The sequence below is a fragment of the Marinomonas piezotolerans genome (assembly GCF_003362755.1).
Lineage (GTDB): Bacteria > Pseudomonadota > Gammaproteobacteria > Pseudomonadales > Marinomonadaceae > Marinomonas > Marinomonas piezotolerans.
The window spans coordinates 807,400-859,638 of record NZ_QKRA01000001.1 but is presented as its reverse complement, the minus strand read 5'-3'; the positions used below and the strand labels follow the sequence as shown (position 1 = coordinate 859,638).

The window sequence follows — 52,239 nt, the reverse complement described above, 5'->3', positions numbered from 1 at the left end:
GCGTGGTGACAAAAATATAAAAATGTCACCATCTAGAATGGTAACCTATGGACAATTTGGAAGCCGCCTACAATGCAGAGAAATCATGGCCTACAGCCCTTGTCACCAGTGACGAATGTTACGGGTGAATGGGTACCGCAGGTTTCTTGGCGCGTACCATGGAATACCTCAATCGCAAGCACTCTAGCCCCGAAGCGATTTGGCAAGATGAAGAGGGCAACCAGCATTACCCTGGGGATTTGCTAGAGCCATACCGCGAACACGTGAACGACGATATGTTCTGGGGCTTGGACTTTGATACCACCATGCTACGTGTATCGAGCATGAACATGATGCTGCACGGGGTCAATGGTTCCAATATCGTCTACCAAGACACACTGAATAAATCCATCCGTGAGAACTTCCCCAAGCAGGAAGAAAACTTCTTTGATGTGATCCTAGCGAACCCGCCTTTCAAAGGTAGCCTAGACGAAAGTAACACCAACCCTGAACTGCTCAGCATGGTCAAAACCAAAAAGACTGAGCTGTTGTTTGTGGCGCATATTTTACGCTCCCTCAAACTCGGTGGCCGTGCTGCTGTGATTGTGCCAGATGGCGTATTATTCGGCTCTTCCAAAGCCCACCAACAGCTACGTAAAGAGCTGGTCGACAACAACCAACTGGAAGGCATTATCAGCTTGCCCAGCGGTGTGTTTAAACCTTACGCCGGTGTCAGCACCGCAATTCTGCTATTTACCAAAGGCGGCACAACGGATCGAGTCTGGTTCTATGACCTACAAGCCGACGGCCTATCTCTAGACGACAAACGCACGCCACTAAAAGGCGAAGGCACTAACGATTTGCCAGACGCCATCGCCAAATGGAAAGCCTACCGCCAGTTGGTACTCGACAACGCACCCGCAGAGCAAATCTTAGAGCAATTTGGTGATAAGACCCAAAAAGCTTTCGTCGTGGATTCCGCCGACATCGCCAGCAATAAATACGATCTCTCCATCAATCGCTATAAAGAAGTGGTCTATGAAGAAGAGCAATACGAAGACCCGAAAATCATCCTTGGCAAACTCATGGCCCTAGAAAATGAAATCATGGCAGACCTAAAGGAACTGGAGGGGATGCTATGAAATGGCCGATGGTAAAGTTGGGAGATATCTTTGATATTACTTCGAGTAAAAGAGTGCTCCAAAAAGATTGGACCAAAAGTGGTGTTCCATTTTATCGAGCAAGAGAGGTGGTAACATTATCAAAGCAAGGCTTTGTAGATAATGACCTGTTTATCTCTGAGGAAATGTATTCGGAATTTAGTGAAAAATACGGTGTACCTCAAGAGGGGGACATTCTTGTTACTGCTGTAGGTACTCTCGGGCAGACTTATGCAGTAAAAAAGAGTGATAAGTTTTACTTCAAAGACGCAAGCGTTATTCGCTTAAGTAAAAAACAAGAAGTGGATACTTCTTATGTTCAATATGCTTTAAAAAGTCCCGATGTGCAGAGATTCATCCAGAATTCAAGCGGCGCAACTGTAGGGACTTATACGATTAGTCGTGCTAATGAGACCGAAATCCCACTTCCTCCACTGGAAGAACAAAAACGCATCGCTGCCATCCTCGACAAAGCCGACACCATCCGCCGCAAACGCCAACAAGCCATCGACCTCGCCGACGAATTCCTACGCTCCGTTTTCTTGGATATGTTTGGCTCGAAAGTAAATAAAAGTGGATGGGAAGAGGTTAGATTTGATGAAGTTGCTTTTATAGATGCAAAAATGGTTGATCCAAGAGAATCTGAGTATCTAGATTTACTGCATATCGGTCCTGATAGAATTGAAAAAAATACCGGTAAGTTGCTCCCAGCGCTCACTGCAAGAGAGGAAAATTTAATAAGCAAGAAGTTCTTGTTTGATCAAACCTATGTTCTTTACTCAAAAATACGTCCATATCTTAGAAAAGTAGCATTACCAAATTTTGTTGGGCTTTGTTCTGCTGATATGTATCCAGTTAGACCAAAGGATGGTCTTTTAACACGCGAGTTCCTTTGGCAACTTTTATTATCTGACGATTTTACAAAATATACCGAAACACTTCCTGATCGTGCGAGCATTCCGAAGTTAAACCGGAATGAGTTGACTAGTTATCGTTTCAAGTTGCCACCCATCGATTTGCAAGAGAAGTTCTCGGCTATTTTAAGAAAACAATACCAAGGGTATTTATCCAACAAGGCATCAAGAAAAATAAGTGATTCAGCTTTTGGAGCGTTAAGTCAAAAAGCATTTTCTGGGGAGCTTTTATCAGGAAAATGGACATGAAATTTGGATTTTTGAAAGATAAAATTGAATTCGAATGTGAAGGCTTCTCAGTTAAAATATTGGAGGGGTTTGATGAAAAAATGGACATTTTTCGTAGCTCTTATCCGGTTAGTGGAGGTTTTATATATGCCCCGCAGAAACAACTTCATCATTTACCAAAAGAGAAGAAGCAATTTAGTTCGCCTGAACCAATGGTAAGTGGCCAGCTTCTATTTCTTCCTCCTACCCATGAGATTTGTTCAACATATGATGACGAACATAATGCATTTTTAATCTTAGGATATGGCTTTCTTCAAGGACTTTACTTGTGTCCAGAAGGTCAAGGTGCTTTTGGTAGAACCCCTTATGAGCCTAGTTCAATTAATGGACTGCTATTGTATCGGAGTGATCGAGAGAAAGGGATGGAAGTGATCAACCAATATTTTATCAACGCAAATGTCGAACAAAGGTCACAGATGCGAGCGTGTATTCATTGGTTTCTGATCGCTTACTCAATGGATCATGAATGGGAAAGGTTTGATGCATACTATAAGGTATTGGATGGACTATTTAGATTGAATTTTAAGTTAAACCCTAATAACTCCAAGTCCATCCTGCATCCTGAGCGCCCTGTCGAATTAGCAAGTCTATACGGTATTCAGATTCCTTCTTGGGCGGTTATCGAGGATAAAAAGAGTGTATTAAGTGTACAGCGAAATGAACTAGCTCATGAGGCGACTTTCGCTAAACAGCCAATCGGATTTGCTTTGCCTCAAGAAAACTACTCATTTGAACTTTGTGCTTTTTTAACGAAATTAATCGCTGCAACCCTTGGCTTGAAAACGGATTATCTCTATTCAGAACCAGATATGCGCGAAAAGTGGCGCTGGGAGATAGAGTAATGGCTTTGATATCTCGATACTCCCAATATCGAGTGCTGTATCGCTAACGGGGATAGATCTAAAAGGAGAGAGTTATGTCTACGACCGGCGAAAAACCAGGTAAAGGCACTTATACGTGCACCATTTGCGGTGAAACAGTGAGATTGGATGATACGAGTGATCGTTTACCACCGTGTCCGAGATGCCATAACACCGATTATAAACCGTAAAAGGTGCAGCCTCACGTTTCGTACGTGAGGTTTTTAATGAGAATGTTGAGAAGAGTGCATTGGCATGAAGGTGATAGCAGTGTCTGCCTAGCGTACAGCAATGAAAACGTGACTGTAGAAGCTTGTCTATTTGGAAGTTCAAGTCTTCCTGAAACTTTGATTGAGACCCACAAGGGAACGACTGCCCTGAAAACACCGGAACGGAGGAGAAAGCCTATGAAAGATAGTTTAGTAACCAAAATCTCGCGTTGGGCCAAGGCGGCTGTTATCACTGTTTCACTGGGGTTAAGTGGTGTGACCCACTTTCAGCCCAATGTGCTTTTCTAAAATCGCTACAGAAATCTATAAAGATTGGATTGTGTAGCAATATAAATTGATCTGGCTCAGATGGAGTAGACATGGATCGTTATAAATTTCTTATTCTCGGTGTTTTAGCAGTCTCTATTACGGGGTGCTCTACCGTTAAATACCTGCCGGAAAACTTTGATAGTACATCTGGCATTAGTGAGCCTACGGAAGGTAGGGCTGGAGTGTATGTCTATCAGGCCAAGACCGGAGTTATTGGTTCATTTTTGGATGTTGATTTCGAGATCAAGGGTTATCCTACTGTCCCAATCAATACAGGTGAATACGCTTATTTTGAAGTTCTTCCTGGGAAGAGCGAATATAAGCTGGCGGGTGGGATCTTGCCTAAGTTTGAGCCTGTTGAATTCGAAGCAGGCCATAACTATTTTTTTAGGGCTTATCTAGTAGGTTTTCACGATGCGTCTTACCTAGTGGGCAACCAGCCAGAAATAGATGCAGTGAAGCAGAGTATTGTATCTGGGCGGTACGAGCTGAATACCGTTGATTAAATATTAACAAGCAAGTTAAGAATGTTTAATTGTATTAATTAAGGAAAGTTGTAAATGAAGGAACGTATTCAAGAGTTAGCGGATAAATCTAATTTAGAAGTTAAAGAGGCAGAAAGAGGATTTTCGGTTCTAAGCAATGGTAGGCAAATTCGGTTCTTCTTTAAAGAAGATAAGCTAATAGAGTTTCTTTTGGATCCTGAACTCGCATCAGTTGAGCAAGGGAGCGCTGATGATAGTGAATTGAAGGAAATTCCTAGTGCGGACGAAATTAAAAAAACGATTGTTGAGAGAACTACTATTGAAGTGCGTGAAGTGGTGGTGACCGATGTAAGGATGCCATTTATGTCAATGGTCTTTTTTATGGTCAAATGGGCAATCGCATCGATACCTGCATTTTTAATCCTAGGGTTTATTTATACTTTAATAATTCTAATCTTAAGAGGCGTTTTCTAAACTCAGTCGCTTAATTTATAAAGTGTTAGGCTTGAAAAGGGCTTATTTATGGCTGTACAACATGGAATTTGGCGAATTGGTTCGAAACCAGAGCCGCTTAAACCTGTGAGATTAGAGACAGAATTACTACTTGAGCAACAAATTGTTCAAGACGTGTCGATTCTTAACGAAAACTGGCTGTTGATTGGTCGACAGGTGTATACCGAGTTTGGCAAGTACATCGATTTGCTAGCAATCGACGCTACAGGCTCAATCATTATCATTGAGCTAAAGAAGCATAAAACACCTAGAGATGTTGTCGCTCAAACGATTGACTATGCCTCTTGGGTGGAAACCTTGCCTTCAGAACAGGTTTCCGAAATTTACCAAGACTTCGCTAAAAAGCATGGTCATGCTTTAACCAGTATCGATACAGCATTCCAAGAAAAATTTGGCGTAAAGCTCCTCGAAGAAGACATCAATAGCTCACATCAGATGGTTATTGTCGCTGCCGAGTTAGATGCCAGTACAGAGCGGATCATTAACTATCTAAATGACAAAGCTGGGATTGCCGTCAATGCCGTATTTTTTACCGTTTTCCAAGATGGCGGTAATCAATACCTCAGCCGAGCTTGGATGATAGACCCTGTTGAAACTGAAGAGCATGCCATCAATACCAAGCAAAAAGGCGATTGGAACGGAGAGTTTTACTCAAGTTTTGGCGCCTACAGTAATGGCCGAAACTGGGAAGATGCGCTTCAACACGGCTTCATTTCAGCAGGTGGTGGGCATTGGTACAGCAAAACCTTATTCATGCTAAAACCTGGTGATAGAGTCTGGGTCAATATACCGAAAACCGGCTATGTAGGCGTTGCAGAAGTGACTCATCATGCCGTCGTAGCCGACGAATACATCAACGAGGGTATGAATCTAAAAGGCTCATACAACTTCGCTAAAGTCGTTGGTGAAGATGATGCCGAATACTTCGTAGCGGTTCGATGGATTAAGTCCGTCGCTGAAACCGACGCCGTGAATGAAGTCGGCTTGTTTGGTAACCAAAACTCCGTCGCAAGGCCAAGAGCTTCTAAATGGGATTACACCGTTAAGCGGTTGAAAGAGGTTTGGAAGCTTTAAATATAGAAATCTAACGAGCGGGGCTTAATTAGCCTATGAAGAGTGACAATGAGATTGTATTTAATTTATTGGATCAATACTTAAACGGCAAGCAACTAACTAGGGCAGAGCTAGTGTTGATGCGAAACTCTGGAATAACTAGCAATATTGAAGATCTTTTAGTTAAGGGACCGAAATTGGGTTCGGCTTCAAAGAAAAAGCTAAATAAACTACTTAACATGATTACCTCCCTTAACGGGAAAAAGTTACAAAAGAAGCAATTCTCACCTATGTACCAAGGGCTTAAGGACTACAATCAAGAGCTATGTAGCTCAGTATCAGGCGGCGGTACAAATGGAACAGGAAAAAAACGCTAATTGTGCAGTTAATTTACAATCAAATTTAAGCCAAAAATCGTCGAAAAGGCTCATATTTTAGTTAACAGGAGTAAACAATGATCGATCTGATTTGGTCAAACATCGAGCTTCTTTGGCCATTTTCTTGGCTTGGTCGTTCATTCATAATTGCAATGGGGATGATTTTCTTTTTCGCTATTTATCGAGTTTCGGCGCTTAACGGTCGTGCGAAGAATAATATCCTGCAAATTAAAGCAATCTTGGAAGGGCAAACCACAGATTCTTTGTATGAGAACATTGGCGATATCCGAGTTAAAGCCAAGAACTCTGAGAATCCTGTGATTCAAAGCCTTTGGCATGAGTTTGACGAAAGTTTGGTGCTTGATCATCGTGAGAAAGGGGTTTTCAATACTCTCGACGCCGAGCATTTCTTCAATCCGCGTACTCTTGCATCAGGTATCACCTCTAGTCGTCTACTAGCAGCAACACCATCTTTCTTAACTGCTATCGGTGTATTAGGTACGTTTCTTGGTCTCACGATGGGTCTTAAAGGTCTTCATATTGAAAGCAATGAAATTGATGCTTTAAAAGACGGTATTGCCAGCATGATCAATGGTGCGGCGTTGGCATTCGTGACATCTGTTTGGGGTGTGGCATTAAGTCTTATTCTCAATGTTATTGAAAAAAATACAGAGCGGCGAATTATCAAGAAAATCGTGTTAGTCCAGCAACGAATTGACTTCTTATTCCCGCGTTTACCTGCAGAAAAATCCCTAGTCGATATCTCGAAATACACTGGCGAAAGCAGTGAAGCACTTCAGGAACTGCATGAACGTATTGGTGATCGCCTGCAAGAAACCATTTCTGGCGTGAGCGATAGCATGCAAGAAGCTTTCACAAATGCTCTTAACAATGTGATGGCGCCTGCTATGCAGTCTCTCGTAAGCAATACTAGCCAGCAGACAAGTGGTGTTATAGAGCAGTTGATCGGTAATTTTACCGAAAGCATGCAAGCCGCAGGACGAGGTCAAGGCGAATTGATGCAGAAATCAACTGAAGAAATGCGTCAAGCTGTGACTACCCTTAGCGATCAGATGAAGACGGTAGTAGACCAAACCTCCAATAATCACCAAGCAATGGCAAAACAGCAAGAACAAGCGTCGCAGCAGTTTAATGATCAGATGCGTTCAATGCTTTCTCAAAGTGAAGAGCGTCAGCAGACTATGGAGTCTAAGTTTGTTGAGACGCTTAATGCTCAACAACACGCACTAGCAGAACGTGAGAGCGAGCACCGAGATAAACTTCAAACACAGCTTGATAGCTGGTTAGAAAAGCAAGCTTTGCTAATCGAGACAATGAAAGATGCTGTAGAGCGCACACAGAGTCATATGGATTCTGTGATTGAGCAACACAAAGAGGTGGTTGGTGAGTTAAAGAGTATATCTGAAGCTTCAGCGACGAGTAGTCAAAACTTGTCAAATAGTTCTAATCAGATTGCGATGCTATCCGGTAATCTTGTTAAGGCAACAGAGTTATTTGATACACGCTTAGTGGAAGTAACGGATGCTATGAAGGGAATATCTAGCCAAAATGATGCGCTGGCGGCCCATGTTATCGAGCAAGCAAAAGTACTGCGAGGTTTAGAAACATCTTTAGTGACGACTACTGAGCGATTTGGTGAAACGGCGCAATTGGCTCAATCAGGCTTTAACGAGATGAAAGCGCATCAAACAGAGTTTATTGCAAACATCGAGTCATCATTTGAATCGTTAGGAAATAATCTGAAAGAACAAGTTTCAGTTATCGAACAACAGACAAATGAATGGCTGCGGTCATACTCTAGTGAAGTGAATACGCAAGTCAAAGAGCGTATGGAAATCTGGAACGATAAAACGCGTGAATTCAGTGATCAGATGGTGAGAACAGTACAAGGAATTTCTGATTTGGTGGATGAGTTGGAGCGTAAGTAATGCGTGTGTTCAAATCTGGGCAAGTTAATGTCGATGAGGAGAACCCTTACTGGATGTCCTTTTCTGATATTCTGTCAGGCTTGCTGATCTTGTTTGTATTGGCCTCTGTCGTGCTTATGGTTGAGCTGATGGAAGCAAAGCAGGAACTTGAGAATAAGCAAGAAGCGTTTACAGAAGAATTGGAGATGCTGCATAAAGCCGAAGGTGTTCGTAAAACCATTCTGCATGAGGCGGCAGAACTACTTCGCCAGAGAGGCATTCAGGTCACAGTTAGCGAAAACGAAACAGTTCTGAGTATCCCGAACGATATCCTTGGCTTTGATAGTGCGGCGTTTAATATCGGCCCTCAATTTGAGAATACGGCGTTGGAGATTGGTGAAGTACTATCTCAAGTAATCAATCAGGATGACCGAGAGCAATACTTAGATACTATTTTCATTGAAGGACATACGGATAGTAAGAACTTTAATGGCATGATGGGTAAAGGTAACTGGGGATTATCAACTTTTAGAGCGATCTCGTTATGGGAGCTTTGGCGAGATTCACTTCCAGATGATCTTAAACTTGATAGTGTTAAGAACCGTGACGGTAATCCATTGTTTTCAGTGAGTGGCTATGCTGCAACTCGACGCGCTGTTGAATCAGAAGTTACAGAGCAAGATTATCGGACCAACCGACGAATCGACATTCGTTTTACCATTCGACGTCCAAGCATTGCAGAGTATGAGTCTGTTAGAAATAGGCTGGAGATGCCGTAATTATGTTGCAGTTACCTTCTATTCCTAAGTTACAAGATGCTCAGTGGGAAAAAGTCACTGAAGAGTGGGTAAAGTTAACAGCGAATACTAAGAAGATTGCAGACGGAGCTGGGCAAAGCCAAGAGTTTAAAGCGCTTGAAGAGGGAATTCGCCGTTTAATCTTAAACGGCGAATTCGACCAGGTTAAGAAAGTAATTAAGAAAAGACGAGGTGTACGGGTTCTGACACAGCTTTGGATTGATAATGAAGATGTTAGGCGACGTTCACTTAACGATTCATTTATTGATCATATAAAAGAGCTACACCCGAAATTAGGGATGTCTTCTTTGATGAACCTAATTGCATTACTTTACCGCTATTTCGATATGCTAAACATCGATTCGGTTTTTGAAAAGTTAACGACTTGGCTGCAAGGGCAAATAGACTTTCGCTTAAGTGATCGAAAGCAACCAAGCAATACAATCTTGTCTTCTCTACATCAACATAAAAATTGGCTCTTTGATCTGTCTGCACCTAAGGCTGTGGTGGACTTAGCCAAGAAAAATCATCTTGACCTGAGTGACCAGCTTAAAAAGCTACGCCTAAATGATCTACCCCAAGGGCGCTTCTTAAATATCTGTCATGCGCAATACTATTTGGAGACTTTGAAAGAGATACCGTTAGGGGAATCTCATGACATCCTTGCTGAATTATCTAAATCCGAAGTGGCAAAGATGCCATATGAAGATGGTAAGCGAATCGGGCATATTGCTCTTGAAATTATGATAGATCGTTCAGGTGGTGCCCCATCTAGTATCTGGCAAAACTTTGTGCTCGATATGGCGGGTGATCCGCGCATAGCTAACACTGCAAAAAATTATCGTGAATGGTGGCAACCAATAGGTGAGCATCGTATCAAGATGGTGACAAGCTGGCTTGCAAAAGAAGACTTGCGTTTGTTCCTAGGGGCAATCGAAGAGTATGGGAAGCAATCCGGTGATGATGCTCTCAATAGAATGTTCCCTGCACGTAAAAAGTTCTTAGAAGGGCTATACGAGCACGGCATTATTCGAAATACAAGGCTGATGCTGGGGCAGAGTGCAGCTACTACAGTGAAGAAAGTACTTGGCAAGAGCATGACAACAAGTTTTATCAAGCTTTCTGACTCACACATGAATGATAAAGCTGTTATCTATTTAGATTGTGGAGAGTTCCATATAATTGAGGGCTCTCATCAATTTAAACTATGGATTTACACCGGCCTACCAAGCTCAAGGCTATCAGATTATTCCCTTAAATCTCTTAGTCATTTAGATTTAACAGTTGGCTTTGTTCGTGATTTTAATAAATCATATGATGGGAACTATAAAGCTATCACTCATTCGCCGACGACTTGGCAAAAAAATGCCATTGAGTTTTTGGCTGAAAATGGCGTGGTATTGGATCTTGAAAAAGTTCTTTCAAGGGAAGATTACCAAGTGTACATCAGGCGTTTTGGTGTGCCTGTTGTCAAAAAGATAAAGTCTGATTTAAGTAAAACACTTGAAGCTCAGATTCTTAGCGTAATAGAAATCAATTCTTCAATTAAAGGCAAATCTATAGTCAATGCTTTGCTTACAGAGTTTGGTTTGGTTGTTGAACGATCCAAGATTAACTCGATTCTGTATTCATTGAGATCAGAAGGCAAAGTATTGCTTGATGATGGCTACTTTTGGAGCTTGCCAAATACCAATAGTGATCATGTAACCCATGAACCTACTGCTCAGCAGAGTTTTGACGACCTTAGCGCTGAAGGAAGAAAAATATTACATAAGATTGAGCAACTTGGATCATGCAACCTATTTAACTTAAGAACCTCTCTGGATGTTACTGCTAATCATTGTTTGAAGTACATTCGTGGCGAGTTAGCTCCTTTTGTAGAAAAGGACTTTAATCAAATGTATCGCCTAAAACAGAAGTAAACGGATTTTCTTATGTCATTGTTTGATTTCGTAAAAAAATTGCTACCAAAAGACTCTACGTCTATAGAGCATAATTTATCTTATAAGCCTGTATTTGATTCTTTTGGTGTCAATTTTGTCACAGATCCAGCTGCATACCATTGTTTAAATCAAGGTCAAGGTGGAGGGCTTCAGCTTGTTCAGCATGTATTGCTGAAAATGCTTCAGGAGCGAACTGTTGCTGAGCCGCTGCCAAATGGTTTTCGTATCGATAGCGAAGAGGCTGTACTTTTAGACCCCGAAGATGCTGATGCTCTGGGACTACCAGTGCCTTTTGATGGTTCATTTGACCTTGATGTACAAGGGCGTACGACAAAGAGCGGTTTTACACTCACTTTGTTCGCGAAGCTAGGTAACAACAAATACCCAGTTCGTCGAAAAGGGCCGATTTTAGTGTTTAGTGAAAGTACTCAGTTCTTACTTTCTCCTAGCCAGTTAGATGCTATTAAAGCTGTTGAAGGGCACTCTGCTTTATCTGCTGACGAGCGTACAGAGTTAGCGAATGTCTTGGCTGTCGCTAAATTGCAACAAGCGACAAAGAATGGTTTAAATCTCGATCTAAAACATTTTGAAAAGTTTGAGCTAGTCCAACCAGAGAATGTCACCATATCCGCTAATCTGCGTGCAGACGGTAGCTTAGAACTTTCTCCAAGTTTGGGAGATGGTTCTTCATCAGAAGAGTTGCAGAACCGCTGGGTACAGCTTGCTGGTGATGGACAGGTCATACGGGTCAAAGACCGTATTGTTCTTTTATCAGATGAAAAGAAACAAGCGGTTCAGGAGGTTCTTCAAAACAGAACCATTCCAGCTAATAAGGTGGCTGAGTTTATTCAAACCCCCTCTGCATTCTTAGACGCATCGATTGTAAATTTAGACTTGGGTTTTTCTGTTCGAGTGGCAGGTATTGGCAAGATGGTTTATTTGCCATTTGGACAAGATAGCGATGCGAGCAACAAGTGGTTTTCGACTAACGTAGTCAGTGAGCCGCCAGAGCGCTTGGTTAAGCTTTTAGAATGCGATGAAGACATACAAGCGTTCGAACAAAGCTATGAACAAGCGAAAGGGCAAAAGGCTGATAGCGTTGTTGTCAATGATGAGTCGATTGATATTCGTGATGAACAGCGTGTCCAAGGGGCTTTAGCTGAAGCAAAAGATAAAATCGTTCAGTCCGGTGACGATCAAAATGACCTTGAGATAGAAGAGAGTTTAGTTCGCAAAGAAAAAGTCTCGTTGCTGCTAAAAGAGACCGACGAACATAACCAAGATATTGTTACTAAAGTCGAGAATCTTGATAAGTCACCAGACTTTGACCGGTCTAATCTAGCTAGATCTCCATTTCCACATCAGGAGTCAGGTATCAAATGGATGCTAGCCTTGTTGAAATCGGCACTAGGTGACGATCATGATGACTTATATCGTATTCAGGGGGCTTTGCTTGCGGATGATATGGGGTTAGGTAAAACCTACATGACATTGGTAATGTTGGCGGAATATCTAGCTCTGCAAAAACAAAATAGCCAACCTGAAAAACCAATTTTAATCGTTGCTCCATTAAGTTTGTTGGAAAACTGGGAGCAAGAGGTTGCCGTTACGTTTAACTCGTCACCGTTTAGGGATATTAAAATTCTCCAGTCTGGACGGGATTTAAAAGATTTTCGTAAGCAAGGGGCTGAGCGTGAGTCAATTCAATTAAGCTCGGTGATGAACGATACAAAAGCAGACTATGAATCAATACGCTACGCTCTGCATGTTGGTCCGGAAGCAGCGACTAAACGCCTTGATATGGATCGACGCATTGTTCTTACTACCTATCAAACCCTAAGAGACTATCAGTTCTCGTTGTGTGTGATTGATTGGGGCATTGTGTTGTTTGATGAAGCGCAGAACATTAAAAATCCTAACACTCAAGCAACCCGAGCAGCCAAAGCTCTGAAAGCAGATTTTAAATTGCTGGCAACAGGTACTCCTGTTGAAAACAGTCTTAGCGAGTTCTGGTGCTTATTTGATAGCGCACAGCCTGGCTTGTTGGGTGATTGGACATACTTTAAAGAGCGTTGGATCAAACCAATAAGTAATGCGGAAGAGGAAGATAAACCTGCTAAGCGTCTAGAAGTTGGTGAAGACCTTAGAGCTGCGGTTGGTCAATTTATGTTGCGCCGTACAAAAGAAGATGAGTTAACAGGGATGCCGACAAAGACCATTCGTACCGGCTTGCGACTGGATTTGGCCGATAATATGGCTTTTGCTCCTGATCTTGCCCAACAGATGTCAGGCGCACAGAAAATAGTTTATGACCAAATCATCGAAGATTATCGAAAATCTAAAGCCAAAGAGGATGGTACAGGCCATGCGCTCGCTGTATTACAAGAACTGCGTAAAGTTAGCCTCCACCCGCGTTTAGATCAAATTTTTAAAACGCCAGCCGGCTCCAGCAAAGAAGCGATGCAACAGCTTAACGAGTCCGAAAAGTTAAGAATGTTGTTAAATACTTTGCATGATATTCGCAATAAAGACGAAAAAGTAATTATCTTTGCTACCACTAAAAAGCTGCAAGCTGTGTTGAAAATATGCCTTGATAAGATTTTTGGATTGGATATTCATATCATAAATGGCGATGCTAAAGCTGTAGCAACTAAAAAGGATCAGTTGTCTCGTAAAGGTATGATTACTGATTTTGAGGCAAAAGAAGGTTTTAATATTATTATCATGTCACCTGTTGCAGCGGGTGTAGGCTTAACAGTCGTCGGTGCTAATCATGTTGTGCATTTAGAGCGCCATTGGAACCCAGCAAAGGAAGCACAAGCTACCGATCGTGTGTATCGTATTGGGCAAAAGAAAGATGTGTTTATTCATTTACCTTGTCTGCTTCACCCAGAGTACGATTCGTTTGATGTGAACTTAGATCGATTATTAGCCAAAAAGACTATGCTTAGAGACGCAGTTGTAACACCAGAGGTAGTCAATGAACATGAGCTTATGAACTCGATGGGTTTTTAGCATAATATTTTATATGTTAGATAATTTTTCTTACCTTGAAAATTTTGGTTTAATAGTTAAATAATTGATTTATATGTAGTTATTTATCTGGCACACCTTCTGCAATTCACAGATCAGTTCTCTCAAAGTAGAGAGTTGTTTTCACTGAATAACGAAGGTGTTGTCTATGTATTTCATTAAGAGTTTAACTACTTGCGCTGTTGTGACTATTGCTATTCTTGGTAATAGTCTTTCTTGGGCGGAATCAACTGCTTTCCCAGAGCCATTTGGGCTCAAATGGGGAATGTCTAATCAAGAGCTGATCCAAGCTGGTTTTAACTCTCCTAGGCCCACCGGTCAGTTTGAATACTTGACTTCCGTCACCACCCCTAAGCCTTGGTCCAAAGGCGATCAATACCTTGCTTTAACTTATAAAAGCAATCTTGTAAAGCTTATAGTGAGTTCTAATACCTTTACTGCAGATCTGTACGGCAGTGAGGGCAAGGCGTTATATGAAAGTGTTAACTCGATCATGACAAAAAAATATGGGCAACCTTCAGATAAATTAGAATATGTTGGAATGAAGCTCTATGACGATGCTGACGAGTTTTACCAATGCCTTGATTATGATGGCTGTGGTGCGTATGTGACCCAGTATCAAATATCTGGCGGTTTTTTAGCTGTGGAGATAGAAGGTCAAGGAAGAGGAAAAGGGTTCGTTAAAATAACCTATGAAAGCCCTGAGTTTTATGTGGCTAAAGAGCAGATAGACAGTGCCAATCAAGCTGATGATTTGGAGGCCTTCTAATGTTAAAAGCCACATGTATAGTCATCCTTTTGGCGTCATTTGCAGGCCTGGGTTATGCGAAAAATTTCCAAGACTCGGTTGATCGAGTGATAGAAGAAGATCCTCGGAATCGCGGCATTAAAGTAACGTTGGAGTCAAAGCACAATGATCTTTGGTTCTGTTTAAAATCACTAGAAGACTCTGTCGGACCTATGGATGTCTTCAGAGTCTTTTTGCGCACAGCGGAGCGCCTTCAAGAAGAATCTTTTGAGTCAGTTAAACTATGTTACGGAAACACGGAGCGGTTTATTCTATCAGGTGATGAATATCACGTAATTGGCAGTCAGTTACCCACTCAAAATGTGATATACACCATCCGAACGTTTCCTGAAAAACTGGTCTTGCCAAACGGTAGTCCTGCCTTTGATCGGCATAGGGGAGGTGTTTTATATCAAATGAAATGGCAAATGCGTGATTTTCAGTCAATGAATGAGCAGTGGTATCTATCAGATATCATTGACGCGAGAGAAGCCAAAAAGGAAGCTAGGAGGCCTAAGACATTTGCACCCGATGAAGAAGTATTCTAATCATTGTTAGGACTGACAATGAGTCTTGGAGAAGCCGCCATTAGTATGTGCTTGAAGCGGCTTCCATCTTTCTATTCAGAACTTTCGTCTTCCGATACGTATTCTACAAGATCACTAATATCACATTTAAAATAGGCACAAAGCAAATCGAGGTTTGATGTCACTGTACTGAACCCTTTTTGGTTCGCCATTTTAGATAGGGATACCCGGTTTACTCCACTCTCATCTGCGACTCTTGTCATAGTGATACGCTGCCCTTCCTTGAATGACTTATCAGCGATCAGTTCTTTAATGCGAAACCTAAGCATGTAATCTCCATATTTGTATATAAATAAATACAAAACAATATTGACGTGAACAAAACAGTTCGCTACTATTTTTATCTTGTTAAGATATCTTAACAATCATTCTTTAATCGTAACGATCGAGGTTGCACATGAACACGTATCTTACCACAGAACAATTGGCGGATAGAATTCATTATAACCCTAGAACCATCCGAAACGAGCTTCTAGATATCTGCTTATTCGAAGGTCGCCATTACGTTCGTCCTTTTAATCGCCGCAAAATTTTATTTATCTGGGAAACGATTGAACAAGACATGCTTGCTCAATCTGAAGACACCATTGCTTTAGCAACTGCTGTAGAGGAGGAGTAGATATGGCTAGCGTGAGCGTAAGGAAAGAGAGCAACACACTTTATTTAGACTTTCGATATATGGGACGAAGATGTCGAGAGCAAACGAACTTCAAAAATACAGTGGCCAATAAACGTCGCCTTGAGAAGTTATTGGTCGTTATTGAAGCAGAAATTATGGCTGGAACTTTTCGTTATGCGAAGCACTTTCCTGATAGTAAAGGGGCACATAGATTTGCCGAGGAAGAGCTGAAGCTCCATGACCCAAAAGAATGGTCTTTAAAACAAGAACAACAGGTTGTGCCAATTTTTGAAGAGTATGTGTTGGGATGGTTAGAAAGGCACAAAGTTGCTTGGAGAAAATCACACATCGTTAACATTGAAAGTATGATAAACAAACATTATCTGCCGTACTTTGGTGGGATGGAAATCAGCAGCATCACTCGTAATGACCTCTTAAAATTTCGTACAGCTCTCGCCAAAGTGCCCGGACGAAATGGAAGAGAAAGCTTAAGTAACACTCGAATCAACAAGATCATGGATCCGTTGAGACGCATTTTCGAGGACGCCGCTGAAGAATTCCACTTTATCACGCCTTACATACGAATCAAGCAGCTTAAGTCTCATAAGACCGATGTCCAGCCTTTTACGTTTGAGGAAGTAAACCTGTTGCTGGATAAAGTGAGAACGGACTATCGAGACTACTACTTGATTCGCTTCTTCACGGGTATGCGTACGGGTGAGATAGACGGGTTGAAATGGAAATACGTAGATTTCACAAAACGAATCATAAAGATACGTGAAACGATTGTCGCTGGAGAAGAAGACATCACTAAAACTGAGTCATCAATTCGCGATATTCATATGAGTCAACCTGTATACGAAGCATTCAAACGAGTGAAAGCCAATACGTGGCGTTTCGGGAAGTTTGTGTTTTGCAACCGCGAGGGTGAAGCGCTAAATCATTGCAACGTAACCAAGCGCGTCTGGTACCCAATGCTGAAGCGGTTAGGCATAGAGAAAAGAAGGCCATATCAAACTCGACACACTGCAGCCACATTATGGTTGGCGGCAGGAGAATCCCCAGAATGGATTGCAATGCAAATGGGGCATTCGAATACCGAAATGTTGTTTCGAGTTTACTCGCGTTACGTTCCAAACCTGACAAGAATGGATGGTAGCGCGATGGATAAACTTCTAGCTGAGAAACTGGAGGGTAGACATGCAGTTTAACTCTAAGTCTGCACTGCAGCCATTACTTGGAAGTGTTGATGGGCTGGTACGCTTCAAGGGATGCTACTTACTGAAGTCCATTGAAGAACGTGTTCTGATTGGAACCTTTACAACTCGTGTAGCAGTACTTTCTGATGTCGAGAATATCGGTGAGCTTGAGGTGCGCTTGCTGGGGAATAATTTTGGTACGCTAGTAGCTCTCCAGAACGAGTATTTACAGGTGGAAGTGGCATTTAAAAGAGTCAAAACGAACAGCTTCTTTTATCTTGCATGGTATGAAACCTTAGGTTCATCGACTGTAGAAGGCATCGGGCAGCGAATAAAACAGCTTTCCGAAAAGAGTGTTCGAGAGGATGCAGTACTTTTGGACCAACGCATATCAGCTATTCGATCACCTTACCTAAGGGATTACTGTGTAAACTTATCGAATATGTTACCTGATAAAATGTCGTCGATCGCTTGGAATTCATTGATTTCTAACTTAGAGCACCAGTCTGAAGAAGCCGTGTGCATTCAGCTAACGATGTTAATGTGCAAAGGCGATATTTTTCGGTGTGGGTATTTTTTGAACTTGCTTCCAGATAAAAGACCATATCGGACTTGGGAGCTGAGTTTGCTGGGAGACTAGCCTTTCAGAATGCACGTAAATCGTCGTGAAACTCATTGCCACACCTATGAGTTAACGACGTTTTTACGTGTTTCATTTCGTTTGCACAGACGTAAGAATTTGTTAAGGGAGAAGAAAAATGGGGGTAGATTCAAGCCAGGGTTCAGAAAACATGGGACGTGTTGCGTTAAAGGTTCTTTTTGCTTTAGCTAACGAATGGAAGTCAACGAATGAAGAGCTATGTAAGCTGCTTAATGTAAACTCAGTAGAAGTGATTGATAGTTGGCGGGTTTTAGAGCAAAACAATCAAGGAGTATCTTTGGCAAAAGATGTCGAAGAGAATATATCTCATTTAATTGCAATTTACCGACTGACGCAAGTCGTGTTTCCTGGAAAGGAGAGCTCTTGGATTAGGTGTTCGAACCAGTACTTTAATGATCGGAGCCCGTATGCAATTATGCTCAATGGCAAGACTGGAGCTGAGACGGTCAGGTCGTATCTTGAGGCGCTAAGTCAAGATAACTATATGTAACGATATTATCGCAAACCTCAAACTCGGTTCTGAACTGCTGGAATGCTCATATCAAGACAGTACTTCTTGTAAAGGTTAATAGCTGTCTGTAAACATGGATTATATGTCTTCAAGTAAGGGATTAAATGAATCTTAAAGCTAGCACCAACCAGTATTATAGCGAGTTCGCCGAGAGCTTTACTGCCAATACGCTGCATGTTGATATGTCTGAGTTGTATCAATGATTTCTTCCTTATATACCCCCCAAAGCGCATATTCTTGATGCGGGCTGTGGTAGTGGGCGTGACGCAAAACGTTTTAAATCTTTAGGTTTTCAAGTGGCTGCATTCGACGCCAGTCCAGAGTTGGCAGCCATAGCCAGCGAGTTGCTTCAGCTCCCAGTCGTTGTTCAAACCTTTCGGCAATTTGATGAAATTGATTTATATGATGGAATCTGGTGCTGCGCAAGCTTACTGCATGTGCCTAATTCAGAGCTAAACGATGTGTTTAAACGGTTACATCGCGCATTGAAATACGATGGTGTGCTTTATGCGTCGTTTAAATATGGAATAGAGGAGCGCGTTAAAGATGGACGTTTCTTCAATGATCAAAATGAGCGGACAATTCAAACTTATTTATCCGGATTCAAGGTATTGGAAATTTGGGTGACTGGTGACCAGCGTCCAGATCGAGAGACTGAGCAATGGTTAAATCTGATTGTTCAGAAGCAAGAGCATTAGCATGAAATCTGCAATCGAGTTTATTGCATACGTTCAGCGTTTACTGGTAGAAGGCGATTTTACCGCGACTTACAAATACGCGTTGCTGCACGCGATTGCGGACGTCTGTGTCGAAAGCCCTAATGTAACAGTGAACAGTAAGCTTCCTATCTCATTTGATGTGTTGGCAGATAAAATGCTGCGTTTGTATTGGAATCAAGCGCGTCCGTTTGGTGTCCAGTCAAACCAGCAGCAATTGCATCAGAACAGTGATTCACAAAAGCAAATAGCAATCATCACGGCAGTGCAAAGCATCCAGAAAACTGGGCTTTATAACATCAACCAGCTGTATAAAAGTCCTCATTACAAAACGGTTCACAGTGTCGCTAAAACCGCGCTTAAAAATGGCCCACTTTGGCGCCTACAAATTTTAGCTAAAAAAGAAGAGTGCTTTTTATACCCGCACGATAAAAGCCAGAGGCATATTGAATTAAACGCAGGTGTGGCAGGATACTTTCGTGAGTTTTATCACCTAATAACCTACCTTGCTCGTGCCGCTTGGATCGACAAAATCATTTCGTTTAAGCACAACCAATATCTTGTTGGCGCTCAAGCTAATTTACCAGAATTCCTGTTTGGGCATGATCGTAAGGCCTTGGCCTACGCTAAACCACTGCTGCAAGAAATACAGAAAGACAGCTGCTTTTATTGCGGTAAGAAGCTCGATCAGCACTCAGAGGTTGACCACTTTATTCCTTTTGCAAAATATGCGTTCGATCTTGGGCATAACTTTGTGCTCGCGGATCGTGCTTGCAATAACAGCAAGCGCGATTACCTCGCAAGTTATGAGCATAAATATAAATGGGAAGAGAATAACCTCGTCAATCATGCGAAGTTGATCACTGCGGAATTGGCCAGTTATGTAGAGTGCGATACTGAAAAATCTATTGCGGTGTCAGATTGGGCTTACCAAATTGCTCGGAACAGTGCATCGAACTTATGGCAGAGTAAGAGTGAATTTAGACTAGCGTGACTGTATGTAAGGAGATGAAATGTTCTATATCGGTGTTATGCATTATTTTGCGACTGGGGAGGGCGTTCTACTTTATGTCGCCAGTGGAAGCGAGGCATCAATAAAGGAAGCTATCCCAGAGTACTTTCATCAAGGGCTAGCGATCTTAACACCCTCAGATTGGCTTAAAGCAGCTGACGGAGATTGTGTAGATGAGTACCAAAAATATAACGCTGAAGTCCTTAAAGCTCATTTGCCTTTGTTATGGAAGCAGATTGAAGAAATGGCTTCAGGTAGAGAGTTCAATTTAGAGTTCTCTATGAAGTATCATTTTAACTACGGCTGATATTGATTTAGGCAAGATAGGCAAACCAGAATACGCTCAATCTAAGTTGAGAGGGACATACAAATGACTTCAAAGTCATCGAATACACAGATCAAGCTAACAGCAAAGGGAATGGATCGTCTCGTGGCAGCACTTGAATCTCCGCCAAAGATAACTGGTCTTGATGTAGCGTATTCGCGTTGGAGAGCAGATTATGATGGAGAAACGAGATTTCTTAGAAGAGATAAGGCTTAAGCTAATGTAATCGCCAGTTGCTTTTGACCTCTTAAGACGAACACTATTCAAGCATTGTCATGCTGAACAATAGCTAGGACCGGGGATACAATGGAAATGACGAGGGCGCGAAGGCAATAATTCTTCAAGCTGACCGTGAGGCAATCGAAGATTCTAAACGATAAAGATAGTTATTGAGATCATTAGATCATAAAAAAGGCTTTCAACTGAAAGCCTTTTTTAGTTGATTTACGAACGTTTATTATAATCGAAAGTAAATTCATTAAAGACATTAACATAAGGGTTGGACTGATCAGGGGTAGATGTATTTCCTTGCTTTTCTGCTACATTACCAACATTCCTTTTGGACGAAACTGAAACATTTGGAGTTGCTTTGTAATGACTCCATTCCTCTGATCTCATCCTTGCCTTGTTTTTAGCGTAATTAGGGTGAAGCTTACCATAAGATTTTTCTTGGCTTGCTACCCTCATCCAATACAAGGCGATCGCAAAACTAAAAGGGCAGAAGATACCCAGAATAGGAGTTAAAAATAGAGCGATCACTCCCCACAGAGTCGCACCGGTTGCCGTGGATGAAGGCACAAAAGATACAAACAACTTTGATATCAATCCCAGAACCATTGCTACAAACAACGCCCCAACGATAGCAAGAGCGTTATTGATTTCCAAAGCTGCCAGAAGAAAACCAAGAACCAGAACTAAAAATGCGTTACCAATGAACCCTATCTTACCAACCAGTTTAGAAAGCCCACTAGTCGGGGTATAAACACGAAATAAGCCCAAACCTGCGTATAGGACTACAGCAACATTGAAGATATTAGCTCCTATAAACAAAGTAAGGTATCCCCCCCAAAGTAGCATTCCCGCATAAGCGCTAGTGGCTGTTGACGAATCATTTAATTTGTCGCCATATGCTTTCAAGCTTTTTAATATTCTCATTTTTAGCTCGTCTAAATTTATTAACTGATAGGGATATTTTGGATTCAACGGCTGCCACTATTAGTAGCAGCCGTTGATATTGTTTATAGATCGCGATGATACATATTATGGGAGTGTATTGAATAATACGGATCAAAACATTCATCATGAAAATTACCCTCTTTATCAGGATTTGATTTGTTACCACGACGGAATGTTAATACGGTTTTGGGCTTATTAGCGTAAAGACCAATCCTTTCTCCAATCCCAATCAAAACACCTGCATACGCTGTGAAGATGAATGTCACACCGAAGTAATCTTCTCCCCCGAACAGAGCAAGCACCGCCTGTATTGATGCTATAGCGATGAATCCCGACATATTTTTGCACTTCATAAGAGCAATTGAAAATTTCATACCCATTTTCAATACAACAGTGACAAGCACTAAAGCGAACACGATGCCAGACAAGTTCAACAATTCAAGTGTTTGACTAACGGAGTTAACACCCAATTCTTGAGCGCCTTTTTTGAGGCTTACGAATACAACAACCATCGCTAGAATAGCCCCAATATAACCACCGAACAATTTTTTGGCGCTTAGGTTGGTGTTTGGGTACGCACAGATAAAGATGTGAGACATAGCACAAATAACAAAAGCTACGATGCATTCCAGAGATATTTCAAGTCCTAAATACGCCGCCACGACTCCGACTATAGACATGGTTGTTACAAGCGTCAAAGCCACTAAAACTTTGCTTCTTTCAATAGCATATTGAAGTTGAGGGACATCAGAGTCACGATGTGCGACCTTCACCTTAGATGGGTTTGCAGTGCTGTCCTTCCACGGGTCAAAATTAACTGATTTCATCCCTGTAATTCCCTCTAAAACTAATTTCTGATTCGTCATATCTTAATTAAGTTAAGTTTCGCTCAAAAATAACACAATGCCAAGTGTATAAAAAATGAGCTGTACATTTACCTAAATGTTAAGGAACTCAACATATTTTCGACTTTGGCCCAGCGAACCTTCAAGCGGTTTAATTGCACTATTATTTAGAGATGCAACTCCACTAGTTAGCTCGACAACCTCGTTGAAGGAAAAGGTATTGAAGCGCTATTCGCTATGGTGTAACCGTAGTCAAAGATTACGGTGAATATTTTAATATTGTCAACATCGAGCCGGAAAGCAATATCTATGGCCCCGGCAAACGTTTTGTTATATGGGTGCAGGGATGCTCCTTGGCTTGTAAAGAATGCTGGAACCAGAAAATGTGGTCAGAAAGTCCGCAAACGATACTTCACAGAGAGGTATTGTTAGAGACCATTCTGAATACAGATGGAATTCGAGGCGTTACATTACTAGGAGGTGAGCCGCTTGAGCAACAGGTTAATTTATTTTGGCTACTTGGTAAAATTCGAGAGAAATCTGACTTAACTATATTTGTATTTAGCGGTTATGAATTAGATGAAATAGCGCTTTTGGGGGCTTCTGATGATCTACAGAAACTATGTGACATGATAGCGATTGGGTGTTACAGGCAGTCATATCGCAATGTCGATCAGCAATGGATTGGATCGAGTAATCAATCAGTAATGTATCCGAACGGGTCAAGGGAAACAGGTCTGCCCCAAAAACTGTATCAAGTGGAAATAATCATTGATGATAATGTAAGTTTATCTATCACTTGTTTCCCTGATGATGACTTAGTGAAAGCTATAATGGATTAACCAGACGGTGAAAGCTTAGTACATGTGCTTCTCAGGCAAGTAACGGAAGTTCGCGATGGTCGTGTATTCTGGAATCGCGCCTTCTAATGATAAGCCAGCAGACAGCCGCGTAGAGGTAATCTCGTAAAGGGCATCTTCCATCGCTGGATCACTTATGTTGTACCAGTTCTGCATAAAGTGAATGCGTAGCATGGTAGCGGGAGGGTATGGACGCCGACCACTACCTATCTTTGGATAGAACGGTTCAACTTGAACTTCAAGCTTTTGCCATGGAATCAGTTCATTCATCCGACTAAGGAAAAGCCTCTTACGGGTTTACGGTGTCTGCTGGTGAATTCGGTATCGGCGAAGGAAATCTGGTTCATGATCTATATAGGTCGTAGTCAAATTAAGTTGGCTAGAATGTCTCATGCTGCCGACTTAATCGCATGTTCTCTAACTAGCTAATTCTACCCTAAGACCTCTCTTACGAAAAAATGAATCATTGGAAGCGGTTTTTAATCGGGATACGCATAGCCAATTCACAAAGGATGTGTAACGCTATGGAAAAACAAGAATTTAGCGGGTAATTATGCGCATACTCGTCATCGAAGACGATACCATATTGAGTGAAGCTACGGCTCATCGCCTTAAGCGTCTTGGACATGGGGTGGATTGTGCTATCACGGGGGCCCAGGCCATGGCTTTGTTAGCGATACAAAACTACGATCTGGTTACCCTTGATCTCAACTTGCCGGATACTCGCGGTGAGCAGATTCTCACCATACTACGGCAAAAACATAAAACTACGCCGGTTTTGGTCGTTACGGCACGGGGGAGTGTTGACGATAGAATTCAACTCCTCGATTTGGGAGCGGATGATTACATCACCAAGCCGTTCGACTTTGGTGAGTTAGAGGCGAGAATTCGTGCTCTACTGCGCCGTAGTCAAGGACAAGCAAAGGATGTGGTCACCTTTGGTGATATTTCGTTGGATCGCAAAGCCTGTTCTGTCACGGTTTGCGATCGAGTGTTGGAGTTAAAACAACGGGAATTTCGCTTACTTGAAGTCTTTATGAGTCAGCCAAAACAAGTGCTGAGTAAAGAGGTGTTACTTGAACACTTGTACGGCTTTGATGAAAGTCCAGGCCCGAGCGTAATTGAAATTTATGTGGCTCGGCTGCGTAAAACGTTGTCCGGCAGTCGGGTTCATATTCGCACGATTCGCGGTTTAGGGTACTTGCTGGAAGAGGGTCGAGGTGAGTAAGGGGCTCTCAATCAAACGTCAGCTATTTGTAATGACCGTGCTGGTGCTTTGTGTGATCAACGGCATCGCTATTTGGGGAGCGAATCTTTATGCCGAGAGGGCAGCGAAACTCTCCTTCGATCGACTCTTGCATGGCGCCGCCTTACAGATTGCCGAAAGTATTAATTTACTGGATGGCCGAGTAGTGATCGACCTCCCGGTTTCGGCATTCGAAACGCTTGCTCTCGCCCCTTCTGACCGGGCGTACTACGCGGTTACCCGTCTTGATACCAAGGAAGTGCTGACAGGCTATGACAACCTCCCAAGTCGTTTTATTTTTCCACAAAGTGTGTCTGCCGACCTGGGGGCCGAAGCTCCCATGTATATGGAAGCGCCATTTTATGGTGAAGCTACGCGCTTTATACGAGTGGTGAAACGCTTAATTGAAGCAGACCAAATGGTAGATGTAGAAATTGTCATTGGGCAAACTACGGTGGCGCGTCTGCAATTGGCGGATGAAATGGGAGGGATGGTCATCCGTTTTTTGATTTCATTCTTTGTTGTGACGTTGGCGTTACTGATGTTTGGAATTTGGCGTGTTTTACGCCCATTGAAGCTGTTAAAAAAAGCCATAGAGGCGCGGTCATCCACCGAGTTGACGCCGTTAAATACCGCCGTGCCGACAGAAATACAGCCGCTCATTGAGGCGATGAACTTCTTCATGGCTCAACTCGCTAACACCCTAGAGCGTTTAAAGCGCTTTACCGGCGAGGCGGCGCACCAACTTAGAACTCCTTTAGCAGGTCTTAATTTGCAGGCTCAAAATGCCTTGGATGAGCCAGACCCCATCGCACGAAAGCGGCAGCTCAATGACATTATTGAGAGCAGCGCATTGCTCTCTGAGACCGTCAATCACTTATTAAACGAAGCCACACTGGCGCACCGTATGCAAAGTGAGGTATTCCGCTCCCTTAATTTGCATACGCTGGTGCAAGATGTGTGTCGATCACTAGTTGTCTGGGCATTACAGCGCGATGTGGAGATTGCCTACCTCGGAAACGCGGAACATAAAATTCGTGGAGATGATGTTGCGTTGACGCAAATGCTACGTAATCTCATTGAAAATGCGGTGAAATATAGTCCGGAAGGTAGCAGCGTAGAAATCAATTTGACCGAAAGTTCAGCAGGCTTAATTCTCACTGTGAGTGATCAGGGAAGTGGTATTCGTGATAAGGATAAACAGCATGTGTTCGAGCGTTTTTACCGTGGCCAGCATAATCAAACTATGGGGTCGGGGATTGGTTTAAGCATCGCGAAAGAAGTCGCCGAGCACCACAAGGCCGTATTGACCCTTGAAGACAATCACCCTACGGGGTTGATTATTAAAGTCACATTTCCTCAAGAGGCGACCGTATGATTCGTTTTGCCATTGGTTTACTGTTTCTTTTGCTGGGAAGCGGTTCGCAGGCGGTGTCTAAGCACTACCTACCAGGTACGCTTGAAGGAAGTATACATATTTGGGGAGTTGCCGATTACCCTGTGATTGAACCACTCCTTCAACAGTTTCAGAAATCCGTATCCGATGTCGACGTTCACTACTGGGAATTTGGCACAAAAGAGCTTGAAGCAAGGTTGCGTACATACCCTGACGATATGCCCGATTTAGTAATGAGCCCCGCGATGGATTTGCAATTCAAGTTGGTCAATGACGGATTTGCCCGAACTTATCAATCATCGGTGACCGAGGCGCTGCCGAACTGGACAACTTGGCGCAACGAAATTTACGCGTTTGCCTTTGAACCTATCGTTATGGTGATAAATACCGATATTCTCGGCGGTATCGCTCTGCCGCGTAGCCGAGAACAACTGCTCAATTTAGTGCGTGAAAAAGGCCCGCTATTACAAGGAAAAATGGGGCTGAGTGACATCGAGCGGGTTGGATTGGGGTATCTCACTTGGTTCCATGATTCTCAACAATCTAGGACATATGGTCGTTTGTTGGAGGCATTTGGTAGCCATCATGCCCAGCTTTACCCTAATAGTCGCGAAATGTTAGACGCGCTACGCAAGGGGGAGATTTTCATTGCCTATAACCTGGTTGGTTCTTATGCGCTTGAATGGTCGAGGCGTTATCCGTGGATTGAGCCCATTATGCCCACCGATTACACATCGGTGGTACTTCGCACGGCATTTATTCCAGCACAGGCACAGCGCGCTGAGTTAGGTAGTGAATTTCTGGATTATTTGTTGTCCGAAGGCCAACAATACATGGCACAAAACGTGGGTCTTATTCCTATTGTAGAAGGAATAGAGGGGACAAATAGTCAAGAGGCATTAAAACGTCGAAGCCACGGTATTTTTAGGCCGATTCCCTTTGGTTTACCCTTACTAGTTCAAACTGACAAAGCAAAACGATCAATTATTTTAGATGAATGGCGCGCAGCCATGACGTCAGACCACAAATCGAAATAACCATGTTTTGCTATCAAGTTGACGAGTTAACACTGGCGCGATTTTTATTTGCCATGAAAGGTTCGTGAAAGGTTTGGTTTCTACATTGTCGATGTTAGCCCCGATATTGGCTCACACCATTTGATAAAAAAAATAACGTGAAATGGAGACAACCATGAAAAAATTGATTCTTGCCTCTGCGCTTGCGGCAGCGGTATCCACTACCACAATGGCCGCTGAACGAATCTCAATCGGCACGGGCGGTACGGGCGGTTTATTCTATGTGATCGGCGCTGGCATTGCCGAAACCCTCAATAAAAATCTTGATGACACCACGGCACGCGCGGAAGTGACCGGTGCATCGGTAGAAAACAATCACCGCGTTGCTGCCGGACAAATGACGTTAGGTTTATCGTCCTCTTCCACACTCTTCGAAGCAAAAAATGGCGAAGGCCCATTTAAAACTAGTGGTGCCTTAGATGTGGCGGCAATGGCTTATCTGTATCCAGCGGTACTTCAGGTCGCCACTATCGAAGGCGAGGGTGTAAATGGGTTCGCCGATCTAAAAGGCAAGCGCGTTAGCATGGGGCCTCCGGGCAGTAATGCCGCTGTAATCGCTACCCGCTTGTTGCAAGAGTACGGTGTATTTGATGACATCACACCCCGCTTTTTATCTTACAACGAAGGGGTAAAAGCATTGGTGAACGGCCAAGTTGATGCCACAGTGGTACTTGCCGGTGCGCCGACATCCGCGTTGATTGATCTTGATTCACAAACCAATATGAAGCTGTTGTCTGCCGACTTAGAGAAACTCGACAGCATGATCAAGAAATACCCCTTTTATCAAGTTGCGGAATTGAAAACAGGTATTTACCCAGACGTGTCGGCCCCTGTTGTTGTAATCAATGATCCAGCGATTCTATTTACGAGTGGCAAAGCGGATCAAAGCAAAGTTTACGATATCACCAAGGCCATGTTTGACCATCTTGATGAGCTGTCTCAGGTTCACCCTCAAGCGAAAAACATTCAGCTAAGTTCGGCACCGAATACGCCGATCTCCCTTCACCCAGGTGCGAAGAAATACTTCGACAAAGCAAAGTAAAAGGTGAAGATTATGGGGCAGACTTCCATTCGTAGTCTGCTCCTTTCGTCCGACCATTTGGGACGAAGGGAGCAGGTGGTAGCGTCGACGTTATTTAGTTTACTGGCCGTTTCAATTGCGGGATTAGTGCTTTATGGCGCCTATTATGGCGGTATAACGGCGTTTTTGTTGCGATCTTCGTTCTTCTCTCTCGTATCTGCGGCGGCGATGATGTATTACGCCAGCCAGCAAGCGAAATCTACATTCCGCTTAGGTTTCTATTTGATTGCCTTAGTGGCACTTATTCCGGGGCCGTATCTATGGAATAGCTACATCGATATTATCATGCGCGGTGCCATGTCGGTACAACAAGACACTTGGGTATTCTTGGCATTAGCCGCTATTGTCTTTCTCTTCGTTCGATTAGCCGTCGGCTGGGCGCTTGTCGTATTAATGGGTATCGCGTATTTGTACGCCGTATATGGCTATCTGATTCCCGGTGAATATGGTCATGGTGGGTATGATATTAACCGCTTAACCTCTACTTTGTTGTTATCAACCGAAGGGGTCTATGGCGTGCCCATGGGTGTGGCTGTTGAATACATTTTCCTATTTGGGTTGTTCGGTGCCATTCTGACCAAAATTGGCACCGGAGAAGTGTTTGTTGATATTGCCCGAGGTCTTACTGGGCGTATTCAAGGTGGGCCAGGGTTGTCTGCTGCATTATCTAGCGCGTTACTTGGCAGCTTAAACGGCAGTGCCGTAGCCAACGTGGTAACGACTGGAACATTTACCATCCCACTGATGAAACGCGTAGGCTACAGCCCAAAACTGGCCGGAGCCATTGAAGCCGCTGCTTCTTCGGCGGGACAAATCATGCCCCCTGTGATGGGAGCTGCCGCCTTCTTAATGGCTGAAATGATCGGTATCCCCTACGCTGAAGTAGCGCTGGCAGCGCTTGTTCCCGCCTTGTTATATATATTGGCGCTAATGGTATCGGTACGTCTTGAAGCCGGACGTTTGGGCTTAGAACGTGATATGGAAGCAGGTTGGCAGCTACTTGCAAAAACACTGAAAAGTAAGAGCTATTTATTGCTTCCCTTGATCGCTCTAATTGGTCTAATGATCATGGGCAAATCGCCAACTCAGGCGGCGGTCATTGGTATCGTTGTCGGTCTATTGATCAGTCCTTGGAAACAAGCCACGCGGGTTAACCTCGTTGATGTGATTGCATCATGTAAAGAGACCTTGACCAACACCTTACCAATTGTCGCAGCGGTGGCTTCCGCCGGTGTTGTCATTGGTATTCTGAACTTGACAGGTATGGGGCTGATGGTCTCTGGCCTCATCATTGAAGTGGGTAATGGCAGTCTTTGGGGGGTATTGCTGCTGACGGCGTTAGCGTCATTCATCCTGGGAATGGGGTTGCCTACCTCTGCAGCCTACTTGTTACTCGCTGTGCTGGTGGCACCGGCGATGACGCAATTGGGGATGGAAACCTTGTCGGCCCATATGTTTATTTTCTACTTCGGACTCGTATCGGCTATCACACCGCCGGTGGCGTTAGCGGCTTATGCTGCGGCTACCATTTCAGGGGCCGATGCTAACGAAACAGCGGTCGAGTCAATGCGTTTGGGATTCGTGAAATTGTTGGTGCCGTTTCTCTTTGTCACCATGCCAGGCATCCTGCTCATTGGTGATAGTGTGAGCGTGGTAATGGCGATCACCTTGGCTACCTTTGCGACAGTATCCATGAGCATCGGATTTTCAGGTTGGTGTTATGCGCCTTTATCGTTGCTTCAACGACTCGGCTTTGTTGTGGCTGCTGTGATGATCGCTTGGCCAGTACCTGCGGCCAACTTTGATACGCTCACTGTCTTGATTCGATTGCTAGGCTTTGTTGGTATGGGGTTGAGTTTTGCCTACTTATATAGCCGTCGCTCGCGTGAAATGGTGACTGTCTAGCAGTGTACGAAAAGGAGCAAAAGTTTTTTGCTCCTTTTACGTGGTTAGTTAAATCGAAATTATGTAGTGGGAGATTAGTTTCTCGTAAACACCACTGTTGCTTGGTTGGCTCCTCGGGCGCCGGAAAGTCGACATCACTCAACGCATTAGCTGTGAAAGTAGTCCGTTAAATCGGTGTTATTCGTAAATGTCAAACAAAAGGTTGGGTGCTATACCTCCTTCCAACCGAAGGAGTGATGATCGACGTGCCTGGTATGAAAGAACTTCGCATAGCCAATGTCGAGGAGGTCTTGGGACATGTTTTTGACGAGATTGAACGGCTCTCCTACCAGTGCCAATTTTTTGACTGTAAACACAAGAATGAGCCAGGTTGTGCGGTGCTTGCTGCCGTAGAAGCGGGGCAAGTTTGTGATCGCCTATTAGGAGTAGGTAGGGCGTCGCAGTTATTAATAAAACGTTTGACCTCCAAGGTGATCATTGGTCACATTGTTCTATAAAGTGACAAATAATTTCGTGCTTACTTCTTCTAGATAAATGCAGACTAATGCATCCTCGTAGGTGTGTAGCCGTCGTACCGCTACACACCAATCAGCGAAGAGTTTGAACTATTAAGGCAATCAAACGCTCAATAGTCTACTTGACTAAATTTCAAAAGGGTGTTGGTTTCTCAGGTTAGATAGTAAGGCGCTCACGAAGCCAAATTCATCACTCTTTTCGACATCACTGGCTGCCATTCTCATTTCCACACAAAGTTCGTCAGCGTGGCGGGTGGTAGCGACTTTCAGCTGTCTTCTAAGGGTATCTGTATTAAAATCTGGACCAAACAAAGTCAATATATCGTGACAGAATTGGTAGACCGATTGATCAAGATAGTTTCACAACGCGTACGGAGGCCAAATTCTAGCTCCTTACGCTCTTCCTCTTTCGCTCGATCAAAGAAATTAGCGGTAACGTCGTCGGCCAGGTCAGTAACGGCCTCAGCCCAGATAATAAAAGTAACCGCCGTTTTAGCGATTGACTACTGCCTCTAGGCTGACGTAATCGCCACACCACTTAGCCAACTCTTTAAAATTATCCCCCAGAAGACGTAATTCTAACTCCCCGGTATTTTCTACATCGCCAATAATGGCAATTCTGACGGGCCAACCGTTAGCATTTTTCTTCGTAGACCTATTTTAAGAAATAACAGCCTTTAAACCGAACTAGGTTACTAACATCATCTAGGTTCGGTTGGTGAGCTGAACGAGCTTCAGAGTTAGTCATGCTTCACCTCCGAATTCGCATCCAATAAAAGCTCAATAGCGCTTCCATTAAGGCGTGTTAAATTTGGTACGTAGCCCGAGTACACGCGGAATGGCATTTCAGTAGAGGAGTGCCCCATCTGTTTTGCTATCCATTCAGGTGATTCACCAGAAGCGAGCCAAAGAGTATCGGCTGTATGACGTTTCTGGTAGGGGCGTCGTTTTTTCAGTCCAAGCCGTTTTAACAGCGGATACCATATGCGTTGTGTGACGTTATTATAATTAATTGCTTCTCCGTTACGATTGCAAAAACAAACTGGCCAAATTGTGACATTGAGTAGAGCCAATGATATTGGCATCCGATCAAATTATATACTTGCGTTGGATATCCGAAACGTACCCAGCATCACGCGCTGTTCACCTGAGTGTTCGATGACATGAGTGGTGGTGCCTAAGCGATTAGCGACTTAAGTCACACTAAAACCTGCTTCAGTCATTTGCTTAACAGCTTCAAATTTGAATTGCTCTGGGTAACGTGTTTTGCTCATAAATACCTCTCAATTAGACCGTCTTATCTAACTAAAAGGTGTCTAGCTAACTAGTGGCGATTCAATATTTAGTTTTATTGAACGGCTCGGAAACTGATATCCTTCTTTACGAATAGCAACCCGAAGGACTTGTCTTTAGTAGTCAGTTTATCCGAAGGGAAGAGGGATTATGAGACCAACTAACGTATAGAAAAAGTAAAATTTATTTCACTCCATTGGCTGTTCTAGATTTAGTACGTTGAATATTAGAAATAAATTTAAATTTAAGCTATTGATTTTTAATGATTAAAATTTAAAATTCTAGCATATTGATTTTATGTAAGATAAAGTAAGCTATTGAATTGATCCTCATAACCCGAAGGTTCGAATCCGGCTCCCGCAACCATTTCTAAAGTGTTTGTTTGCAGTTTCTTCTTTTAAGGCTCTATGCAGCCTTGCCTCAATATCCCTTCAATTAGCGTCTAGAGACTTTAAGTCTTAACTTAAATCATGATAAATGATTTTTTGTGGTTATCTTCCGTTTTCTTGTTTTACCTTCCTTAATTATCGCTTTGCTTGTTTTAACTTATCTGACCTTAGATTGTTGTAAGTGGTGCAATGAGCTATTGCCGTATCTCGCGCAAGATCCTGAATAAATGTCGTGCGTTTTGATCCAGTTCTTTGTTTGCTGACGTAATAAATCTTAATAAGAGATTTTTTTGAGAGGCATGTATGAATGCGGCGAATACGATAGTCTTGCCAGAGAAATTTGGTTTTGATTGCTATAAGTGGTTTGATGAGCAGAGTTTCAATGCGCTCAGGGATGGTCGGCATGTTGAACTGGACTGTAGTAAGGTCAGTTATATTGATTCGGCCGCTCTTGGGATGATTGTGGTTCTTTATCGTCGTGCTAAAGAGGTTAGTGCCAGTGTATTGGTGAGGAACCCATCTAGCTATTGTGATGAGGTCTTTGAGCTCACGAATATATATGATCGGTACGTCTGTGAGATGCAGTGATTTAAGTGATTGGATGCTAGGGCAGCGTTCAGGATCTGCCCTAGATGGGGTGTTAACTACTATTGGCTTAGTGAAATGCGCTCTATTACTTGATTAGATTCGCTTACTTTGAAGCGATCTTTGTTTATTCCGCCTACTAGCTGTAGGGGTTGCCCATCAAATGTCTGATAGGAAGAGCGGGTAGTGAAGCGTTCTTGTCCTGACGCTGGCTCTTTTACTGATGTCGTGCTTTTAATTTCCACCACTAAAAACTCAGCATGGCTGACTGGGTCACAATACTTACCAAGTAAAGTTTCGGTCTTTTTCATGTCGAACTCCTATTTGATGTGGGTGCGTTTTCTAGTTTCAAGGTGTTTTGATCCCTTAGAATGAGCGCGTCGTTACATTATAGGAGTTTGGGCTGGATTGAAAGTACTACGATGGTGGTATGTTTTGATGATCGACAGGGAGGTGCTTGGTTGTTTCTGTATTGTTTCAATGTCTTATGTGATTGAAGGATGTGCTTCTTGAGCAATTAGGGTGATAAGGTAAAGCTGGCAGCCAATACCAGTTAAAGAAGGTGTTGGCTGCCTAAAGGTTTAATCAATAAATAGCGAAGCGGGGATCGAATATTGATTAAATAAATGGTTAGTTACTGCCATCTTCTGTTGTGTTGGTTGTTTCGTCGTACAGTTCTTCGACAGACTCTTTGCTGTCCTCGTACAACTCTTGTGTGGCATCTTTTCCGTCTTCATAAAGCTCTTCGGCTTTGTCTGCGCTTTGCTCCATTAGGTCGGATGCCTTCTCTTTGCTTTGCTCCATTTTATAGTCAAAGCAGCTATCAGAAAACTCACTGCGTATCTTGCTGTCTTTGATTTGGCTGATGTTTGCTTGGGTGCAGTTCTCTTCGTTCACTGTCGGCATTTTTTCGCTGCATGCTGTTGTAAGTGTGGCGGCCAATGCAAGACCTACGATGTATTTTGGTTTGATGAAGTCCATGATGTCTTCCCTTTAGATTGTCGTTCAGTGAGTTTGAAATGTACGCGCTGAAGGCTTTGGCTTTGTACAGGCTGAGGAAGTATCGATTGCCTGTATTGCGTGTCGCTATGCGCCGCTGCTCTTGAGCTTGAGCGCATTGTTCATTCTTGGAGTTAATTGATCAATTCAGGATTTTGTAAACAATTTTTTTTGATGACTTCGTCCAATTTTGTCAGTGCATCGTGCTGTAACTGTAAAGCCCTAGAGGTGGAGTGCTGTGTGGCTTAGGAGAGAAGGCAAAAAAGCCCTAAAAATAGGGCTTTTTTGTGGTAGATCTTTGCATTCTAAAGTGATCGACGAAATTGGTTGATTGCCATTTGATAGCATTGAATGGCGAGCTCTGGGTCGTATCGATCTCCCTCGTCTCGCATGAATGCGTGTTGGGCATTGAATTCGTGCCAGGTGAAGTTACGCTCGGTCTCCATTAGTTTTTGGTGTATTTTTTGACGCCCTTCTAGCGGAACGTGTGGGTCTTGTTTTCCCCACACCATTGTTATTTCACCTTTGATGTCTCCAGTGCGTGTTAGGGAGTCATTGTTCTCGTCGCAGGGAAGAGTGTTTGAATGAATGTCAGTTGCGTACAAGCAAAAAGCTGAAGTGATTTTAGAATTCAGTGCTGCGCGGTAGGCTAGGTGTCCGCCGATGCATACTCCCATGGTGCCAAATGTTCCGGAGCAGTAAGGTTGTTGCCCAAAAAACGTAATCATGGCCTCAGTATCACTATCGTGGTGTTCTAGAGGTTTTGTGAATTTATCTTGGTTGCCCTTATCTTTGCCTGCGTCATCGTACGCGAGAACGGTGCCAACTGGATTGAGTTCGTGAAACACTTCTGGCGTGACGACAACGAAGCCATGTCCAGCGAGTGTTTTGGCGGCTCGCTCTATTGGAGTGGTAATCTGAAAAATCTCAGAGTAGAAAATAATGCAAGGGTACTGGCCTTCAGTTTGAGGGCGATAAATCTGGCAACGCATGGCGCCTGTTGCTGTTTCGATTTCCTGTGTTGCTTGTTGAATGATCATAGTGCTCCAAGAAAGGGTGGTTAACTTCAGTTAGGTGTTGGATGTATTAGATTATTTAAACACAAAAGCATAGGTTTGAGTGTGTTCTATAGCGTGTGGATTGGGTTTGTAAAAGTAGCGATGTAGATTCTTGGTCATAGAGAAGCATCGGAACTAGAGAGGTGCATAAAGGTTCTATTGAATAATTTTGATAATTTATATTTTGTATTTACATTTTGTGATCGAGAATCTCCAGTAGATCTACAAATTTTTGAGTTATGTCGAGATTAGGGAAATAGTGTTGTATCAACGGGTTTTTAATGGTCACCGGTATTGCTCTGATCTATAACTAAGGCGAACTTTAATGGAGTTGAATTATGCGACAACTAAAACCTATGAGTGTAATGCTAGGCGCGATGCTATTGACGGCGTGTGCATCGAGCTCCCATGTTGTGACTGGAGAGCAGCGAGCGCCTATTGCGCCTGAAGAGGTAACAATCTATTCGCAAGCGCCAGCGCTAAAATATGAAATTATCGGGACGGTAAGCGCTTCAAGTAGTAAGGGGCTTTCCCAACAAGGCCGCTTGGATGCAGCAAAGCAAGAGTTGGTAGAGGAAGCGGCTCAATTAGGCGCTAATGGTGTCATTGTGAATGGTCTCAACGACTCCGGTGGTGTTAGCACAGGTATTTCTACTGGATTGTCAGGCGGTAGCGGCGGCTTTTCAACGGGTCTTGGCACCAGTATTACTATTCACTCGGCAGATGTTAAAGGTCAAGCGATCTACGTCTACGGTGCAGGCGACAAGTAGCAGGTGTCATGTGATATAGCGGTCGCGTCTTCTGGATCATGGGTGACTAGTATTGCAGGTATATTGTGTTCTTTAACGGCTAACAACACCAATTTTCTCATATCAGTTCTTAAGGACTGATCAAGTTTACTGAATGGCTCATCTAGCAGCAGTGCATTGGGTTGCGAACTTAGAGTGCGAGCGAGTGCGAGACGAGCCTGTTGTCCGCCAGAAAGATGTTGTGGAAGTTTGTTTGCATGTTCAGAGAGTCCGACAGAGGCTAAAGATTGCATGGTCAGCTCTCGCCGTTGGTGTTTTGGGCTGTTACTTGGCAGTGCAAAGCGAATATTTTCTTCGACGCTCATATGGGGGAATAGAAGGGGGGCTTGTTGAAGTAGGCCGAGTTGGCGTTTCTCCGCGGGAAGCGGATTGAGAGGCTTATCATTAAGCCATATTTCCCCTTTACCATTCATGCCTGCTGGCAGTGAATCCGCCAAATAGGCTAGTAAAGTCGATTTGCCAATACCGCTTGGCCCCATTACCGCAAGGATGGTGCCATTTTCTATCGTCGCTGAAAAGGGGCTAATGAGGGCCTCTTGTTGGTTGAACACTTGAATATCTTTAAGAGCTAGCACATTCGTTTCCTTATTGTTAAGCGTATTGGTGTCCAATAACGCGGTAGCAACATGGCCAGAGCAAAGATACATAGCGGCATGATGGCCTGCATAAGCGCCATGATACTGACGAGTTTCCTGTCCCCGCTTGCAGCTCGTGTGACCGCTTCAGTTGTCAGCGTTGTAATGCGGCCCTCACCTGCCATTAATGTGGGTAGGTATTGCGCCATACTGACAGAAAAGCCAATGGCAAATGTCGCAAACAATGGAGCTTTCAGCATCGCCAGTTTAATCATGAAAAAGTTACGCCATTTTAAAGGCTTTAAGCGATTTGCTTGATCTAAATACGCTTGGTCGTACGCTAGGTAAGGGCTTTTTAATGTCAGGTAAACATAAGGTAGTGAGTAGAACGTATGTAACGCTGCCACGCTGTACCAAGTTCCATTAAGGTTTAACCACAGTAGTGAAACTTGCACGCCAAAAAGTAATGTCACTTGCGGCAGAATAATCGGAATGTATAGCAGTCGTTGAGTGTGGCTCCTACTTAGATCGGTATGACGCTCCTTTTCAAGGAGGATTAGGCTCAGTACTAATGCAATGGTTGTTGAGGTGAAGGCGAGCGTGAGTGACTGAGTGCTAAGCTCTATCAATGAACGGCTGGCTCGTGAAATATTGTCAAATGTCCAAGTACTCGGAAACGTATCTGGAAAGCGCCATCGCTTGGCGAATGCCCAAAGCGGTAAGATCAGCAACGTCAGTGCGGTCATCACTATGGTGCATGCTGCCCCGATTGCGCCGACTGTCGTTAGCCAGCGAAATGGGGTTTTTCTATCGCCTCGTAACGCTTCGTAATGGCGATAAGAGATCAAGGTTTTGGCAGCTAGATGCCAGCCTATCATTACACCCAAAACCACCATTGTCAGGGCGATCGCGGCCGCGCTGGCGAGCCCTCTCATACTTAACGAAGGATCATTAAACCAACGTAACAATGTTACCGCTAACGTTGAAGGCGTGTTAGGGCCGATGATGCTAGCCACATCAACGACGGTTAAGTTGAAAGCCAGAACAATGAATATCGGTAATCGAATCAACTCATAGAGCCTCGGTAACACTACAAAATGCCACGCAGAGGTGCGATCGTAGCCAAGTACGCGGGCGGTTGTAATGTGAGCGTTAGGATTAAGTTGCGAAATGGCGGCTAACAACGCAAATAATAAATAGGGCATCTCTTTGACAACTAACGCGAGAATGAGCGTAATGCCGTAGGGGTCTTGCGTCGTGAGTAGGTTGGGTGGTCGATCCCAGCCGGATAGCCAAGGACTAATAAAGCGTATCAGCCAGCCAGAGGGCGATAGCAAAAAGAGTAGTCCGATGGTGATGGCTGCATGCGGGATGGACAGAATAGGTGTGATGGCGCTTTGAAAGCGTTGGAACCAAGAGCGATGATAGCACAGTACCAACAGACTGGATGCGAACCAATACGAAAGTAGAGTGGCGATTATGCCGGAGCTGCCGCTAAGCCATAACCCCGACCAAAACTCCGGCTGACTGCCTAACGCTAGCCAATGGTCTAGCGTTAGCTCATAGCGAGAGAAAGCAGGTTCAAACCCAAAGCTCGGCAGGAGCACGCCTAGTGCTCCCACAAAAAGCGGAGCGCAGAGCGCTCCAATGACTATCCAATATAACAAGGAAATGCCTAGTGCTTAATTTGCATAGCGCTTGCGCCATTCGGTTTCTAACGCGCCCATCCAAGAGCTGTGTGGCTCGGGTAATGTTGTTCCTAACTCTTCAAGAGACAGCGTCGCAATACCTTTTGGTAAATCATCAAACGCCTTTTGCTGACTTGAAGAAAGCTTGGTGTAGTCTAATACGCTTAGGTCTCCCCAAACAGTTGGTGTTTGTTTATACACTTGCGCTTCTGGAGATATTAAGTAGTTTGCAACAACTTGAGCGGCCGCCTTCGCGCCACTATTGTAGGGGATTGCGACAAAGTGCGTATTACCAATGGTGCCATTTGTAAATACATATGAACGCACCGTGTCTGGTAAGTTGCCTTGGTCAATTTGGACGGTTGCAGCAGAGACATCGAAGCTCAGTGCGACATCGATTTCACCATCATCCAGTAACCGGATCATTTCCTCTGCGGAAGATGGAAACACTTGACCATTACGCCAAGCGACAGAATGAAGCTCGTCGAGAAAGTCCCATAATGGTTTTGTAACCTTATCGAAATCAATGTTGCTGACGGGTTGCAGTAGTGCCGCTTTATGCGGTGTTAATTCATGCAGCGCTTGCTTTAGAAACGTGGAGCCTAAAAATTGAGGTGGTTCAGGGTAACTGATTCGTCCTGGGTTCGCCTTAGCATACGATAGAAGTTGCGCCATAGATTTGGGCGGCGTTTCGAGTTCAGCAGTGTCGTACATGAAAATCACTTGCGCCATGCCCCAAGGTGATTCCATGCCGTCAACGGCAGTGCCAAAATCTTGTGTCAAGCTCTGGCGTGCTTGTGGGTTCACATACGCTTTGTAGTTTGGCAAATCGTTGGCAAATGGGCCGTATAATAACTCTCCGTCTTTCATGGCGCGGAAGTTTTCGCCATTGATCCATATTAGATCGATTGAGCCATTATCATTTTTATTGGCCGTTTTTTCCGCCAATACACGGCTGACGGCGTCGGCTGTGTCCGTCAACTTAACGTGTTCAAGTTGGATGTTGTATTGATCCTCGACTTGGTCTGCCACCCACTGGATGTAGCGGTTAATGTTGTCAGAACCCCCCCACGCATTCCAATACACGGTTTGTCCATCAGCTTGTTTAACTGTCTCAGACCAGCTTTGGTCGATAGCGAAAGAAGGAAGGGAGGCACTCAAGCCTAAGGTTAAAACGCAGGCAGAGTGTAGGGTGGATCTAATGTTCATTCATGGCTCCTAATGATCAACGTCTATTACCGTTAGACGCAAAGAAATTCGTTTTCTTACAAGGATTTATTTTTTTATTCGAACAGGCTTTTAGCGTACCATGTCGCTTCCGTAAATTCTTCGTTAAAGCGACGATTCACTGATACGTCATAAGGGTGAATGTAGATCATGAGTTACCAGATATATTCCCACACTCTGCCCAGTGCCACACCCGGTACCCAGCGTATTATCAAGGCGCATCACTTCGGTACTGCAGGTGCTCGACCAAAGATCTATTTACACGCTGGTTTGCATGCTGATGAATGGCCTGGTTTTCTTGTCCTCAACGCGTTAATCAAAAAATTAAAGGTCGCCGAAGAGGCGGGTTTGATTGATGGGGAAGTGATTGTTGTGCCCGTTGCGAACCCTATTGGTCTTGGACAAAACTTCCATGGTTACATTCCTGGACGCTTTGCGTTTTCTGATGGCGGCGGCAATTTTAACCGTAACTGGCCTCAGCTCGGTGCCAAAGTAGAGCGGGCTGTTGGAGAGCAAGTATCAGGCGATGTCGATGCCAACTTGACGCTTGTGCGTCAAGCTATTCGTCAAGAGTTGGCAACATTGCCGGAACTGACTGAGCTACAAGGATTGCGAAAGACCTTGCTCGCGCTTTCTATGGATGCCGATGAAGTGCTGGATCTGCATTGTTCAGGAGAGGCATGCATGCATGCTTATGTGGCGCAGGAGTTTGAGGAATATTTTAAGCCGCTATTAGGGTTGTTGGGGGCAGAAGTCGCGCTTTCTGAGCTTGAGACCGGCGCGCATTCGTTTGATGAAACCAATGTTGCTGTTTGGCGTCATTTGAAATCTCACTATGCTCATCTAATGCCTTGGGGATGTCGTTCGATGACGGTCGAACTGCGAGGTGAGAATGATATCTCTAATGAACTGGCTGAGCAGGATGCGCAGGCACTGTTTGACTATTTCATCTATCGAGGTGTGATCAACGGTGAAGCACCGGACATTGATGATTCAGGGGTGACCTACTATCCGCTCGACGCAATGGATCTTGTTAAAGCGCCTGTAGCAGGCATTGCATGTTTTCATAAGTGTTTAGGAGAGTCAGTCGAAGCGGGGGAAGTGATCGGTGAAGTTGTGGATCTGATGGCGGATGACGTCGAGAACAGCTCCTATCCGCTTGTGGCGCGAGCCAGTGGCGTTTTTTTCGCACGATTTCAACGACGTCTGGTGGTCTGCGGTGAGTCGATAGCAAAAATTGCTGGCCGGGAGCATTTAGCTTTTCGAGAAATCGGACATTTGTTTGAAGATTAATCCATTATTTTGCCCACAGGTTGAGCGTTAGCGTGTTTACATACCCCTATACCGATGAGCAGCAATCGGTCATCCAACATTCCCTCGAACGGCATGCCAAAGTCATTGCAGTAGCTGGTGCAGGTAAAAGCACGACCTTGATCGGACGCATACAGTACCTGTTAGACCAAGGGGTTCCAGCGGAAAAAATCGGCGTATTTATGTTTAACAAAAGCGCCCAAGAAGAGTTTACTCAGCGGCTTAGCGTCTCTCAAGCGGCACGTAACAGTGCACGCTTGCCGCAAGTTATGACCTTTCATGCTTTTGGTATGCGTCTGTGTAAGCGATTGGAACAACGCAACGTGCTGCCGACAGCACGTTTAGTGACCGACGAATTTTCGTTGATCAAATTGATCCGCGAAGCGCGTCAGCGTTTGCAGCGTCAAGACGCCGATATTGAAATTCAAGATGAACGAGACTGGCTCGAAGATTTTTTACTGTATAACGATCAAGTGAAAGCAGCGAGCGTCTCTGCAAAAGAGGTGTTTGAGGAAGGTGGCTGGTCTCGCGAGTGTCGTTATTTCCCGCATTTGTTTGAGCAGCTTGAGTCACTCCGACGTCAGTCGAACGTACGTTTTTTTTCCGATCTTCTCTCCGACCCATATGAGTACGTCAAAGCGGCAGACCCTGCGCAGCGACATTATGTGCAAACGCTCGTGCCCGAGTATGACTATCTGCTTATCGATGAGTTTCAGGACATAAACCCGTGTCAGTACGAGTTACTGAAAGCGCTTTATCTTGAACGCGCGCGCTGGATGATCGTCGGTGATGTACAGCAGTGCATTTATGAATGGCGCGGCGCCTCGCCAATTATTATGGCAGAGCAGTTCGATCACGATTTTCAGGCGGTTGATGTTTACCCGCTCGCGTGCAGTTTCCGTTTTGGTCACAGCATTGGCATGATGGCAACGTGTGTGGTCTCGCAAAATCATGCGAATCAAATGGTTATTGGGCAAGGTCAACCGACAGAGATTGATTTTGCCCGCTCAAATCTTCCCGGACGCGCATTATTGACTGAACTTAAACAGTGGCATGAGGCGGGCGAGAGTCTTGAAAATAGCGCCGTTTTGGTGCGGTTATACAGTGATATGGTCCCGGTGCAATTAGCATTGATGCATAAAGGTGTGCCGTACCAACTTCATGGCGACTCTCCATTGCTTGATAATCGCCAGATTCGGATGCTGATGGCGTATTTAGCGGTCATGGCGGGCGGATTGCAGAATCCTGCGATGTTTTATGACCCCGCTGATATTGAATACCTAGTGACGATTCCTAACGTCACAAATGTATCGGCTGAGCGTTCAAAATTGCTTACCCAAGCAAGACAGGCTCCCCATTTGATTCCAGACTTACTGGAGTCCCTAGCGGATCAAAAAGAGGGATGGAAAGGGAAGAAGATCGCTGAACGCGCCGATTGGTTGCGTAGTTTGTCGCTTTACCAAAAAGACCCTGCGCAAGGACTCTTGGCGACCATAGATAAGCTTGGTATCTATCGATATTTTGAACATACCAGCAGTAAGGACATTCAAACCCAAGAGAAAATTGCCACATGTGAGGCATTTTTAAGTTATGTCCGTGGAGTGGGTAGCGACGCAGGAACGATTATTGCACAATTGGTCAAGCTTGATGAGCAGGACAGTCAGCACACCCACGGAGTTCACCTAATGACGATTCACAAAGCCAAAGGCTTGGAGTTCGATTTGGTAATGATGTCTGGGCTGCAAGAAGGACGTTTTCCGTATTACGACGAAGATCTTAGTAGTATAGACCGACAGGCTGCATCCCAGATGCAAGCAGAGCGACGTTTGTTTTATGTTGCCATGACCCGAGCACGTAAACGCTTAGTGTTCTTAGAATGCCCAGCAAGTGATGAAAGTAAATTATTGCATGCTGGCGATCTCCCCAGTGGTGCTGCCCGTTCTGCCAGTTTGTCGCGCTTTGTGTTTGAGGCTCAACCGATGCCGGTGCAGTCTATCTGTTCGGTATGGCGGGGCTTGGTTCAATCGGAGCCGTTAGCCGCGACTTTATCACCTAAGTTGCAAGACTATTTGAAGCAAGCGGAAGGCCCAAAAGTAGAGTTTAAAAAAGTCGCAGCGTTAACAAAAGCGACGCTTAAAGCAGGAGATAAAGTGCGCCACGATCAATATGGTCAAGGTGTGGTGGTTCGTCAGGAGTCGAGTGGCAAGCGGATGATATACGTGGACTTTGCTGATGACGGCTTGAAGCGCTTTAATCCGAAACATACCAAGCTAGTACACCTAGCATTACAACAGAATGATGATTGACCGGAGAAAAAATGGGCATTCCATTAATTGATTTCTCAAAGCTGACCAGTACAGACAGTGCAGAACGTGCTGGAGAAATAAAGCAGCTTGATACCGCGTGCCGAGAGATTGGCTTTTTCTACTTGATTAATACGGATATAGACCAAGCATTAGTGTCTCGAATGATGACGGCCGCCAAACGGTTTTTTGCGCAGTCAGAAGAAGAGAAGTTAAAAATCGACATTAAGAACAGCGTTAATCATCGTGGTTATGGTCGCGTTGGCGAAGAGCAGTTGGATGAAGTCAATCGTGCCGATTGGAAAGAAACGTTTGATATGGCGCTGGATCTGCCAAGCTCACATCCTTTAGTGCAAAAATATCCGAAAATGCATGGTCCCAACCAAAACCCTACGGATCCAATCGTTGTGGAAACACTGCATGATTATTACCTCACTGCATTTGGTGTGTCACAAGCCTTACTGCAATCCATGGCGGAAGCACTGGATTTAGAGCCGGATTTTTTCAGTCGCTGCTTTACAGATCATGTGACGGTGTTACGTATGATTCATTATCCGCCACGCCCGAGTGTTGAGCATGATAATGGGGCAGGTGCACACACGGATTATGGCTGTGTCACATTGTTGTTGCAGGATGATATTGGTGGTTTAGAAGTTAAGCATCGTAATGGCGAGTGGATGCAGGCAACACCTATGGAAGGGGCTTTGGTGGTGAATATTGGTGATTTGATGCAGCGCTGGACCAACGATGAATATGTCTCAACGGCGCATCGAGTGCGTGCTTCTGCATCGGGTGTCCATCGCTATTCGTTCCCATTTTTTGTGGAGCCAGACTATGAGACGAACGTGGCGTGTGTCCCAACATGTCAATCTGAGGACAAACCGGCGAAGTATGAGCCGATTTACAGTGGCGATTGGATTCAGTCTCGCTTCGATGCGACCTACGCCTATCGTGAAAGCGAAAAGTCCAACGCTTAACGATATCGCTGCTTAAGTTAAAAACGCGCCCAAGTGGCGCGTTTTTTTTGATTAGGCGAATAATGGAAAGCTATCAAATGATAGGTCAGATATTTTCATAATGTGCCCAGATGGCACTTGATTCCAACCATCACCAGAAAGATCCAAAGGCTCTGAGCCAATGACAATGTGCTCTGAGAAGCGTTTATAGTACAAAGATGGTGCGTGCTCGTCACTGGAGAAGCGAATGGCCCAAAGATCGCTTCCGTTAGATAGCATACTGGTAAAGCGAAGTGGTTCTTCAATGCCTTTCGCAGACATTAAATCTAAGATTTGATTCAACGTCGTCGTAATGGCTTGATGAGGATTGTCTTCTAAGCCGTTAGCAATCATCAGTAAGAAGATGGTTTCAGAGTCAGTGCTGCCGCGTTTGTAGGTGTACAAGTGCTCTGGAATCCAGCGATCCATTTGCCAACGAAGTGACTCATATTGGCCGATTTGTCCATTATGCATAAACAGCCAGTTTTTGTAGGCAAATGGATGGCAATTCGATCTTGCTGTGGATGCACCGGTTGAAGCGCGAACATGGGCGAAAAAAAGATTGCTGCGAATATGTCGCGCTAGGCTTTTTAAATTACAGTCGCTCCATGCAGGTAATATTTCGTGGTAGAGCCCGGGTTCTTCGCGCTCGTCATACCATCCTAAGCCAAACCCATCCGCATTGACCGTAACTTCAGACTTTCTCGCGCTCAAACTTTGATGGATGAGTGAATGGTCTGGCTCAAAAAGCAACTCTTCCAAATACACCGTATTGCCTTGGTAAGCCATCCAGCGACACATAAAACCCCCATTGTTAAAAAAGATGTAGGCTGCCTGAGCAGCCTATCGGTATTTCGAATTTCTATTAAACCTTAAAGTAGCGGATCTTGCTAGAAAGCGACGAAGCTAGGCCAGCCAGCTGATCAGCCCGAGTGCTGATTGCATTAATTGAGTCGTTCGTACGCTCTGCGATATCTGTAATGGTGGCTACATTACGACTCACCTCTGTTGTGACCGCTGCTTGCTGTTCGGCGGTTGCGGAAATGGAGTCATTCATTTCTCTAATGTGAGAAATGGAAGAAGTGATATTCGATAAGGTAGAGCCTTCTGAGCGTACTTGACTGACGGCCTCAGTGGAGCGTTCATGGCTTGCTTTCATGGATTGAACCGCAGCGGTCGTGCCTGTTTGTAGCTGTTGAATCATGCTTTCAATTTGTTGTGTGGCGTTTTGGGTGTTTTGAGCGAGATGACGAACTTCGTCTGCGACCACAGCGAATCCTCGACCTTGCTCGCCTGCTCGAGCGGCTTCAATGGCAGCATTGAGCGCAAGAAGGTTGGTTTGTTCAGCGATGCCTAAGATGACATTTAAGATGTTGTTAATTTCATCTGTGCTCTGCTTGAGGTCCGTAATGGTATCTGAGGAGTTGCTAATATCTTCTGCAAGCGCTTCGATCGTTCGAATAGTGGATTCTACGATTCGAGTGCTTTCGGTCGCAGCAGACTCAGCGGTATGAGCAGCCTGACTTGCCTGAGTGGTGGACTCAGAGACGTGCACTGCCGTGCCTTGAATTTCATGAATAGCGCCAGAAATATGCGCTGTTTCCGTGCGTTGCTGCCCCACCATTTCAGCCGAATCATTTGTGATTCTATTCAGATCATGTGCCGCTTCTGTGAGTGCAGAGCTGGATTTCGATACATCCGCCAAGATATCACACAGTTGATCTACGAGCTGGTCGAACGCTGTCTCTAAAGCTCCGATCTCATCACCACGATTTGTAGGCTTGCTCTGACGAACGAGCGTGCCTGCGGCGATCTGCTCGGCGCGTTTAACCACGTTACGTAGCGGGCCAGCAATACCGTTGATAATCATAAGGCTGAAGGCTATCCCGATTATGACAAGTAGAGCGGCGACACCGAAATTGGCATAAAGCGACTGATTCAGTTTTTGTGTTTGAGTGCTGGATACTTGGCCGCTGTATGCATCAATGATGGAAATAATTTCCTCCATTTTGATATTGATCGCTGCTAAACCTTCTTCTGCGCTTCGACGTGCTTTATTCGCCTTCATGGTGTTCAACTTTACCCACCATTCATATGTCGTTGTGCTGGCTTCCAAGAAGCTTGTTTGAAGAGCCTCTAGCTCGTTGATTTGGGTGTTTAAGGATGAGAGCAGTTCATTTGGCGGTAGTGCGGTAAGAGTGGTTTTCACTGCTCCTAGACTGTCTTTTAGATCCGTCGAAAGCGTTTTGAATTTGTTTGACGATTCCTCAATTTGCTCGACCCCGTAACCCCCTAAAGATTTTGCAATCGACACTTGGAAAAAGCCGCGCTCGAATTCGACACTTTGTCTAAGCATTAATTGGCGTGTTTTCTCTAAATTTTTGACAAGCTCTAGGCTTTGGTTGGAGATGGCCTGCAGATCATGTGACACGGATTTACTTGTTAGCGCTGAATTTGCCGTCGTCGCTAGGATCACGAGGGTAAACAGCAGCACAAGGGAGAGGATTTTGGTTCGTACTGATATGCTTCTCATATTTTTACCTAATATCTGTTTGGTGGAGACTTCATGCTTATGACAGACATTATGCAATTAATGGGCACGCTTTTGCTTTAGTAAGTTTAGTTTTTTCTATATTTTTCAATAACTTGGGTTTGCATATTGGTGTGACTTGGTGTGATTTGTTGCGTAAGCGACTTACGGTTTAACTTGCTGTGATGCAAGTAGGTGCGTTGTTCACGTAGGGGAGTGCAGTGGTAGGAACGGAAGAGGTAAGCTCGCTACAGACACGTGTCTCGTAGCGAGCCAAATGAGTGCAACCTTATTGAGGGTCTGACTCGACGATAACTTGGCCATCTTTTACTTCGAAGAAGAAGCAATCTCGACGGTTGGTATGGCAAGCAGGGCCTTTTTGGTCGACCTGTAACAAGATCGCATCACCGTCGCAATCAAACGCCATGGAGACTAAACTTTGACGATGACCAGAGCTTTCACCTTTGCGCCAATACGTTTGACGTGAACGCGACCAATAGCACACTTGGCCTGTTTCGAGGGTTTCACGGATTGATTTCTCGTTCATGTAGGCCAGCATTAATACTTCTTTGGTATCATGCTGCTGAGCGATGGCGGCTACTAAGCCATCTTTATCGTATTTTACGTTGGACAGTATTTCGTCTAACTCAATCACGGTTCCCTTGGGGGACATTTCAAATGCTTTTAAGCTCATTTTGATACCTTGTGTTCAGAAATAGCGCCTTTACCAATACCTTCAAATGCATGGACTTCGACGGTGTCGTCTGGATTTTCTCCGGCGAGTGTGCGTGCAATATGATCACTCAGTGATTCAACCGTCGTATCACAATCGAGCATGTAGCAACGGCGGCTATCGGTTTTGAGATCAAACAATCCTTGTGCGCTGGCATAACTAAAATGGTGGTAGCGGAAATCTCCGTCGACAATCATGCCAATCAGGTCTTCTTCGGTACCCAGATAAATGTCGCGCCAACGTTGTGCCCAATCATGCTCCAGTGCTTTATCACGCAGACCATTACGATAGATCTCAATGATAGATCGATGCCCATGAGCAATACGCTGGCAGTTGCCATCGTGTTTTTTTAACCCGTGGCTATATTGATACTGCGCTTCGTTTGTTTTCTCTGGCGTAAACTTTATTTGTACCGATTCAAGTTCTGCGGGTAGCAGGTCGATGATTTGTTGCTCTACCCAGCGCGCAGTATCTTCAGGTGTAATATGCGGTAATGGTAATTGGCAGAAGGCTTCACTGGGGGCGGTGCACTCGAACTGGGCACCATCTTGATGTCGGAAGCTAAATATCAGACGCCCGTCATTGTGATGGTCGAGTATGCTGTCAGGGTGGCTGACGGGTAACGCGAGCGTGTGATCGATGTGTTCGTCCAGCCATTGCTTAATGCGTTTCTTTACGATGCTAAAATCGCAAATCATGCTTTCGTCGTTCAGCTTGCCAGTGAGTGTGATATCGGTGTGCCAGCTTTCACCTAAAAGACCACGATCAGGGCAGAAATAAGAGAGATCGACGTGCGTTAGATTTTTAACAAATAGCTTCAACGATGAACCCTCAAAAATGATTGAGCGCGTATGGTACTAAAAGCGTTAGCGGATACCAACGGTCGTATCGGTAAGTTGCAAATATTTAAAGACTTAAATGTAGACAGCGTCAGTTAGTGTTGGTTTTTAATGACTTTATAGAGAAGTTTACTAGGGGGTGTTGATTGAAGCATAAGGTGATAAACTATTGAATCATAAGTTGGCAATTTCTTCTTTTGAACCCTTAGCAACAAGAACACGCTTTGAAAAAATAATAAATTTACATAATTATCTTAAGTATTCACCTTGCTTAATCGCTAGCTGTATATCCTTGGCTTCATCGGAATAGCTACCTACAGACAACGCCTCGAGTCTATCTTTGACTTCATTGAAGTCAAAGAACTTATCAATAGTACCTTGATGTAGAGGGTAATAAACTCTATCTGACATCGCCCAACCCCTCAATGAGTTCAATATCTTCAAAAAGTCTTCATCTGATTGACAACAGTCTTTGACCCACGCTTCAGCTTCTCCACTATTACCTATATGACTCCAGCCATAGAGAAATGAAGAAATATCAGGGTACGATAATATTTCATTATTATCCTTTGGTTGACTGAGGCGTGATTTAAGTATGTCAGTTGCCGATTGTAGAGCACCTTCAGATATTTCCCATTCGTCAGGATGAACAGGCTGATCACCAATGACGCCATGACGGTACAATTGATTTAAGAAAAAATGTCCCACTAACCAATTCAACGCAAGACCATCAGCCATTTTTTCGACAATGCTACAGAGTTCAGTTGGAGCTATATTTCCAAGTCTCTTAAGGCATGACTTAGCAAAGTCATTTGCTTTACCTGGCAGGGAATAATAAAAGGGTCTTAGATCCTCATCTTTACTAAGGGCAGTATCCATCATATTAGAAATTGCTGACAAAAAGCCCTCCAATTGTAAAGCAGTTAGTTCTTCTATAAGGGCATCATCCAGTCTATTTAGCACATGCTCGAACCAAGTTCTCTGAGAATGAGGGTATTGAGTTGTCAGATCAGTTAAGGCATTTTCCAGGGCTTCAATATTTTCATGCGCTAAAATCAGCAAGTTCTCAAAGTCATCATCACGTAAGGCAGCCTTTGGCCCTGTAAGAGCAAAATAGAATCTATAATGCAATGGACTAGCAAGCCTTTTAAGCTTTATTGATTCTCTAACTGAATGTTGATGAGTTGAGATAAAAACACATTTATCATCTTCCTCAACGCTAGAAATTCCAGGTATAAAATCGCTAAGGCTACTTATAGATTGCACTGAACCTAGCCCCTTTGCAGGCAAGAGCTCTTTTAACGTTCTTCCCATTTCTGTTCGTTCATAACCATCAACTACCGCGTTATGTGTTGCGATTACAGAAAGGGTAGCGAGGTAGTTCTCAATCCACTTGTACAGTTTGTGACGGGTTGTTTTAATTAGTTGTAATCTGCAAAAATCTGGAAAATAAACGTCATCTCTAACTTGCGGATAAACAAATCGGACGCTGTTTAAAGCAATCTTAACTTCTCGTGGAGTTGTTAGCCCACTACCTTCACGATCTACAGCTTTCCTAAGATCATCTAGAATAGACTTTTCCATCTCTTGGCTATGCGACTCTGTGTAAATAGTTACAGCTTCATTAAAAAATTGATAGCGTAGATCGAACGGCTCTGGTAAAGGTATGGAAAAAGTAAGCTGCACTACTTTTTGCAGAAAAAGATCACCGTCAGAAACATTTAGCCCTACTTCAAGAGCATGAGCTAACACATCCCTGTCGTAGCACATCATATAAGCAACTTTAGGGAAATCAGCTACAGATCTCACAAGGCGTACAACCTCTACCGCTTGCCCAGGTTCCAAGCGATCAAGGTCATCAAGGATTACAACAAACCCTATATCCAAATCTTTAAGCTTTTCAGCTATTTGTTTTTTTAACTCTGTAGGAGTTTGCTCTGTAGGAATAAATTGTTCAGCTACATCAGCTCCTTTTTCAAGAGCACTCCCTAATACTTGACTGCCCGGAAAGAAATTACCTGCAAAATTTGCCACTAATGCAGCTTTACGAGCGGTTTGAGGCCCATATTTTTGAAGAAGCTGACTTAGGTGTGTAACTTGTTCTTTATTAATACATTTAGAGTGCGAATCGCTTTGCTTTACAATCTCTATTTGCTCAAGCACTTTGGACATTGGTTGAAGTAGTGATAAAACCAATGGAGAGCTGTCTCCGTTTAACCAAGGTGCAATGGAGATTGTATAAACTTTTTCATCTTTTAAATCCTTCAGCTCAGCCTGAAGGAAATTTAAAAGAGAAGTCTTTCCTGACCCCCATTTACCCTCTAAACCAATCACCATGCCATCGCCTTTGGACGCTTCAATTATGGATGGCGCTAACTTCTTTGCAATACCAACAAAGCCAAATTGATCTTCTTTTTCATCTACCAGTGCTCGGTCTGAGTCTAAATGGGTCACTATACGTATATCCTATTCTGTGAATTAACGCAGCCTGAAAACTGAAATAGAAAGTCTAGTTTACTTAAGCTTGGGAGGTCCTGCGTCTAGATTACGAGAAAATATTACTATTGGCTTTTGTTAATTTTCGGGGGAATACTCGATTACCGCTGTGTGCCTGCTCAATGATCGAATTTTGATCGAAAGTGTTGTGGTCGTATTTGTCGGTACGGCTATCAGTTTTAGCTGGGCATTAGCAATATTATCACGCCAAAACACAAATCATATCTTCGCAAATTGACGACATCTGTGAACGCTTCCAAAAGACTATTCTGGCTGAGTTTTGTTAGGTCCCGTTCCACAAAAATCTAAATCGCCACTATTTACTTAGACTTTGAATCAAAAGGTGGCAAAACATTGATCCATAAAGTGACAAATTTTCGAAACCTAAGAGTTTCATTAAATATGACTTTGGTTACGATGCATTAAAGATACGCAAATGCATCTGCATTAAGCAAGAACTAGCTAAAAATGCTGCCTCCCTACCTTCAAATCGTTAATTTGCTGTAAGATACCCACCTTGCTCAATACGATAGTTACAAAGATTTAATCAAGTATCCTCAACAATTATCTAATGTTATGGAAGACATCCTATGAAATATGGACTTGGAGTTCTGATCATGTCAGCACTTCTTATCGGTTGCGGTGGAAACGACACAAACCAAGACACTTCTGCCGGTTCAGGCCAAACGTCTGGGGGTGAGTCTGGTTCAGGCGGTTCAGGCGGTTCAGGCGGTTCAGGCGGTTCAGGCCAAACGTCTGGGGGTGAGGATTATAAAACGTCCTTTGAAAGTTCAGGGTGGAACTGCTCACTAAGTGCTATTGAATGCTATAAAGTTGACGGCGTTCATTTTCTAACAGGAAACATTCAAACTGGTAATCAAGTCTCCAAGCTCATCGAAGCAAGCCAAGTCTTTGATGGTCTGCTTCAAGCCGCTACCCCCCCACAACATGTAATTGTAGGCAACTGCTCAACAAAATACGTTGGCGGAGGGTGGGTGCAATCATGTCTTGTAATAAACACTGATTCAGATGGTTAGAGGTCAAATATTGGTGAATTAGTGGCAACAGCAGATCAAGAGAGCGCTACATTATTTAGCTTTGAATTTACGCGTTTTTCTGATCAATACGAAATTCCTGATTCCGTCTCTTCTCAGCAGCTTACCTCGCTACTTTCGGCCTTCTATAGTCATGCGGGTTATGAATGCGAAGAATTGACTTGCATGGGTTTTTCAGACCCCTTTAACGCCGACCAAAAAGTCTTACTTAGTGATTCAATAGAGTCCTGCAAGTTAGATGAAGTACGCTGTGATCAAATTCCTGTCTATACATGGGCTGCGGAACAAACAACTACGCTTTGGAGTATGTTTGACGAAAATCCTGAAAATTATTACCCAGTAGCCAGTGTAAGCGATATTAAAGACTGTTCAAATGAACTAGCCAAAACGGATGCCATTTTCTGCCCTTACTACTCTTACTACGCAGGTTTTGATTCTGATAAAGTGGCCAACAGTATGGCGTTAGTTGAGCTGTATGCAAAAATCGACTCGCCGTCAGCAAAACTATCCGATTTCTATACGTCATTTTTGTATAGCGGTGCTCGCCAGTTTGATGACCTTGTATCCAAGCACCAATTGCACAATATTTTACCTGCGTTACCTGTGAGGCCGTCAAGCGTTCCTACAGAGTACACAACAAAAGGGACTTATCTTTACGATGTTGTGTTAAATACTATAACTCCTCCAGAGTGGGGAACTGAGGAAATCATAGAGGAGATTCGAAAACCATTTTGTGAAACCTACCAATCACTTGAAGGGTCTAGCTTTAAAGGTTGGGATCGGGTCTGCGCGGTTTTCGTTCTGGATGACGAAATGTATGAGTGTCGTGAAAATGCGCGTGAGGACTTTTTGTACGGTGGTGGGGTGTGCCGGATTGTCACTGAATACCCCACTGAGATTAAAGACGCAATTTGGAAATCTAATTTTGAGCCACATGGATTTAGTTACGCTTACGATGAGTTAGGCGT

General features: G+C 43.9%; 49 protein-coding genes and 2 pseudogenes (1 of these 51 only partly in view). 35 read left to right on the top strand and 16 right to left on the bottom strand.

Going from position 1 to position 52,239, the window contains the following annotated elements; translation table 11 throughout:
- The first annotated feature begins 128 nt into the window (after positions 1-128).
- From DN730_RS03965 to DN730_RS03900, 14 genes are all read left to right on the top strand, one after another.
- Positions 129-1,121 (top strand): HsdM family class I SAM-dependent methyltransferase, encoded by a 993-nt coding sequence (locus DN730_RS03965; protein ID WP_281270486.1) that lies wholly within the window; start codon positions 129-131, stop codon positions 1,119-1,121.
- On the top strand, positions 1,118-2,302 hold the full coding sequence (locus tag DN730_RS03960) for a restriction endonuclease subunit S (RefSeq protein ID WP_211313816.1): 1,185 nt from the start codon (positions 1,118-1,120) through the stop codon (positions 2,300-2,302). The genes DN730_RS03965 and DN730_RS03960 overlap by 4 nt, the downstream gene beginning before the upstream one ends.
- Complete coding sequence (locus DN730_RS03955; RefSeq protein WP_115466786.1) at positions 2,299-3,183, top strand: hypothetical protein; 885 nt, start codon at positions 2,299-2,301, stop codon at positions 3,181-3,183. Before DN730_RS03960 ends, DN730_RS03955 begins: the two co-directional genes overlap by 4 nt.
- A gap of 74 nt (positions 3,184-3,257) precedes the next feature.
- On the top strand, positions 3,258-3,392 hold the full coding sequence (locus DN730_RS03950; protein ID WP_115466785.1) for a zinc ribbon-containing protein: 135 nt from the start codon (positions 3,258-3,260) through the stop codon (positions 3,390-3,392).
- 398 nt (positions 3,393-3,790) lie between these two features.
- Positions 3,791-4,246: a DUF2846 domain-containing protein gene (locus DN730_RS03945; RefSeq protein WP_115466784.1), complete on the top strand. Its 456-nt coding sequence runs from the start codon at positions 3,791-3,793 to the stop codon at positions 4,244-4,246.
- A gap of 54 nt (positions 4,247-4,300) precedes the next feature.
- Complete coding sequence (locus DN730_RS03940; protein ID WP_115466783.1) at positions 4,301-4,699, top strand: hypothetical protein; 399 nt, start codon at positions 4,301-4,303, stop codon at positions 4,697-4,699.
- A 48-nt stretch (positions 4,700-4,747) separates the two neighbouring features.
- Positions 4,748-5,812, top strand: a complete 1,065-nt coding sequence (locus DN730_RS03935) for an endonuclease NucS domain-containing protein (protein ID WP_115466782.1) — start codon at positions 4,748-4,750, stop codon at positions 5,810-5,812.
- 35 nt (positions 5,813-5,847) lie between these two features.
- A complete protein-coding gene (locus tag DN730_RS03930) occupies positions 5,848-6,168 on the top strand; it encodes a hypothetical protein (protein WP_115466781.1) in 321 nt (106 codons plus the stop codon).
- Between the two features lie 77 nt (positions 6,169-6,245).
- Positions 6,246-8,117, top strand: coding sequence for an anti-phage ZorAB system protein ZorA (gene zorA, locus DN730_RS03925; RefSeq protein ID WP_115466780.1), 1,872 nt, complete (start codon positions 6,246-6,248; stop codon positions 8,115-8,117).
- A complete protein-coding gene (locus DN730_RS03920; RefSeq protein ID WP_115466779.1) occupies positions 8,117-8,875 on the top strand; it encodes an OmpA/MotB family protein in 759 nt (252 codons plus the stop codon). Before zorA ends, DN730_RS03920 begins: the two co-directional genes overlap by 1 nt.
- 2 nt (positions 8,876-8,877) lie before the next feature.
- Positions 8,878-10,815 carry an EH signature domain-containing protein gene (locus DN730_RS03915; protein WP_115466778.1) on the top strand — a complete coding sequence of 646 codons (1,938 nt, stop codon included), beginning with the start codon at positions 8,878-8,880 and terminating at the stop codon, positions 10,813-10,815.
- Positions 10,816-10,827: 12 nt separating this feature from the next.
- Entirely contained in the window at positions 10,828-13,851 is a 3,024-nt protein-coding gene (locus tag DN730_RS03910; protein WP_115466777.1) for a DEAD/DEAH box helicase, read from the top strand.
- 166 nt (positions 13,852-14,017) lie between these two features.
- On the top strand, positions 14,018-14,638 hold the full coding sequence (locus tag DN730_RS03905) for a hypothetical protein (protein WP_115466776.1): 621 nt from the start codon (positions 14,018-14,020) through the stop codon (positions 14,636-14,638).
- A complete protein-coding gene (locus DN730_RS03900; protein WP_115466775.1) occupies positions 14,638-15,204 on the top strand; it encodes a hypothetical protein in 567 nt (188 codons plus the stop codon). The genes DN730_RS03905 and DN730_RS03900 overlap by 1 nt, the downstream gene beginning before the upstream one ends.
- 71 nt (positions 15,205-15,275) lie before the next feature.
- Here the strand turns inward: DN730_RS03900 and DN730_RS03895 are convergent, their stop codons facing one another.
- Entirely contained in the window at positions 15,276-15,512 is a 237-nt protein-coding gene (locus DN730_RS03895; protein WP_115466774.1) for a helix-turn-helix domain-containing protein, read from the bottom strand.
- Positions 15,513-15,640: 128 nt separating this feature from the next.
- Here DN730_RS03895 and DN730_RS03890 point away from each other — a divergent pair, with 128 nt between their 5' ends.
- The 7 genes from DN730_RS03890 to DN730_RS03860 all read left to right on the top strand — a co-directional run bounded on the left by DN730_RS03890 (position 15,641) and on the right by DN730_RS03860 (position 20,268).
- Positions 15,641-15,862 carry a hypothetical protein gene (locus DN730_RS03890; protein WP_115466773.1) on the top strand — a complete coding sequence of 74 codons (222 nt, stop codon included), beginning with the start codon at positions 15,641-15,643 and terminating at the stop codon, positions 15,860-15,862.
- 2 nt (positions 15,863-15,864) lie between these two features.
- Positions 15,865-17,073, top strand: coding sequence for a site-specific integrase (locus tag DN730_RS03885; protein WP_115466772.1), 1,209 nt, complete (start codon positions 15,865-15,867; stop codon positions 17,071-17,073).
- Positions 17,063-17,701 carry a hypothetical protein gene (locus tag DN730_RS03880; RefSeq protein ID WP_115466771.1) on the top strand — a complete coding sequence of 213 codons (639 nt, stop codon included), beginning with the start codon at positions 17,063-17,065 and terminating at the stop codon, positions 17,699-17,701. Before DN730_RS03885 ends, DN730_RS03880 begins: the two co-directional genes overlap by 11 nt.
- 118 nt (positions 17,702-17,819) lie before the next feature.
- On the top strand, positions 17,820-18,212 hold the full coding sequence (locus DN730_RS03875; RefSeq protein WP_115466770.1) for a DUF2384 domain-containing protein: 393 nt from the start codon (positions 17,820-17,822) through the stop codon (positions 18,210-18,212).
- A 236-nt stretch (positions 18,213-18,448) separates the two neighbouring features.
- Positions 18,449-18,931: a class I SAM-dependent methyltransferase gene (locus DN730_RS03870; protein WP_211313828.1), complete on the top strand. Its 483-nt coding sequence runs from the start codon at positions 18,449-18,451 to the stop codon at positions 18,929-18,931.
- Between the two features lies 1 nt (position 18,932).
- On the top strand, positions 18,933-19,943 hold the full coding sequence (locus DN730_RS03865) for an HNH endonuclease signature motif containing protein (protein WP_115466769.1): 1,011 nt from the start codon (positions 18,933-18,935) through the stop codon (positions 19,941-19,943).
- A gap of 19 nt (positions 19,944-19,962) precedes the next feature.
- On the top strand, positions 19,963-20,268 hold the full coding sequence (locus DN730_RS03860; RefSeq protein WP_115466768.1) for a hypothetical protein: 306 nt from the start codon (positions 19,963-19,965) through the stop codon (positions 20,266-20,268).
- A 462-nt stretch (positions 20,269-20,730) separates the two neighbouring features.
- Here the strand turns inward: DN730_RS03860 and DN730_RS03855 are convergent, their stop codons facing one another.
- Positions 20,731-21,441, bottom strand: a complete 711-nt coding sequence (locus DN730_RS03855; RefSeq protein WP_115466767.1) for a hypothetical protein — start codon at positions 21,439-21,441, stop codon at positions 20,731-20,733.
- 83 nt (positions 21,442-21,524) lie between these two features.
- Positions 21,525-22,289 (bottom strand): hypothetical protein, encoded by a 765-nt coding sequence (locus DN730_RS03850; RefSeq protein ID WP_115466766.1) that lies wholly within the window; start codon positions 22,287-22,289, stop codon positions 21,525-21,527.
- 248 nt (positions 22,290-22,537) lie between these two features.
- On the opposite strand from DN730_RS03850, the gene DN730_RS03845 reads away from it, so the two are divergent.
- Positions 22,538-23,149 (top strand): 4Fe-4S single cluster domain-containing protein, encoded by a 612-nt coding sequence (locus tag DN730_RS03845; protein WP_115466765.1) that lies wholly within the window; start codon positions 22,538-22,540, stop codon positions 23,147-23,149.
- Between the two features lie 24 nt (positions 23,150-23,173).
- Here the strand turns inward: DN730_RS03845 and DN730_RS03840 are convergent.
- Positions 23,174-23,514, bottom strand: a pseudogene (locus tag DN730_RS03840) (transposase); the annotation flags it as partial.
- A gap of 206 nt (positions 23,515-23,720) precedes the next feature.
- On the opposite strand from DN730_RS03840, the gene DN730_RS03835 reads away from it, so the two are divergent.
- The 6 genes from DN730_RS03835 to DN730_RS03810 all read left to right on the top strand — a co-directional run bounded on the left by DN730_RS03835 (position 23,721) and on the right by DN730_RS03810 (position 30,368).
- Positions 23,721-24,395, top strand: a complete 675-nt coding sequence (locus DN730_RS03835; protein ID WP_115466764.1) for a response regulator transcription factor — start codon at positions 23,721-23,723, stop codon at positions 24,393-24,395.
- The gene (locus tag DN730_RS03830) at positions 24,388-25,791 is read left to right on the top strand and encodes a sensor histidine kinase (RefSeq protein WP_115466763.1); all 1,404 of its coding nucleotides are present in this window, start codon (positions 24,388-24,390) and stop codon (positions 25,789-25,791) included. Before DN730_RS03835 ends, DN730_RS03830 begins: the two co-directional genes overlap by 8 nt.
- Positions 25,788-26,846, top strand: coding sequence for an ABC transporter substrate-binding protein (locus DN730_RS03825; RefSeq protein WP_115466762.1), 1,059 nt, complete (start codon positions 25,788-25,790; stop codon positions 26,844-26,846). The genes DN730_RS03830 and DN730_RS03825 overlap by 4 nt, the downstream gene beginning before the upstream one ends.
- A gap of 154 nt (positions 26,847-27,000) precedes the next feature.
- On the top strand, positions 27,001-27,927 hold the full coding sequence (locus DN730_RS03820) for a TAXI family TRAP transporter solute-binding subunit (RefSeq protein ID WP_115466761.1): 927 nt from the start codon (positions 27,001-27,003) through the stop codon (positions 27,925-27,927).
- Positions 27,928-27,939: 12 nt separating this feature from the next.
- The gene (locus DN730_RS03815; RefSeq protein ID WP_115466760.1) at positions 27,940-29,871 is read left to right on the top strand and encodes a TRAP transporter permease; all 1,932 of its coding nucleotides are present in this window, start codon (positions 27,940-27,942) and stop codon (positions 29,869-29,871) included.
- 254 nt (positions 29,872-30,125) lie between these two features.
- Positions 30,126-30,368: a hypothetical protein gene (locus DN730_RS03810; RefSeq protein WP_147290557.1), complete on the top strand. Its 243-nt coding sequence runs from the start codon at positions 30,126-30,128 to the stop codon at positions 30,366-30,368.
- A gap of 1,214 nt (positions 30,369-31,582) precedes the next feature.
- Here DN730_RS03810 and DN730_RS19500 read toward each other — a convergent pair.
- Positions 31,583-31,660 (bottom strand): annotated as a pseudogene (locus DN730_RS19500) (transposase); the annotation flags it as partial.
- 711 nt (positions 31,661-32,371) lie between these two features.
- Here DN730_RS19500 and DN730_RS03800 point away from each other — a divergent pair.
- Positions 32,372-32,656: an STAS domain-containing protein gene (locus tag DN730_RS03800; RefSeq protein ID WP_115466758.1), complete on the top strand. Its 285-nt coding sequence runs from the start codon at positions 32,372-32,374 to the stop codon at positions 32,654-32,656.
- 59 nt (positions 32,657-32,715) lie between these two features.
- Here DN730_RS03800 and DN730_RS03795 read toward each other — a convergent pair whose 3' ends face one another.
- From DN730_RS03795 to DN730_RS03785, 3 genes are all read right to left on the bottom strand, one after another.
- On the bottom strand, positions 32,716-32,964 hold the full coding sequence (locus DN730_RS03795; protein WP_115466757.1) for a hypothetical protein: 249 nt from the start codon (positions 32,962-32,964) through the stop codon (positions 32,716-32,718).
- A gap of 319 nt (positions 32,965-33,283) precedes the next feature.
- The gene (trbK, locus tag DN730_RS19145; protein WP_211313815.1) at positions 33,284-33,634 is read right to left on the bottom strand and encodes an entry exclusion lipoprotein TrbK; all 351 of its coding nucleotides are present in this window, start codon (positions 33,632-33,634) and stop codon (positions 33,284-33,286) included.
- Between the two features lie 323 nt (positions 33,635-33,957).
- Entirely contained in the window at positions 33,958-34,692 is a 735-nt protein-coding gene (locus DN730_RS03785) for a dienelactone hydrolase family protein (RefSeq protein WP_115466756.1), read from the bottom strand.
- Between the two features lie 356 nt (positions 34,693-35,048).
- Between DN730_RS03785 and DN730_RS03780 the strand changes: the two genes are divergently transcribed.
- On the top strand, positions 35,049-35,480 hold the full coding sequence (locus DN730_RS03780) for a hypothetical protein (RefSeq protein WP_115466755.1): 432 nt from the start codon (positions 35,049-35,051) through the stop codon (positions 35,478-35,480).
- On the opposite strand, the gene DN730_RS03775 is transcribed toward DN730_RS03780, so the two are convergent.
- From DN730_RS03775 to DN730_RS03765, 3 genes are all read right to left on the bottom strand, one after another.
- Entirely contained in the window at positions 35,459-36,094 is a 636-nt protein-coding gene (locus DN730_RS03775; RefSeq protein WP_245957882.1) for an ATP-binding cassette domain-containing protein, read from the bottom strand. The two genes, DN730_RS03780 and DN730_RS03775, sit on opposite strands and share 22 nt — an antisense overlap.
- Positions 36,088-37,701: an ABC transporter permease gene (locus DN730_RS03770; protein WP_245957881.1), complete on the bottom strand. Its 1,614-nt coding sequence runs from the start codon at positions 37,699-37,701 to the stop codon at positions 36,088-36,090. Before DN730_RS03770 ends, DN730_RS03775 begins: the two co-directional genes overlap by 7 nt.
- A 75-nt stretch (positions 37,702-37,776) precedes the next feature.
- Entirely contained in the window at positions 37,777-38,991 is a 1,215-nt protein-coding gene (locus DN730_RS03765; RefSeq protein ID WP_115466752.1) for an ABC transporter substrate-binding protein, read from the bottom strand.
- A gap of 168 nt (positions 38,992-39,159) precedes the next feature.
- Between DN730_RS03765 and DN730_RS03760 the strand changes: the two genes are divergently transcribed.
- Genes DN730_RS03760 through DN730_RS03750 form a run of 3 tightly spaced genes read left to right on the top strand, consistent with a single transcriptional unit; the run spans position 39,160 to position 43,600 of the window.
- Positions 39,160-40,302, top strand: a complete 1,143-nt coding sequence (locus DN730_RS03760; RefSeq protein WP_115466751.1) for a succinylglutamate desuccinylase/aspartoacylase family protein — start codon at positions 39,160-39,162, stop codon at positions 40,300-40,302.
- Between the two features lie 32 nt (positions 40,303-40,334).
- Positions 40,335-42,626 (top strand): ATP-dependent helicase, encoded by a 2,292-nt coding sequence (locus tag DN730_RS03755; protein ID WP_245957880.1) that lies wholly within the window; start codon positions 40,335-40,337, stop codon positions 42,624-42,626.
- 11 nt (positions 42,627-42,637) lie between these two features.
- Complete coding sequence (locus DN730_RS03750; RefSeq protein ID WP_115466749.1) at positions 42,638-43,600, top strand: isopenicillin N synthase family dioxygenase; 963 nt, start codon at positions 42,638-42,640, stop codon at positions 43,598-43,600.
- A 51-nt stretch (positions 43,601-43,651) separates the two neighbouring features.
- On the opposite strand, the gene DN730_RS03745 is transcribed toward DN730_RS03750, so the two are convergent.
- The 5 genes from DN730_RS03745 to DN730_RS03725 all read right to left on the bottom strand — a co-directional run bounded on the left by DN730_RS03745 (position 43,652) and on the right by DN730_RS03725 (position 50,108).
- On the bottom strand, positions 43,652-44,419 hold the full coding sequence (locus DN730_RS03745) for a class II glutamine amidotransferase (RefSeq protein ID WP_115466748.1): 768 nt from the start codon (positions 44,417-44,419) through the stop codon (positions 43,652-43,654).
- 64 nt (positions 44,420-44,483) lie between these two features.
- Positions 44,484-46,151 carry a methyl-accepting chemotaxis protein gene (locus DN730_RS03740; RefSeq protein WP_115466747.1) on the bottom strand — a complete coding sequence of 556 codons (1,668 nt, stop codon included), beginning with the start codon at positions 46,149-46,151 and terminating at the stop codon, positions 44,484-44,486.
- A 286-nt stretch (positions 46,152-46,437) separates the two neighbouring features.
- Positions 46,438-46,842: a phosphoribosyl-AMP cyclohydrolase gene (gene hisI / locus DN730_RS03735; RefSeq protein ID WP_115466746.1), complete on the bottom strand. Its 405-nt coding sequence runs from the start codon at positions 46,840-46,842 to the stop codon at positions 46,438-46,440.
- Positions 46,839-47,702 (bottom strand): 6-carboxytetrahydropterin synthase, encoded by an 864-nt coding sequence (locus DN730_RS03730; RefSeq protein ID WP_115466745.1) that lies wholly within the window; start codon positions 47,700-47,702, stop codon positions 46,839-46,841. Before DN730_RS03730 ends, hisI begins: the two co-directional genes overlap by 4 nt.
- 267 nt (positions 47,703-47,969) lie before the next feature.
- A complete protein-coding gene (locus DN730_RS03725; RefSeq protein WP_425452696.1) occupies positions 47,970-50,108 on the bottom strand; it encodes a KAP family P-loop NTPase fold protein in 2,139 nt (712 codons plus the stop codon).
- 725 nt (positions 50,109-50,833) lie between these two features.
- On the opposite strand from DN730_RS03725, the gene DN730_RS03720 reads away from it, so the two are divergent.
- Both DN730_RS03720 and DN730_RS03715 read left to right on the top strand, forming a co-directional pair.
- Positions 50,834-51,253 (top strand): hypothetical protein, encoded by a 420-nt coding sequence (locus tag DN730_RS03720; RefSeq protein ID WP_115466743.1) that lies wholly within the window; start codon positions 50,834-50,836, stop codon positions 51,251-51,253.
- A 21-nt stretch (positions 51,254-51,274) separates the two neighbouring features.
- On the top strand, positions 51,275-52,239 hold the 5' portion of the coding sequence (locus DN730_RS03715) for a S8 family serine peptidase (protein WP_115466742.1). The gene runs 874 nt beyond the window's last position; only the first 965 of its 1,839 coding nucleotides appear in the window; the start codon lies at positions 51,275-51,277; its stop codon lies beyond the right edge, outside the window.

What these genes read in the sequence shown, in the direction of transcription:
- DN730_RS03815 (WP_115466760.1), top strand. Translation starts at nt 27,940, where the DNA reads ATGGGGCAGACTTCCATTCGTAGTCTGCTCCTTTCGTCCGACCATTTG.
- DN730_RS03880 (WP_115466771.1), top strand. Translation starts at nt 17,063, where the DNA reads ATGCAGTTTAACTCTAAGTCTGCACTGCAGCCATTACTTGGAAGTGTT.
- DN730_RS03745 (WP_115466748.1), bottom strand. Translation starts at nt 44,419, where the DNA reads ATGTGTCGCTGGATGGCTTACCAAGGCAATACGGTGTATTTGGAAGAG.
- DN730_RS03795 (WP_115466757.1), bottom strand. Translation starts at nt 32,964, where the DNA reads ATGAAAAAGACCGAAACTTTACTTGGTAAGTATTGTGACCCAGTCAGC.
- DN730_RS03720 (WP_115466743.1), top strand. Translation starts at nt 50,834, where the DNA reads ATGTCAGCACTTCTTATCGGTTGCGGTGGAAACGACACAAACCAAGAC.
- DN730_RS03965 (WP_281270486.1), top strand. Translation starts at nt 129, where the DNA reads ATGGGTACCGCAGGTTTCTTGGCGCGTACCATGGAATACCTCAATCGC.
- DN730_RS03825 (WP_115466762.1), top strand. Translation starts at nt 25,788, where the DNA reads ATGATTCGTTTTGCCATTGGTTTACTGTTTCTTTTGCTGGGAAGCGGT.
- DN730_RS03920 (WP_115466779.1), top strand. Translation starts at nt 8,117, where the DNA reads ATGCGTGTGTTCAAATCTGGGCAAGTTAATGTCGATGAGGAGAACCCT.
- DN730_RS03960 (WP_211313816.1), top strand. Translation starts at nt 1,118, where the DNA reads ATGAAATGGCCGATGGTAAAGTTGGGAGATATCTTTGATATTACTTCG.
- DN730_RS03875 (WP_115466770.1), top strand. Translation starts at nt 17,820, where the DNA reads ATGGGGGTAGATTCAAGCCAGGGTTCAGAAAACATGGGACGTGTTGCG.
- DN730_RS03750 (WP_115466749.1), top strand. Translation starts at nt 42,638, where the DNA reads ATGGGCATTCCATTAATTGATTTCTCAAAGCTGACCAGTACAGACAGT.
- DN730_RS03865 (WP_115466769.1), top strand. Translation starts at nt 18,933, where the DNA reads ATGAAATCTGCAATCGAGTTTATTGCATACGTTCAGCGTTTACTGGTA.
- hisI (WP_115466746.1), bottom strand. Translation starts at nt 46,842, where the DNA reads ATGAGCTTAAAAGCATTTGAAATGTCCCCCAAGGGAACCGTGATTGAG.
- DN730_RS03895 (WP_115466774.1), bottom strand. Translation starts at nt 15,512, where the DNA reads ATGCTTAGGTTTCGCATTAAAGAACTGATCGCTGATAAGTCATTCAAG.
- DN730_RS03940 (WP_115466783.1), top strand. Translation starts at nt 4,301, where the DNA reads ATGAAGGAACGTATTCAAGAGTTAGCGGATAAATCTAATTTAGAAGTT.
- DN730_RS03915 (WP_115466778.1), top strand. Translation starts at nt 8,878, where the DNA reads ATGTTGCAGTTACCTTCTATTCCTAAGTTACAAGATGCTCAGTGGGAA.
- DN730_RS03950 (WP_115466785.1), top strand. Translation starts at nt 3,258, where the DNA reads ATGTCTACGACCGGCGAAAAACCAGGTAAAGGCACTTATACGTGCACC.
- DN730_RS03760 (WP_115466751.1), top strand. Translation starts at nt 39,160, where the DNA reads ATGAGTTACCAGATATATTCCCACACTCTGCCCAGTGCCACACCCGGT.
- DN730_RS03780 (WP_115466755.1), top strand. Translation starts at nt 35,049, where the DNA reads ATGCGACAACTAAAACCTATGAGTGTAATGCTAGGCGCGATGCTATTG.
- DN730_RS03930 (WP_115466781.1), top strand. Translation starts at nt 5,848, where the DNA reads ATGAAGAGTGACAATGAGATTGTATTTAATTTATTGGATCAATACTTA.
- DN730_RS03955 (WP_115466786.1), top strand. Translation starts at nt 2,299, where the DNA reads ATGAAATTTGGATTTTTGAAAGATAAAATTGAATTCGAATGTGAAGGC.
- DN730_RS03890 (WP_115466773.1), top strand. Translation starts at nt 15,641, where the DNA reads ATGAACACGTATCTTACCACAGAACAATTGGCGGATAGAATTCATTAT.
- DN730_RS03885 (WP_115466772.1), top strand. Translation starts at nt 15,865, where the DNA reads ATGGCTAGCGTGAGCGTAAGGAAAGAGAGCAACACACTTTATTTAGAC.
- DN730_RS03820 (WP_115466761.1), top strand. Translation starts at nt 27,001, where the DNA reads ATGAAAAAATTGATTCTTGCCTCTGCGCTTGCGGCAGCGGTATCCACT.
- DN730_RS03860 (WP_115466768.1), top strand. Translation starts at nt 19,963, where the DNA reads ATGTTCTATATCGGTGTTATGCATTATTTTGCGACTGGGGAGGGCGTT.
- DN730_RS03800 (WP_115466758.1), top strand. Translation starts at nt 32,372, where the DNA reads ATGAATGCGGCGAATACGATAGTCTTGCCAGAGAAATTTGGTTTTGAT.
- DN730_RS03905 (WP_115466776.1), top strand. Translation starts at nt 14,018, where the DNA reads ATGTATTTCATTAAGAGTTTAACTACTTGCGCTGTTGTGACTATTGCT.
- DN730_RS03810 (WP_147290557.1), top strand. Translation starts at nt 30,126, where the DNA reads ATGAAAGAACTTCGCATAGCCAATGTCGAGGAGGTCTTGGGACATGTT.
- DN730_RS03835 (WP_115466764.1), top strand. Translation starts at nt 23,721, where the DNA reads ATGCGCATACTCGTCATCGAAGACGATACCATATTGAGTGAAGCTACG.
- DN730_RS03765 (WP_115466752.1), bottom strand. Translation starts at nt 38,991, where the DNA reads ATGAACATTAGATCCACCCTACACTCTGCCTGCGTTTTAACCTTAGGC.
- DN730_RS03785 (WP_115466756.1), bottom strand. Translation starts at nt 34,692, where the DNA reads ATGATCATTCAACAAGCAACACAGGAAATCGAAACAGCAACAGGCGCC.
- DN730_RS03945 (WP_115466784.1), top strand. Translation starts at nt 3,791, where the DNA reads ATGGATCGTTATAAATTTCTTATTCTCGGTGTTTTAGCAGTCTCTATT.
- zorA (WP_115466780.1), top strand. Translation starts at nt 6,246, where the DNA reads ATGATCGATCTGATTTGGTCAAACATCGAGCTTCTTTGGCCATTTTCT.
- DN730_RS03910 (WP_115466777.1), top strand. Translation starts at nt 10,828, where the DNA reads ATGTCATTGTTTGATTTCGTAAAAAAATTGCTACCAAAAGACTCTACG.
- DN730_RS03855 (WP_115466767.1), bottom strand. Translation starts at nt 21,441, where the DNA reads ATGAGAATATTAAAAAGCTTGAAAGCATATGGCGACAAATTAAATGAT.
- DN730_RS03850 (WP_115466766.1), bottom strand. Translation starts at nt 22,289, where the DNA reads ATGAAATCAGTTAATTTTGACCCGTGGAAGGACAGCACTGCAAACCCA.
- DN730_RS03935 (WP_115466782.1), top strand. Translation starts at nt 4,748, where the DNA reads ATGGCTGTACAACATGGAATTTGGCGAATTGGTTCGAAACCAGAGCCG.
- trbK (WP_211313815.1), bottom strand. Translation starts at nt 33,634, where the DNA reads ATGGACTTCATCAAACCAAAATACATCGTAGGTCTTGCATTGGCCGCC.
- DN730_RS03900 (WP_115466775.1), top strand. Translation starts at nt 14,638, where the DNA reads ATGTTAAAAGCCACATGTATAGTCATCCTTTTGGCGTCATTTGCAGGC.
- DN730_RS03740 (WP_115466747.1), bottom strand. Translation starts at nt 46,151, where the DNA reads ATGAGAAGCATATCAGTACGAACCAAAATCCTCTCCCTTGTGCTGCTG.